Origin of the sequence: Chlorobium sp. (genome assembly GCF_036528655.1) — a bacterium.
Taxonomy (GTDB): domain Bacteria; phylum Bacteroidota; class Chlorobiia; order Chlorobiales; family Chlorobiaceae; genus Chlorobium.
On the sequence record NZ_JAIGND010000006.1, the window covers coordinates 115,343 to 171,300 of the forward strand.

The following is a 55,958-nucleotide window of genomic DNA, read 5'->3' on the forward strand; positions in this document are numbered from 1 at the left end:
TAAACTGCAGGTAAAAAAAGCCGAAAAACTCAGGGAGATCAGGGAGGAGATAAGGAAACTCGACCTTCTGCTCGGGGGGATCGTCCTGCATGAACAACTCGAAAAACTCGGTCCTCTTAAAAAGCGGATCGAACGCGAAGAAGCCTTGTGTCACGAGCTTGCCGCGACCATCGCACTGAGCGACAGCAGATTACAGGCAAACGAACTGCTGCAGCTCCGGCGCGAAGAGGAGCTCTCCCTCGCCCGGAAACGTCTCAATGCAGGCAATACGGCGATTCATGATCTTGAAAAAAAACTGCTGCAGCTCGAGGAAAAACAAAAAAACCTCGCGGCCGCGTATGGCAGCAGCCGTCTTTCCCTTCAGGAGAAGCAGGAAAAAACCCTCACGATCGAACGTCGGCTGAAGGAACTCGACGAACGGAAACTGCCGCTTGAAATCTCCTGTAACGCGAAGCTGGAAGAATATCGCCTGCTCCTGTCGGAACATGACCGGCTGAACGCCGAACTGCAGGAACAGCGCAATGCAATCGCAGGAAAAAGACGGAATGCCGCCGATATCGAAAAAACCGTCGGCAGGCTTCTGCTGGCTCGACAAAACCTTGAAAACCGCAGCGAACACCTTCGCTCGTCGCTGCAGCGGGCAGGGATTTCCAAATCCGCTGCCGCCGCTCATATAGGCAACCAGCAGGCCCTCCGAAAAAACATCGAAGGAGAGATAGCGCTTCAGAAATCCCGGATAGCGGCAGCAAAGGAGAAAGAAGCCCGACTGAACAGTGAGATGGAGAACATCTCGGCTGCTATAGAGACCCATCGGGAAGAGATGCTTTCAATGAAAACCGAACGCAGCCATATCGATAACAGTATCGCTCTGTTCAATGCCGTTCTCCAAAATTTCGAAGGGCTGCCGGAAGGAATCGCCTTTCTCGAAAAGCATAAAGCCGGAGAAACTGCGCCCGGCTGCCTTTCGGACCTGATCGCACTCGATGCCGCCCACAGGAAAGCTGTGCATGCCGCACTTGGTGAAGCGCTCAGTTATTATGTCTGCCGTTCTCCTGAAGAAGCCCTGAAGGCAATGAAACTCCTGCAGCAATCGAAAAAAGGCAAACTGCACTTTCTGGTACTCGATCTGGTCAGAACCCCTGAAGACAGCTCGAAAATAGCGCCTGAAGGCACCATGAGGCTGATCGATCTGCTGAGCTTTCCTGAAGAACTCGCCCCTTCGCTGGAACTGCTGATCGGTAACTGCTGTCTGGTCAACACCCTTGAAGAGGGGGAAAGACTCTCGAAACATTGTATGGAATCGGTATTCGTAACCCCGGATGGCGACAAGTTCAACGCAAAAGGCATCATCTACGGAGGCAGTCCTCAAGACAGCGAGATACTCCGGCTCGGAAAAAAGGCCGAACGGGACCTTCTGATGAAAAAAAAGTCCGAAATAAGTGATCAGATCGACAAAGCCGAATCGGTACTGATCGGGCTCCGAAGCAAATCGGAATCCATCGCCTCCGAAATAAAACTGCTGGAGATCGAACCGCTGCTCTACGCACTCACGCATCTTGAAAAAAAACTTGCCCTTGCCGAGGCTGAAGAAAACTCTCGCAGGGAGATGCTCAAACAGGCCGAGCAGGAGATTGCCGAATTCGCTTCGCGCCATGAAGAACTCGAACGGGAAACCCAGGCGCTTGAACCGGAAATAGCACATCACGAACAGCAGCTCCGGCTCATGCAGCAATCCATCGGAAAAGCCCAGGAAATACTCGCCGAGTTCGAATCAAGGCACCACCGGTCAAGCCATGAACTGCAATCCCGTCAGAGTCTGCACCGTGACGCGGTGCTTGAACTTGAAAAACTGCAGTTCAGCATCAATGCTTCGCGTCAGACCCTCAAAGCCGTTGAGGATGATATCAGAAAGCTTGAACGTAACGCTGCGGATACCCGAAAAAGCATCGGAGAAACAGAACGGACATCTGCGGAACTGAAAAACGAACTGGAACAACATCTCGTAAGAGCCGCAGAAGAACAGGAATCGCAAAAAACACTTGAAACAATCTGCCGCGAACTGCAGGCAGGCAATCAGGAAGCCCGGAACGCACAACGAGAACTGCGAAGAAAACACGACATAAGCCGGGAACTGGTTACAGAACTTCAGAATGAACAGATCCGATCCGAACAGCTGCTCGATCATCTTCTGACCGCTGTCAAGGTCCGCCATAATTGCGATCTCGATGCCGTCGACCCTTCGGAACTGCCCGGCGGTTTTAACCGGCCGGAGGAGGAAAAACGTCTCGAAACCCTTCAGAAACAACGGGAGCAGTTCGGAGCGGTCAATGAACTCGCGCTCGAAGAATACGAAACGGAAAAAGAGAGGCTCGATTTCCTCCTGGCCCAGAAAGCAGACCTGCTCTCGGCGGAAAATCAGCTGCGCAGCACTATTGAGGAAATTAACAAAACCGCGCTCCAGAAATTCAGGGAAACCTATGCCGCGGTAAGAAAAAACTTCATCACTATCTTCCATGAGCTTTTCGATCCTGAAGACGAAGTCGATCTGCTCGTCAGCAGCTCCGAAGACCCGCTCGAAGCGCATATCGAAATCGTAGCGAAACCCAGAGGCAAAAAGCCGCTCTCGATCGAACAGCTCAGCGGAGGCGAAAAAGCCCTGACCGCGCTTTCGCTCCTCTTCGCGATCTATCTCGTCAAACCCAGTCCATTCTGTATTCTCGACGAAGTGGACGCTCCCCTCGACGACGCCAATGTGGGGAGGTTCATTAAACTCTTGAAAAAATTTGAGAATAACACTCAATTTATTATTGTTACGCACAACAAGAAATCCATGGCATCATGCCAGGCACTGTATGGCGTAACCATGGAGGAAGAAGGGGTGTCGAAACTCATTCCCGTCCGCCTTGAAAAATCGGGGCTCTGAACCCGCAGTAGGTTTTTATGCTGAAAAAACTCGTGTTATTTGATATAGACGGAACGTTGCTCAAGGTGGGCAACATCAACAGGCGCATCCTCATGGAAGCGCTCGTTGAAATCTACGGCACCGAAGGCAGTGCCGCAACACACGATTTTTCGGGCAGGATGGACAGCACCATCATTTATGACGTACTCGGCGATACCGGAATCGCAAGAGAAAAAATCGAAGAAAAGTTCGAAGCGGCAAAGCAATCCTACATCAGAAGATTTCGAAAAGAGACGCAAAAATCGGACATCACCCTTCTGTCAGGTGTACCTGAACTGCTCAGGAACCTTGCCGGACGCGCTGACATCCTTCTGGGTCTGCTCACAGGCAATTTTGAAGCATCCGGAAGGCACAAACTCCATCTTCCGGGTATCGACCACTACTTTTCATTCGGTGCATTTGCAGACGACGGCATGCATCGAAACGATCTCCCGCCTGTAGCGGTCGAACGCGCTTACCGGATAACCGGCAGACGGTTCACCGGCTCAGACATCGTCATCATCGGCGACACCGTCCACGACATAACCTGCGCCCGCGTGCTCAACGGACGCTCCATCGCTGTTGCAACCGGGAACTTCTCCATAAACGATCTCCGGAAACACAATCCTTCCGAACTGTTTGAAAACTTAAGCCGGACGGAATACGTTATCCATTCGATACTCAAACCGTAACACTCAATCGACCGCTCTTATATGAAAACCTATCGACGCCAGATCAGGGAAAAAATATTACAGGCACTCTACACCATCGAACTCCGCGACACCGATATAGATTCCGCAGCCGGATGGCTCCTGACCACGGAAATAATCGAGGACGCCAACGCCATGAAGTTCTTCAACCTGCTCATCGGGAGCATAAAGGAGCATATGCATGAGATCGACCGCTATATCGCCGATCATACCTTCAACTGGGACATGAACCGGATTGCCATTATCGATAAAAACATCCTCCGGATGGCCCTTGCAGAAATCCTCTATTGCGAGGACATACCGCCGAAAGTCTCGATAAACGAAGCGATAGAGATTGCAAAAAAATTCAGCAGCACAGACAAAAGCAGCAAATTCGTGAACGGTATTCTCGACGCGATTTTCAACGATCTCAAGGCACAGGGAAAAATCCATAAAAACGGCAGGGGGCTGATCGATCATTCGACCGCGAAACTGCAGAAAACCGCACCGGAAAAATAACCTGTCAGTTGAACAGACCGAACAGACAGATGCAGAGCATACCTTCTGAAAACAACAGGATCATTGCCATCGGAGATATTCACGGTTGCCATCGCTCCCTGCTGAACCTGCTTGACACTATCGGACCGCAGGCTTCCGATCAGCTTGTTTTTCTCGGAGACTACATCGACCGGGGTCCAGGCTCGAAAGAGGTGATCGAAACCCTCATCGAACTCCACAGATGCCATACCTGTTTTTTTCTCATGGGAAACCATGAACTGATGTACCTGGATTACCTTGATACACGGGACCCTGTAAGCTGGTTCTATAACGGAGGACAGGCCACCCTGTTTTCGTACGGCAGCGACGACGGACTCGACCTTCCCGAAAAGCATGTCGATTTCATGCGGAACTGCCGCCCTTTTCTGGAAACCGAGAACTATTTCTTTGCCCACGGAGGGCTGGACCCCGAACTGTCTGTCGCGGACAACCTGAAGTATTACAAACCCGAAGAGTTCTGCTGGCAAAGGGTGCATATGAGAACGTCGTTTCTTGAAAGCAGAAGCTACCGGTGGGAAAAAACCCTGGTCTGCGCACACACGCCTGTCCCCAAACCGGTGATGCTCGACCGGCTCATAGCCATAGACACCGGTTGCGTCTATAACGAAAATCCGCTCCTTGGCAAACTGACGGCAGTCCTGCTTCCGGAACGGAAAATCATGCAGACCGACAACATCGACTGAACACACATGACCATCGCCGCAGAGAAAAAAATCGCCGTCATAAGGGAAATACTCGGACGGGTCTACCCGGACCCGAAAAGCGAACTTGTTTACGAAACCCCTTTCCAGCTGCTTATCGCAACCATTCTTGCGGCACAGTCAACTGACAAACAGGTCAACATCCTTACAAAAGAGCTTTTCAGAGTCTGCCCCGACGCGACGGCGATGAGCAGGATGGATCTCGATTCGATCACAAGCCTCGTCCGCTCTATCAACTATTTCAACAACAAGGCGAAAAACATCCTTGCCGTCAGCCGGAAACTTGTCGAAGAGTATCAGGGAGAGGTGCCCGCATCGAGAGAAGCGCTGGAAAGCCTGCCGGGGGTCGGCAGAAAAACGGCAAACGTGGTGCTCAGCAATGCCTTCCGCCAGCCGGTCATGCCGGTCGATACCCATGTGCACCGGGTATCGAACCGTCTCGGACTGGTGCATACGTCAAAACCCGAAAATACTGAAGCAGGACTCATCGCCATCATTCCCGAGGAGTGGGTCATCGATTTCCACCACTACCTCCTGCTGCACGGCCGCTATACCTGCAAGGCAAAAAAACCCGAATGCGGGAAGTGCCAGCTCCGGGATATCTGCGACTGGCCGGATAAAGATTAACCCAGCTCTATCTTACGATCCACGGCGTAGATCCACTCGCCTTCGGGACGCTGGCGGTTTCCTGCCCAGAGTTCAAGCGTTATGCCTTTCGACTCGGAAACGGGAGAGGTGAATATCTCGATCTGATAGAACAACTCGTCGAACAGATCGGCCCAGGCGCTCTCCTCTTTGCCGGAGAATGCCGGCATGGGCACAAGCGACATTTCGCCTGCAAGAAAGTAATCGGTGATGTAAACAAAACTGTCAGGCATCAGAAACCCGCCTCGAAAGGTCCCTCTCGAATGCTTCACGCCGGGCACTTCTACCCAGAATTCGAGCAGCGAATCAGCGCCAAGCTTTCCATCCGCAGCGAGTTTTTCGAGCAGCTGCCGAACGGTCCCGGCAACAAGCGCCTTATTGGAGCCGGACAGCTCATGCATTTTAAAATCGGGAGTATGATCTCTCATAAAAGGCGTGGTATTATGGTGGATGAAAGCTGTGACCTTAGCTGTAAATATAAACCTGTTTCGTTTTCTTATCAACCGTTACCCTGAAGAACCTCGCCATTGTATACGGCCCGGCGCATTCCCCTGACAGAATTGCAGAGATAGATGAGGTCTGCGGAGACGAGATCTTCGGGAAAGAGCGGCTGCTCCCGGCAATCGGTACGCGTATCGAGAAAATAATTCCTGCAGATACCGGCAAGCAGCCCGGAAGAGCGCGGAGGCGTGCAGTAGCGCCCGTCTTTGCGGACGATCACATTGGCAATAGCCGATTCGGCAACTTCCCCCCGTTCATTGAGAAACAGGACGTCGTCATAACCGCGTTCCTGCGCCATACGGAAAAAGCGGTCCGGGAATGTCCTTGCAGTCGTCTTATGATACCTAAGGATATCGGATGAATCGACAGGTTCCCCGCAAAGACAGAGCCTGAGCGGCTCCAGGGAAGGAGATGCGGGAACCTGTTCATGCGTAACCCTCATGGATCCGTCAACCGAAAGCTCCAGCCGAACCTTGTAACGCCCTCCTCGATCGGCAAGTTCGCCATCAAGATCCTGCAGAAGGCGTTCGGCAAGCCCGACATCAAAACAAATGCCGAGGCCAGCAGCCGATGCTCGCATCCTTTCGATATGTTCGGAAGCCCAGAGCATGCGACCGTTCCAGAGCAGACTCTCGAAAATCCCGCAGCCTGCGCCAGCTGCGCCGGTCAGAATACGAGCTTTGAGCAGGCATTCGCCATACTCCTGCTGCGGATCGGAATCCCAGACGATACCGCTTCCCGAACCGTACATACCATGGCCTGCGACAAGTTCGAGAGTACGGATGGCTACGCTGAACACCATATCCCGATCGGGCTGCATGAAGCCGATGGCTCCGGTATATATTCCTCTCGATGAGGGTTCAAGCCTGTCGATCAGTTCCATTGCCCGGATCTTGGGTGCCCCGGTCACGGAACCGGATGGAAAAAGCGCCCTGAAGATATCGAACAGTTCCACCTCATTCCCGAGCTTTCCCCGAACGGTCGATACCATCTGGTGGAGGGTGGGGTATGTTTCCAATGCAAACAGATTCTCCGTAACAACGGAACCAGGGACACAGATCCGGCCAAGATCGTTGCGCAGCAGGTCAACGATCATGAGATTCTCGGCGCGGTTCTTCTGGCACGATACGAGTTCCTGACGCTTCAGAGCGTCCTCTCCGGAGGTCGAGCCCCTCGGAGCCGTACCCTTCATAGGCTTCGTTTCGATGAATCCATCTCCGCACCGGAAGAACAGTTCAGGCGAAAGAGAGAGAACCGTCCGCTCGCCGGTATTGAGAAAAGCCGAATAGGCGGCCGGCTGGCTGCGGCGCAGCTCGGTAAAAAGCGCCGAAGGAGATCCTTCGAACGGAAAACGGAACCTGCCCGTCAGATTGACCTGATAGACGTCGCCTGCTGCAAGACGTTCCCTGATGGCAGCGACAAGTTCGGCATATTCCTGCCTGTCGTAGCCGAACGGGATGGATTCAGGCAGCGAAAACCCGCCGCGATCCTCCCCGGCAAGAAACGCTTCGAGCGCATCTCCGGCAAAACGCCCGGGTTCACCATAGACTCCGAACCAGGCCAGCGGCTCATCCGGAGCGACCTTGCGCAAACAGTCCGCCGAATTCCTTTCGAATCCGTAACCTGCCTCGTAACCGATCCAGCCCGCCAGAAAAAAACCCGCATCAAGCCTTGATTCAAGCTCCGAAAAAAAATCGCGCAAACCGGAAAGCGAACGAAGTTCCAGTATGTCCACCGGATCGGTGAACAACAGGGCCTTTCCGCCGCCGGCAGCATCCTGACCGGGAGTTTCGAACCAGATCGATCCGTAACCGGCAAGAACGCCTCCAGGGAATGACCTGCCTGAATCGGACTCAATCATGAGCGGAAAATTCGAAAACGATGACACACTGCAGCACCTCTTCGAGCCAGGACTTCATAAGCTCCGCTGCCCAGATTTCGATATCGGGCTCATCTCTGCCCTGCAAGGCTATGACGATCTTCCCGGAACCGGCAGAGGCCTGCAGCGACAGGATATTCTGGCGATGGCCCCGTTCGAGCCCGTTTGCCACCCGAAGGATTCCCGAAAGCACATCGACGGCTTTCCGGGAAGCAGGCCTGAGCTGGGCGTACAGAGAGTGCTTTTCGGAAGGGGGGGATTTCCGGTGGTAACGAGCCACATTGCCTATGATGAGGGTCTCTGCAGGAGTGAACCCCCTGAGATCGGCGTTCATGATGATATACTGACTGTGCTTGTGATGCGAGGAAATCGAAATGAAGGTGCCGACATTGTGCAGCAGCGCCGAATATTCGAGCAGTTCGCGGTACCTCCCGTCGAGACCATGCGCCGCACGAAGCTGATCGAAAAGCTGCAGACAGAGCATGGCCACCTGCTCCGAATGCGCCCGGTTCCAATTGCATCGGAAACCAAGTTCGTAGACGCTCTCCCTGCGTATATCGAGTTCGGTCTGCCGTGAGCCGTCATCCATCTGCTGCAGATAGTGCAGCACCATTCCTTCACGCAATGCCGATCCCGATATGATGATTTCGCCGAGATCGAATGTCCTGAAGATGGCGTCGAAAAGGACAAGACCCGGCACGATCAGATCGACGCGTTTTTCGTCAAGACCGGTCAGCTTTCTCCGTTCAGCAGAACGAAGCGGCAGCACGGTCCTGTACAGGCGATTGAAATCCCTGCGACTCAGGGACATATTGTTCAGAGGAGATTCGGCTTCATCACCGTTCATCGACCGGATCATCCGGGCAATATTCTCGGCAGTTCCCGACGATGCGATGCCCCGTCTGACCCCAAGCTCGGAGGCCTTGTCGGCCGCAGAAACCATCTCGGCGGCAAAGAACTGTCTGAGCAGGCTGATCTCATGTTCGGAGACCGGATCGGACATGACGAAACGCTCGAACATTCTTGCAACGCCTATCTTACGGCTTTCAAGCAGCTTGACGCCGAAACGATCGGCAATGACAAACTCGACAGAACCGCCGCCTATATCGAAAATCAGATCCGGAACGGTTCCGAGCCGAACCGCGTTTCTGACGCCGTAATAGATGAACTCGGCCTCTTCCCTGCCGGAAATGACCCTGATCCGCAAACCGGTCTCTTCCCGTACCCTGCGAATGAATTCGTTCTGGTTTCTCGCTTCGCGGATTGCGCTCGTGGCAAAAGCGATGATATTTTCCGATGCCACCCCATGCTGCCGGGCAAGCACGAGAAAATTTTTCAGCGCGGCGACGCCCGCCTGCATGGCTTCCTCGCCAAGCAGTTTCGAGGAAATGCTCCCCTTGCCGATGCAGATCATGTCCTTCACCCGGTCGATCTCCACAATCCCTTTCTGCAGACTCTCCTCGACGATCACCATGTGAAAGGAGTTGGTGCCGAGGTCTATAGCCGCCACCCGAAGCGCATTCGATGCCATACCGCAAATGCTGGATAAGGTTGAAAAGCAGCTGTAAAGTAACGGATTTGCAGGGCAATATGCAACAAAGGCAGAAAGAAGCGCAGCCGGAAAACCCTGAACTGAAAAACCCTGCCGGATCGGCAGGGTTTTTCAGCTCTCCGGGCTTCATGCGAAGCGCCGGAACAATGAGCATGCGTGAAACCGCAGCTTAGAAGTAGTAGTGTGCGCCGAGAGATACGAAGGTACCGTCAAGGTTGACATCGAAATCAAAATCATCCTCTTCATAGCTCACATTGTGGAATTTATAGCCGACCTCGAAGTTCAGGCCAAGTTCCGGAAGCTCGGTGAAGTTGTACTCTGCGCCAAAGAAAGGATTGATGGTATAGACAGTGATATCACCATCAAGAACATCCACATCATCAGCTTCTGCGTTGACGCTGCCGATACCGCCCTCAAGACCGACATAAAAACGGCTGTTCTCCTTGACGATCGGAGAGTACATGAGCTTCAGGGTGCCCAGAAGGAGATCGCCGTGGCCGTCAAAAACCTCTGTTCCTGATTCCTCAACATCGAAACCAGCTCTGCCGTAGAAAAGGTTGAGCTCACCGCCGAAATTCTCGGTAGCCCAGTAACGGCCGCTGATACCCTGAAGGATATCACCGGCGAAAACGCCCTGATAACCAAGTCCGAATTTTCCGGTCATGGGATTCTCAGCAGCAACTGCCGAACCTGCACCAAGCATGACAGCAAGACCTGCTGCTACAACTGCTTTTGTCATTTTCATGATTGTCTTTCTCCGTTTTTTTCTTCGTGATAGTAAAAGAAACGATATCGCCGCAGCAGAAGGGGGCAACCGTCTACCGGAATCTGCCGCTTCCGTCGCCGATATTCGATAGAAATAATAATGATCTTTTTTCTTTTCCGGCAATATTTTTATCACTTATTCGATAATCGTCTTTATAATAAGCACTTACAGACACACCCCCCGCGAATTTCAGCCGATAGCGCGCTGATTCACCGATCCGACACGCACTGCGCTTCCTCATCAATGGTTTTCGCTGTATATTGACCCGGAAAGCCGATCGACAACGCACTGGAACCCTGACGGACGTGACCGACAAACCCTGCAGACAACCCGGCAACACGGAACACCGTTCCGACCGCCTTGGACTCAGAGCGGAAGTGGCCCGAAAAGCCATTCATCTGTCGTCGATTTCAATCGCCGTAATCTACTGCCATATCAGCCGCGATCTCGCGCTGCTGCTGCTTGTGCCGCTCTTTTCCGGCTTCTTTCTGGTCGATCTGCTGAAAAACGTTTCGGCGCCGGTAGCAGCATGGTACCATCGCAGCTTCGGAGCCATGCTCCGGGAACACGAACTTGAAAAAGATCATCTGCACCTCAACGGAGCGACCTGCATAACGCTTTCGGCTCTGCTGCTGGTGCTTTTTTTTCCAAAAGTTATCGCTGTTGCTGCTTTTTCGATGGTCGCGGTTTCGGATACCGTTGCCGCACTCGCAGGAAAAGTGTTCGGCCGGCACCGGTTCGGCCATAAAAGCCTCGAAGGCAGCGGCGCTTTCCTGCTCTCGGCAATCGCCATCGTCGTGCTCGTCCCCAATCTCAACCTGCAGGCCGGACTGCTGATGGCGGTTACTGCAACACTGACCGAAGCGTTCGTGATCCGCATAGGGGGCTTCAAGCTCGACGACAACCTGACGATTCCGCTTGTCAGCGCTGCGTCGGGCATGATCTGTTACCTGTTTTTTTTTCCCGAACAAGTTGCGGCGCTCTCGTTCTGCCGTTGAACCCCGACCATTCATGCAGACTATCGTAACCGATTCTCCGGAGGAGGCCGCCGGATACCTGAACGCAGGCGGAATCGTGGCGTTTCCCACCGAAACCGTCTACGGCCTCGGAGCCGGCATCTGCCATCCCGAAGCCGTGAAAAAGATTTTCCGGGCGAAAGGAAGGCCTGCGGACAACCCGCTGATCGTGCATATCCCGAAACCGGAGGATATCGACACCGTAGCAAGGGAGATCGGAGAGGCGGCGAGAAAACTGATCCGGCATTTTTTTCCCGGCCCGCTCACCCTCGTTCTGAAAAAAAGCGGCATGGTTCCCCCCGAGGTAACCGCCGGTCTCGATACCGTGGGCATTCGGTGCCCTTCAAGCATAATTGCGAAAAGTTTTCTCGGCTTCTGCCATTGTCCGGTAGCTGCACCTTCGGCAAATATCTCCGGGCGGCCGAGTTCAACGAGCTGGAAAGCCGTGCTGTACGACCTGGAAGGAAAGATAGACTGCATTCTGAAGGGAGATCCGAGCGACATCGGCCTCGAATCGACTATCGTCGATTGTACGGGCGCACAACCGCTGCTTCTGAGAACAGGTGCTGTTACCATCGAGGAGTTGCAGTCCGTCGTCCCGGAAATCGGAACCGCCGTAATCAGCAGCAACGACGACGAACCGCCGAAAAGTCCGGGGCTGAAGTACCCGCATTATGCGCCTGTAGCCCGTATCCGGCTCTGTGCGACCGACGGACCCTTCGCGCCGGAAGCGGACACCTCATCCGCATGGATTGGCCTTACGCAACCGCATGCTTCAGCAGCTTTCGCGATTGTACGGCAGTGCGGTACGACCGGGGAATATGCGCGGATCCTTTTCGATTTTTTCAGGCAGTGCGACGCACTGGGCATCGACACCATCTACTGCGAACTGCCTCCTGACGAGGGAATCGGACGAGCCATCAGGGACAGGCTCACGAGGGCCGCAGCCGGTCGCTGAAAAACGGGACTGTCAGAACTTCAGGGAACAGCCGAAATGGAAGGTGCCCGGAGCGCTTGTATTTCGCTGATCGTCGCCGCTGCTGTATACTTCCCGATCGTCATACCAGGTAGTCTCGAACTTGCCGCCGACTTTCAGATTTTTCGTCACATCCCAGGAAACCAGCACGAAAAACGCCTTTCCCCTTCCGTTGAAACCGGTCGTATTGAACACCAGCGGCAGATCGTCTTCGTAAACATAGATGGCGGCATCGTAATCGTCGGTATTGAACATGGTGAACCGGCCTTTCAATCCGAACCGTCCGGCTTTGTATCCCGCCTGCTGATAGACAAGCCACCCGTAACAGGTTTCATCTCCGGCAAGAAAATCCTTGACGACCCGCTTGACCTCACTCCTGGTTCTCAGGGTAATCCTTCGCGAAGCATCGATATCGCAGTCAAGACGAATCCGGTCTGTAACCTTCGGCAACGGTGCATATATTTTCTCCTTATCATTGCATGCAAGTGAGCCATCGGGACACTGCCTGAGAGCGACCTCCTTTTCCCTGTGCTGCATCTGCAGGTTCCATGTTACCGAACGGGATTGCTTCCAGGCAAAGAAAAGACGGGAATCATGCCCTGACGAAGGATAGGGATCGTCCTTTGTATCGAGTTTCGGGAACCGGAACCGGTCATGATAGGCGCCAACGGAAACTGTTTTACTCAGGGCGGCATCGATACCGATATAAATTCCCTGCTCGTTCGAACCGCCCTCTCCCCTTTCGGCGAAGGCTCCGGCAAATGGAGAATAATACCCCTCTGCATAGTCCCTGACGGCAAGGAGCAGGTTTACTTTCGGTAACAGCCGATATTCAGCACCGGCGATCCAGGATATGCTGCCTTCAGGCCTTTCCGACCACGCCGCCTCGCCGAAAAGACCGAGGCGGCCGACGCTGACATCTGCCTCGATGCTGCCGAGCGCCGACGATCCGTGGCCATCACCGAGAACATTCAGTGTCTCACCGTAATCATAGCGAAGCAAGGTACCCCCGGCAGTTCCCTTTACCGCTCCAGCAGCAAAATGGTAGAGCACGCTTGCTCCGTAAACACTTTCAGTCACGTTGTCTTTGCGATCACGCTCTGAATCGGTCCGATGATAGCCTGATTCATCGAAACTCGTGATCGGTCCTGTCGAATTGCGCGCATCGACCTTGTTCGCGGAATAAAAAGCGGTCACTTCGAGCGGAGCAAGATCGAGCGTAGCCGCAACTCCCTGGAAGAAACCGTACTCCGAACTCGACGCATATGGAGTGAGCCGTTTCGATGCAAGTCTGACGCTGTTTGAGGGTTCAGAGCCTTTCGACAGAAAACGGCTCTGCCCTATGAGAAGACCCTGCCCGGCATTGATTTCGTAATTGCCCAATACGGCGGTTTTCACGATTCCAAGATCCGACGCGGCGAGGCTCAGCGAAAGGAAATCCGCGGCATCGGGTTCTCCGATATCCTTGTCGTGCACAAGGCTGACGCGGTAATTTGCATAATTGAGCTGAAGCCGGTTATAGAGCTTGTACTCGTCGCCCGGATAGCGCGGTACCGGATTTTTTGCAGTCGGAAACAGCCCATTGCGCGGAGTGGTGTCCCAGAGAATCCTGCCGGTATAGCTGCCGCTCACGACGTCCGGCACTGCTGACTTCTTATCGGCAAGTCCCCGTTCTTCTGCGCTGAGGAATGAAATGTAGGGAATGATGGATTCGGCTTTATCCCGACCAATAACATCACTCAACGTCTGAACCGTTACAAAGGGACCTTTCGAACGCCGGTAGTCGATGATGGCCTGCACATCACCGCCGTTGAGCCATGGCAACTCGCGCAACGCATCAGGCTCCGCCTCATTGATATCTATCTTTCTCTCTTTCAGCTCTTCGAGGCGCACCTCCAGTTGTTCGACGTTACCCGAGATACGCTCCTGATCGAACAGATCCTCCAGACTCTCCGCATGAGCTTGCGGGATACCGTCGCGGAGAATAAAAAACAGGGAAATAAACGCCACAACCCGATGCATGGTCAGGCGTTTGCGAAAAAAGCGGAAATCGGTCATGTTCAGCAATGTTTTTCATGACCGCATGCCATCTCAGACAGTAATGCCTGCCTGCTGATGGAGCTGCTGAACCTCCTTTCGGCTGAGATACCTCCAGTCGCCACGCCTGAGGTCCCCGGCCGCAAGGCCGGCATAGGCAACGCGATCGAGCCGTTTAACCTCGAAGCCGAGGGTTTCGAACATCCTGCGAACCTGATGATTCTTGCCTTCGTGAATACTCAGCCATATCTGCAGACCGTCGTCGAGTATCCTTGCCTGGCAGGGCATCACTTTTTCACCGGTATCTTTCAGTCGCATCCCTCCCGTAAGCTGAAGAAGCAGCGCATGCGGAAATTTGTTATCCAATACCGCAATATACTCCTTTTTCACACGAGACGAAGGATGCATTAATTTATTTGCAAGATTTCCGTCATTTGTCAGCAACAGCACCCCTGTGGTTTTCCTGTCCAGCCTGCCGACAGGGTATACCCGCTCCTTGACGATAACGTGATCGATAACAGTATCCCGATTCTTCTCGTCACGATTTGTCGATATGACATTTCTGGGTTTATTGAAAAGAATATACACTTTTTTTGCTTCCGGCAGCGCGAGCATGCGGCCGTCGACAATGATTTCATCGGCAGAAGGATCGATTTTCAGGCCGGCTTCCGCCGTCACCCTGCCGTTCACCATAACCCTGCCCGCCGCTACGATCTCGTCTGCCATGCGCCGTGAAGCGATACCGCACATGGCCAGATATTTGTTTATCCTGACTGTCTGCTTTTCTTCGATCTGTTTTCTCATGTAAACAAGCTTATAATAATGTATGAGTCGGGGCTCCTTCTTCCCGTCCGGTTCCGGCCAGATATTCCGACTCCTCTTTTTCCTGAAGAATCTCCCGGATCTCCCGAAGCCGCGGAAGATCACGAAGCGAGTGCAGGCCGAAAAGGTCGAGAAACTCTCTGGTCGTTCCGTACTGGAGAGGCCTACCCGGCGAATCGGCCCTTCCGGATACGGTAATGTAGCCGCGTTCGAGAAGTCGTTCTACCGCATAATCGGGGCTGGTGCCCCGAAGCTGCTGTATCTCTCCTTTGGTGACGGGCTGACGATAGGCGATAACCGACAGCACTTCGAGTACCGGCTGAGAAAGTTTTCTTCGGATTTTCGGAGCAATCAGCCGCTTCAGAAGAGCGGCATATTGCGGCTCGGTAAGAAAACGATACCCGCCGGCGACAGGGCGTATGCGAAAGGTCAGGCCTGCTGCGGCATAGTCTGCATTCAGACCGGCGACGATTGCGTCGAGCTGGCCGGCCGTCAGATCCGCCCCGGTCGCCTGCCTCAGCATCGAAAGGGTTGCGGGATCCTCGGAGGCAAAAACCACTGCCTCTACCTGCTGCTGTATCGGCAATCCGGGTTCGTGCACTGCAGTATTTTATCCGCGCTTGTTGAACGAGAAGGCCGTAAAACTGCTCCCGAAAGGATTAACGGGTTCTGGCCGTTGAAAAATTGCGGTCAAGGCAAATTCCTCCCTCGTAGTTGTACCATATCTCCTGGCAGGGAAAATTGCACTCGTAGAGAGCCTTGCCGATAATGACGGAATCAACGCCGTACTGCTGAAGCTGCACGAGCCGCCGGAGATCTTCCGAGCTCGTCACGCCTCCGGAAGCGGTTATTTTCATGCCCGCTTTCCCTGCAAAACGCTTCGTGCTTTCGTAACCGAACCCCTGCATCATGCCATCGCGGGAGATATCGGTATAGATGATCCGTTCGATACCGATTTTCTTCATCTCAAGGGCAAGTTCGTAATCCTGCATGCCGCTGCTTTCCGTCCACCCCTTTATTCTGGGAATGCCATTCTCGGCATCGATGCCGACCACGATACGCGAAGGGCGGTAACGGGTCAGCAGGTCGGCGATCAGCTCAGGATTTGTCACGGCGGCAGAACCGATCACTACCCGACTCACGCCGATATCCAGATACCTCTTTACCGCTTCGAGCGAACGAATGCCTCCGCCGACCTGGATTGGAATATCGAGCGCCTCGACGATCTCCCTGATCTTGTCGAAATTGACCGTCTCGCCGGTCAGGGCAGCATCGAGATCGACGACGTGCAGCATTTTGGCATTCTGCTTGCGCCAGATGATTGCCATATCGAGAGGGTTGTCGAGGTAGATTTTCTGCTGGTTGAAATCTCCCCTCGTAAGACGGACACATTTTCCGTCCCTGATATCTATTGCAGGAATAATCAGCATGTCTGTAAACGCATAAAGAGCTGAATCAAAAAAACCTAACAGGAAGCGAAATTCTTGAGCACCTGCAAACCTGCCCCGGAGCTTTTCTCCGGATGAAACTGTACAGCGAAAATACCATTTTTTTCAATGGCCGAACAGAAATTTTTACCGGCAAACCAGGTCGTGGCCACGCTATCCTCGGGATTGCCCGGTTCACAATAGTAGGAATGCACAAAATAAAAAAAAGTGTGGTCGGGTATACCCCTGAACAGAACGCACTCTTTTTTCATGTCAACAGAGTTCCAGCCTATCTGGGGAATCTTGTCGGTTTCGCTTCTGAAATGCAGTACGTTGCCGGGAACAAGATTCAATCCCTTGTGCCTGCCCATCTCTTCGCTTTCGCCGAGAAGCAGCTGCATTCCAAGACAGATGCCGAGAAGGTGTCGCCCCTTGTCCATATGTTCGAGCAGGGCATCGGTAAAACCGGAACTGTTCAGCGAATCGATTGCCTGGCCGAAAGCTCCAACTCCCGGAAGCAGGACCTTTCTGAAATCTCCGAGCTCGCGGGGATCGCTGCTTACGACTGCCCTGATACCGAGATATTCGAATGCTTTCCGCACCGAATGAAGGTTTCCTGCGCCGTAATCGGCTATAAAAATCATAGACGTAGCGTTTGACTGATGACGAGAGAGCAGGAAAAACCGCAACAATTATCCCGAATTCTTTTCCCGACGAATCGTTTTTTTATTCGACTTTTATTGTTTATAATAACCTTCCTTTTGTCCTTACCTGAACGATCAGCAGTTCTCCTTAACCATACATAGCCAAAAAAAAGAACAAATGTACAATATTGTTTCTGCTATTTTTTTAGCTGAAAATATCAAAAAAATAGAAATACAGGCTCCCCGCATCGCCAAAAAAAGAAAAGCAGGGCAGTTTGTGATGATAAGAGTAAGCGAACACGGCGAAAGAATTCCGCTGACCATTGCCGGCTCGGATCCGGAGAAGGGAACCATCACCATCATCGTTCAAGGCATGGGCAAATCCACCCGAGAGTTGAACATGAAAGCCGCCGGTGACACCATCAACGATATCGTCGGGCCGCTTGGCACCCCTTCGCATATCGAAAAATTCGGCACAACCGTCGTCATCGGAGGCGGCGTCGGCTCAGCCATCGCATATCCGACAGCCGTTGCGCTCAAGGAAGCCGGAAACCACGTCATCACCATCAATGGCGCCCGAACGAAGGATCTCGTGATTCTTGAAGAGGAGATGAAAGCGGTAAGCGACGAAGCATACATCACCACCGACGACGGATCTTACGGATTCCATGGATTCGTCACCCGGAAACTGCAGGAACTGCTCGAATCCGGCAGAACCATCGATTACGTCCTGGCCATCGGACCTGTTCCCATGATGAAAGCGGTAGCCGAAGTGACCAGACCGAACGGAATTCATACGGTCGTAAGTCTCAATCCGGTTATGGTGGACGGCACCGGCATGTGCGGCGGCTGCCGTGTCACTGTTGACAATGAAATCAGGTTCGCCTGCGTCGACGGCCCCGAATTCGATGCCCACAAGGTCGATTTCAGGAATCTTTCCGACAGGAACCGTATGTACCTCGAAGAAGAGAAGCAATCTGCCGAAGAGTTTTCGCACAAGTGCCGCATCGGCCTGCTCGAGTAAAAAGCACCTTTCATAAAGACCATTACATCAACCGGGTCTGCCGGACCACCGTGCAGATATGCCTGGTTTGCTGTCATTCACAATCAGAATACCTTTCAGCGGGAAATCACTATGGATGTAAAACCTATGACGACCAAAGAACGCCTTGCTATACCGCGCCAGCCCATGCCGGCACAGGATCCGGGCGAACGCGTACACAATTTCAAAGAGGTCAACCTCGGCTACACTCCGGAACTGGCACAGAAGGAAGCCATGCGCTGCATCCAGTGCAAGGATCCGGTATGCATCAAGGGCTGTCCGGTCAATATCAAAATCGACAAGTTCATCAAACTGATAGCTGATGGCAATTTTCTCGGAGCCGCAAAAAAGATCAAGGAGGACAACATCCTTCCGGCAATCTGCGGAAGGGTATGCCCGCAGGAAGACCAGTGCGAAAAGGTATGCGTGCTCACAAAGAAGTATACGCCTGTAGCCATAGGAAATCTTGAGCGGTTCGTTGCGGATTACGAGCGCGAATATGGTGAAATCGAGCTTCCCGATGTAAAACCAGCAACAGGGAAGAAAGTCGCCGTTATCGGCAGCGGGCCCGCTGGGTTGAGCTGTGCGAACGATCTTGCCCGTCTCGGCCATGCCGTTACGGTTTTCGAGGCCCTGCATGAACTCGGCGGCGTGCTGATGTACGGCATTCCGGAGTTCCGTCTCCCCAAGGATATCGTCAAAACGGAAATCGACAGCCTGAAAAAACTTGGCGTAGAATTCGTGACCAACACCGTCGTCGGACGCTCGGTCACCATCGACGAACTGATGCAGGAAGAAGGGTTCGACGCGATCTTTATCGGAGTCGGAGCGGGTCTGCCCTGGTTCATGGGCATACCGGGCGAAAACCTTCTCGGGGTGTATTCGGCAAACGAGTTCCTCACCAGAGTCAACCTGATGCAGTCATATACCTTTCCTGAAAACGACACGCCGGTCTTCGACTGCAAGGGAAAGAGCATCGCAGTGTTCGGAGGCGGAAATACCGCCATGGACGCGGTACGAACAGCCAAACGTCTCGGAGCCGAACATGCCTATATCGTTTACCGCCGTTCCGAAGCTGAAATGCCGGCCAGAGCCGAAGAAATCCACAACGCGAAAGAGGAGGGAATCGAGTTCCTGCTGCTCATGAACCCCGTAGAATTCATCGGCAACGAACAGCAGTGGCTGACCGGAGTGAAATGCCTCAGAATGGAGCTCGGCGAACCTGACGATTCCGGCCGCCGCAAACCGGTTCCGGTAAAAGGTTCGGAATTCGTGCTGCCGATCGACATGGCAGTAATATCCATCGGCAACGGCTCGAATCCGCTCATCAAGCAGACGACGCCTGAAATCGAGGTCAGCAAGCGCGATACGATAGTCGTGGACATCAATACCATGGCAACATCGAAAGATGCAGTCTATGCCGGCGGCGACATCGTCACCGGCGGCGCAACCGTCATCCTTGCCATGGGAGCCGGACGCACCGCGGCACACGCCATACATGAAAAGCTCACGGGAACCGCACCTCATTTCGACGAATGGTAGTATATTCCTGAAACACCATACGGACCGGCATCGAGCCGGTCCGTAAACTGCAAGGTTTAACAGCAGACACCAGGAATGAGTGAATTGTACCGCTTTGGCGTCTCTCTTGAAAAAGAGCTGATCGACGCATTCGACCGTCATAGAGAAGAACAGCACTACAACAGCCGCTCCGAAGCATTGCGCGATCTTATCCGCGAAGAGCTGCTTAAAAAAAAATGGCTGGAAGGAGGCACGGTAGCCGGTGCCATCGTCATGACATACGACCACCACAAACGGGAACTTGTCAACCAGCTGATCGACATCCAGCACGATTTTCAGGAGGTCATCATCTCCACCCAGCATGTCCATCTCGACCACAGCCACTGCCTCGAAATCATTGCCGTCAGGGGCTCCGCTTCGGATGTTCAGAAACTCGCCTCGATACTGAAAGCAAAAACAGGCGTAATCAACCTCAGTCTTGGCATATCCTCGGCCGGTTAACAATTGTTGTTGACAATCCGTAACACTATTCGTATTTTTGTGCTACGACCGGATTGCAATAAATAACATATTCACACAACCGGAGCATGTCCATGAAACGGATACCACTGATTGCAGTAGCGCTGTCACTTGCATCGACGCCTTCATTCGCCGCCCATCCGCTCATTACCGATGATACCGGCACGCAAGGAAAGGGCAAGTTCCAGATAGAATGGAATAACGAGTTCGCCTGGAACAATACTGATGACGGGGGGGTAATAACAGAAGAAACTGCTGGCGAAAGCGCCGTCGCCATTTCGTATGGTCTGACGGAGCATATCGACCTGGTCGCAGCCATGCCGTTCCAATGGTATTCGATTGAAGAAAACGGCGTGAGGGTCGGTGACGACAGCGGTATCGGAGATATGAGCATCGAGTTGAAATGGCGGGTTCTTGAACAGCAAGATGAAGGATTCAGCCTTGCCGTCAAACCCGGTATTTCAATCCCGTCCGGGGACGAAAAGCAGGGATTCGGCAGCGGAGCGGTTTCTCCCGGCATCATGCTCATTGCAACCAAAGAGGGCGATTTCGGAGCATTGCACTGCAACGCGGGCTATAGCCGAAACAACTATCGCGACGATGCTGCCGACGAAGCGACAAGAGACGATATCTGGCACGCTTCGGTTGCAGTCGAAATCAACATGTCGGACAACCTTCGCGCGGTTGCAAACATCGGCATGGAAACCAGTGAGGAGCATTCGAACGACAGCCATCCGGCATTTCTCATCGGAGGCATGATCTGGGGAGTGTCGGACAATCTTGATCTCGACCTGGGCGTGAAATGCGGCCTGAACGATGCGGAAACCGATACCGCACTGCTTGCAGGACTTGCCGCAAGATTCTGAACAAAATCAAAGGAGAAAGAACCATGCACATGTCAGACGCACTGCTCTCGCCTGCAGTAGGGGGAGCATTCTGGGCTGTGAGCGGAGGACTCATCGCCTGGTCGATAAAAAAAAGCTCCATGGATCAGGACGGAAGAAAAACTGCACTCATGGGCGTGCTCGGAGCTTTCGTCTTCGCGGCACAGATGATCAATTTCACCATTCCCGGCACCGGATCCAGCGGTCACCTTGGCGGGGGACTTCTTCTGACGGTACTGCTCGGCCCACATCGCGCATTTATAGCCCTTGCATCGGTTCTGGTCATCCAATCCCTTTTCTTTGCGGACGGCGGACTGCTCGCCCTCGGATGCAACATCTTCAATCTCGCCTTCTTTCCGGCATTTGTCGCCTATCCGTTTCTGTACCGCACCATTGCAGGCAACTCACTCACTTCCGCCCGCCTGGGTGCTGCCAGCATGACGGCGGCAACGGCAGGACTGCTCATGGGCGCATGCTTCGTTGTGCTCCAGACAACCGTCTCGGGCATAAGTGAACTGCCGTTCGGCACCTTTATGCTCTTCATGCTCCCCATTCATTTCGCCATCGGAATCGTAGAAGGTCTGGTCACATGGGCCGTCGTTGCTTTCGTTGCAGCAACGGACCCGACACTTCTGAGCATGCAGCATGAATCGGATAAAAAACGATCCCTGACACCTGCCGTATTCATACTTATCGCGCTTGTAACCGGAGGCACACTGGCCTGGTTCGCATCGCCATATCCGGACGGGCTTGAATGGTCGATGGCCAGAACATCGGGACAGGAAGAAATCGAAGGGCGCCCTGAACCTGTGCACGGCACGCTCTCGTCGATTCAGGAAAAAATCGCGTTTCTGCCGGATTACGGATTCAGATCGACCGGAGACGGACCTTCTGAATCAACCGATCCTGCATCTCCGGTAAACACCGGCACATCGGTATCCGGTATCGCAGGCAGCCTTATGGTGCTTATCCTCGCTGGAGTAATCGGCCTGTTTACCGGAGCCGGGATGCGCAAAACGGAAAAAACCGGTGAGTGAGCCGAAGCATCATGCAAACCGGCCAGAGCATGCTCTTCCGGCAGGAGACAGGGCATCTCTTGGCATCCTAGCCATCTTCATTATCTTCGTGGTCGCTGTACCGAAAAACAACCTTCCCGCTGTGATAGCATACGGGGCCTTTACCCTGTTCGTGATCACAGCCTCAAGGCTTTCCCTGCGGCTGATCATGAAAAGGCTGCTTGTTATCTCTCCCTTCGTCCTGTTCATGGCTGCGGGAAACCTCTATTTCGACCGTCAACCGATTTTCGATGCGTGGAACTTCGCTGTAACCGGAGGCATGATCTCCGCGGGAGTCATTGCAGCAAAATCCCTTGTTACAATCTCGGCACTGCTCGTCTACTCTCACTCGGTTCCCTTCCACCGATTCGGTAACGCTCTGCGTGCCTTCGGGGTACCGGAACTGTTTGCAACCCAGCTGCAGCTGGTCTACCGGTACAGTTTCATGCTTGGCGATGAAGCCCGATCCCTTCAGAAGGCACGCGACCTTCGCTCATTCGGACATAAGGGAAAGGATATCCGCGCCACTGCGCAACTGATCGGCTCTCTGCTGGTAAGATCATCGTTACGGGCCGAAAAGATTTACATGGCCATGAGCGCGCGGGGATTCGGCAACAACCTTGCCTTGCAGCAGAAAGAACCATTTACGAAGCGTGACGCAATAACGGTCCTCCTGACGACATGGTATTTCCTGGCAGTCCGGATAGTGTTCATACCATAACAATAACAAAAGGCAGCGTGATCGAGACAGAACGGCTTTCATTCGCCTATAATGACGGAACGAAAGCACTGCGGAATATTACACTCAGGGTACGGGAAGGGGAATCGGCAGGAATCATCGGCACGAACGGGGCGGGAAAATCGACACTGCTGAACCATCTGAACGGCTGGTTCACACCACAGAGCGGAACCGTAACCGTCGATAGCATCCCGTCTACGAAAAAAAGTCAGGAAACCCTCCGCCGCAAGGTCGGCCTGGTATTCCAGAACCCGGATGATCAGCTTTTTATGACCCGGCTGTACGATGACATCATGTTCGGGCCTGACAACCTCGGCATGCACAGAACGGAAAGCGAAGCGGAAGCAGAACGGCTGCTCAGGAATTTCGGCCTGTGGGAACTGCGCGAAAAACCGCCATCGAAGCTTTCGCAAGGACAGAAACGGTTTGCAGCCTTTGCTGCGGTACTTGTCATGCGCCCCCCGATACTTGTTATGGATGAACCGACATCGGACCTTGATGCGCGTAACAGGAAAAAGCTCATTTCGCTTATCCGGTCACTATCGTCAACAAGAATAACGGTATCGCACGATCTCGATTTTATCTGGGACACCTGCGACAGAGTCTTCGTCATGAACTCCGGCCGGATAAGCGCGGAGGGTACGACAACGGAAATTCTTGCCGACAGACAATTGCTCGAGGAAAACGGGCTCGAACTTCCCATCAGACTTCAGCATTGAATATCCCGGAACATACGGGAAAAATCCGAATCCGGTTCAGGTGAGAGCCTTGACCCGTCTTTCGAGTTCTTCCGACATCGTCCGGTCGACGAGTTTCACGGTAATCTGTGGCACATCATGCGCGATATCGACATCAAACACCGTCACTTCGAACCGGTCATCCATCCTGATTAGGGAATAAAGGTCGGTGATACGCTCAACCACGCCAAGAAAACTCAGGGGAAGGAGGCACTTGACGCGGTATGGATTGACAAGAAAAATGCCGTATGGCTTTACAGACAGTACCGAACCGGTAAAACGATCACCGGTTGAAGGCAATCCTGTAAAAACATGTGCATCGCCGCTGTTGAGTTTACCGGTTTCCGACTGAGCGATTTCCGTTTCCAGCAAGGATATATCGTGAAAATCGATGCCGGATGCGCTGTAGAGTTCATGTGCGCTTATACCTCGTGTCGAATAGACGGAAACCTCTTTTCCTTTTTTCTGCAACGCCCGGATCAGGGGCAGAAAATCGCTGTCGCCGCTGAAAAGGATGAACCGCTCATACACATTCTCCATGAGCATCGCATCAACGGCAAGTTCGATATCGAGATTGCCTTTCATGATCAGTTCGCCGGTATCCCGATTCACGATTTTCTTGACCGGTTTGGAGATGATATGCATTCCGTGCGTCGTGAGCACTCGTCCGAATGCGGACTGATCTTCTGAAGACGGCTCCTGCAATGGCACATAATAACGGGCTGAAACCACATCGAAGCGTTTCATGAAATAACGCATGAACCGGGAAAAATCGATCTGCCATCCAAGATGGCGCTGCGTATAGAAAAGGTTAGCCCCGTCAATGAAAAGCGCCGCTCGCTGCATTCCTGAATGCCCTCTTGTCCTTCGATTTACATATCCCTTAAAAAAAGCTGATTATCTGCAAGAACGCGAAAAGGTTACTAACCATTTCCGGTTTCCCTCAGGAGTCTATGCCGCCCCCAGAACATACCACCAGAAAAAGAGCGTTATGAACGAGAGAGGAATGCCCAGCGAAACCATAAGCGAAGCAAGAGGAGGATTGATGCCTCTTGCGGAAGCAATAATGCCTGCCGTAATCATCGGAGGCATCGCAGCCTCGAACAGGGTAACCCGTACAGGGAGACCATGGAGGCCGAAAACGCCGGTATAAAGCAATGCAATGATGAAGGGGGCAAGCAGCAGTTTGAAAGAAAGACCAAGAGCAAGCTCTCTGAAGTTTCCCCGCAGATCTCCCGGCAGAAATTGAAATCCGACAGACAGCAGCGCAACCGGAGCGAGCGTATCGCCAAGCCGCCTCAGCAGTATTTCAAGCCATTCCGGATAATCGCAGGAAATGAAGAGCACTGCAGCAACCATGGCAAGAAACGGCGGAAAAGCAACAATTGTTCGGGCGATACCGGCAAAAGAGGATTTCTCTCCCGAGTAAAGACCTGCAGTAAAAAGGCCGGCGGTCGAGAGCACCATGAAGGAGCCGAGCTGATCGACCGCAATACCGTAAACAAGCGCTTCTTTCCCGTAAAAGGCCTCTATCATCGGCAGACCGACAAACGAAGTATTGCCAAGTCCTCCGGTCAGAATCAGCGCCCCGATGGTTTGACGGGAAAACCCGAAAAGTTTGCCGGCCAGAAGAAAGAAGCCTGCGGCTATGCCGAAATGAATCCAGGGCATCGCCGCCATGACAGCAACTTCGGCAGACAGCTCGATATCATGAAAATAAAGCAGGATAAGCGCGGGCAGCGACACATGGATAATAAAACCGTTCAGCACCGCAGGAGTTTCTTCAGGCATCCGGCCCATCCGACGGAGCAGCGCTCCTGCGAGAAAACAGACGCCGAGAAGAACCAGGTTCTGCACGATATGAGAGCATTGATCGTTGAAAAAGTCACGAACCGTCGGCAGAAGGAAACGGAAGATGCATGATTTGCGATACCGCTGCGGCAACTTTATGACCGAGATAACGGATAAATGCGTCCGAATCATTGAGACAGGAAATGGTTCGGATAGAACTGTCTTTCAGAACAGTACGAAGTTCACGTTCGCGACCGACGGTTTCATTGCCGTCGGCAAAATAGCCTGCGGCAAAAAGAGCCACATTTCCGGCCCCGCTATCACGCAGCAGCCGCCCGACATCCTCAAAGGACGGACTGGTCCATGTACCGCCGACATCATGATTGAGAAAAGCCGTCATCACGCGACCATACGGGTGCCTGCCGTCCGCACCGATAAGCTTTGCAAGGCTGTCGGCCAGGAAACCGGCTTCATGCAGCCCTGTACGGAATCCGGGAACTTCTCCCCGGGTGTCACGCACAAGCGTCCCGTGATAGAGCAGAAGAAGCACATTGTCCTCGCTCCGGCTGAGTCCGTGGGCCGCGCTCTCTGTGGAAACATGATCGGCGCAGAGCTCATGCAATGCAGGATCGCACCAGAACCGGCTGACAACCTTTATCCTGCCAAGTTCATCCTCCTTGCCCCTCGCAGCGAGATATCCGCAAATCTGACCGCAGGTCAGTTCATTATCGAACGGAGACATCGACAGGATGATCTGCCCGTCACATCCGCGCGTTGCTTCGATGATCTCCTCGACAGCGGGATCCGATGCCGCATATGCGGCATGCACATCAAAATCGTAACCGGATACTCCCGGAAGGGTATCGAGGAAAGCCTGAAGTCGTGCTGCCTGATCTCTTGCAATCCGGTTATGAGGAGAACCGGCGAACATTGCCGGCTTGAACTGTTTTTTCAGTGACGAAATCATGGAAATGCCGATCTGCAGAAAAGAGGGCATTTCCATGACCGACGCCGCATGCCGGAGAGTCCTGCGGCTTACACGGTAGTTCTCCAGAAAACCCGAGCTTTCGGCTTCGCCATGAGCAGCCAGAATAACCGCTATTTTTTTTTCGCGACTCAGCAACGGCTTTACGATTATTGATGAGTCAAACTTTTTTTCTGAACCCTTGCGTCCATTCCGTCCCTGAAACGTTCTTCAGGAACACCGACGACCTGATCGCCTTTCCGCAGGCCATCGAGCACCTCGACGAACGCGAGGTCTCCGGCTCCGGTTTTCAACGGTTGCTTCCTGAGCTTTCCGTCTTCGACTTTCCATACATAACTCACATGGTTCTCCTCGAATACCGAACTTTTCCTGACGAGAAGCGAACCGGCCTTGACGTTATAGACAATGTTTGCCGTAGCGGTCATACCGGCCTGTATACGGGAAACGGGTGTCAGGAAACGAAGATAAACCCTCGATGTCTTCGTCACGGTGTCGGTCTGGGGCACAACTCGCCAGACTGACGCCTCGTAACGCTTTTCCGGCATGGCATCGAGCACGACCATTGCTTTCTGGCCCTTGCGTATACGGGGTACGTCCAACTCGTCAACTTCGACATTGACCGCATAACCCGTCGTGTCGATAACCCGTGCCACGACACTGCCGGCCGATACATAATCGCCGGCCTTTACACTCTGCAGCGCAAGAACACCTGCAAAAGGCGCCCTGACGGCAACTTTTTTCAGCTCGTCCTCCTGTATTTTCATGCGCATCCGTTTCTGTTCGAGCAATTCGCCTGCCTGTCGCATATTCTTTTCGGCATCATCGAGATCCTGGCGCGAAACAGCGCCTTCTGCGTACAGGTTGCGGATTCTCCCGTATCTGAGCTGCCGCTCTGAAAACACAGCCGACTGCTCATCGTAAGCTGCTCTGGACTCGCGAACTGCGAGTTCCGGCTGCGACGACTCGAAAACGATGATCGGCTGACCTGCCGAAACCCGATCACCCTCTCTTGCACCCACCGACCTGACCGTTCCGGAAAACTCGGCGCTCAGACTTGCCGCGTTATCAGCTTCAATAAAACCCGTCGCATACACCGCCTGAACCAGTTCGGCGTCGGAAACCGTCACGGCATCGACATCGACGGTATTTCCGCGAGTGAACAGATAGACAACCGTTACAAGAAAAATCAGTGACAGGGCAATGGAATATTTCGGAAGAATTTTCTGAAGGGTCTGCATGATCTCTGGCTTTAATGATTCAGCTCAGGGAAGTTACGTGTTTTGAACTTTTTCTCCATTCCGACCTTGGTTTTTCCATTATTTTATGAATCTTTAAACACGATTTGTGCCGCTGTCTGAGCTGCCGGCCATTACTCAGTAAAATAAACTTAACGACAACGAACAAATGAACGAAAACGAAGGTATTGATAAAAGTTTTCTGGAAACTGTCAAGTTCGATGACAAGGGTCTTGTTCCTGCAATCGTGCAGGATCATGAAACCGGAAAAGTACTGATGATGGCCTGGATGAACCGTGAAAGCCTTGAGATGACGCTTGAACGAAAGAAAGGATGCTACTGGAGCAGGAGCCGTCAGAAACTTTGGCTTAAAGGCGAATCCTCCGGAAACATGCAGGATGTTCACGACATACTTATCGATTGCGACGGAGACACGCTCCTTCTGAAAGTTTCACAGAAAGGCGGTGCCTGCCATGTCGGATATCACTCCTGCTTCTACAGAAAGGCGAAGGACGATCTTTCCATGGAAATCTGCGATACACTCATGTTCGATCCTGAAGAAGTTTACGGTAAAAAAAGCTGACAGAGTATCAATGAGTCAAACGAAAAAAACGGCAGAATCGCTGAACAAAACGAAATCGCGCTCCTCGATCCGCAGCATGTTCGATGAGGTAGCGCCTACCTATGATTTTCTGAACCATCTGCTGAGCCTTGGCATCGACAACTACTGGAGGGCAACGGCAACAGCAAAAGCAAAAAAGCTGCTGGAAGGCATACCATCATCGAAAATTCTCGATGTCGCAACAGGCACCGGCGACCTTGCGGCGTCCATGGCGAAAATTCCGGGAACGAAAGTCAAAGCTCTCGATCTGTCGCCAGAGATGCTCGCGATTGCACGTAAAAAATATCCCGGCATAACATTTCTTGAAGGATATGCCGAAAAGCTTCCGTTCGAAACGGCAAGTTTCGATATCGTCAGCGCAGGTTTCGGCGTCAGAAATTTCGAACATCTCGATCTGGGCATGCAGGAATTCTCTCGCGTACTCAAGCCAGGCGGCCATGCCATCATCATCGAACCGATGATTCCCCGGAACCCTCTGATAAAAAAACTCTATCTGGTTTACTTCAAGAAGGTGCTGCCGAAAATCGCAGCGCTTTTCAGCAAATCGTCCTTCGCATACGACTATCTTCCCCACTCGGTCGAACAGTTCCCCCAGGCGGAAGCCTTCGTTGCGGTTCTGAAAAAGAACGGCTTCCGTAATGCCGATTATTTTCCTATGACGTTCGAGACCTCCATTCTTTACGTGGCATGCAAATAACCTTGCCGGTCAGCATGCAGCCTATGCCGACCAACGTTCCCTGACAAACGGAATCCTTTTCAGCAGCGGTATCGATCCCAGATAGGCCGCAATCCCGGCCGCGTCTGCGGCGATATCGCCGAAAGAACATGTCCGGTAGGGAAAAAAGGACTGCGCCACCTCTATTGCTACACCGTAACCAATAAGACAGCCCATCTTAAGCGCATTGAACGGGGTTTTCTGAAACGCAAAATCAACAAGCAGCGAGAGGCAATAAAATGCAAGAAAATGGAGCACCTTGTCGGAAATAACTTCAGGCATGGCCGCGTTGACCGGCAGCATCGCCTGCCTGCTGATCAGGATGATGCTGGCCACGAGCAGAATGCGGCCTTCTATGGCAAGAAACCGTTTGATTCGTTTCATTTAAGCGGTGTTATGACCTATGCCTGTAATTCTATCCGGTATTTTGAAAAATTCTTGCATGCATGTTCTTCGGTAAGCCGGTCCTGATGAATTTTCCTGACAAGCGTGACGACCTGTACGGGATCGTTGACATGAAATATCATATGCATATCGGTTCTCTGGAAGAGACCTTGCGCAAGCACCTCGGTCTCCAGCCATAAAAGCAGGTTTGACCAGATCCCGCCATACAGAATTATCGGTGTATCGCAGATATGCTCTACCTGTACAAGCTGCCAGGCATAGAACAGTTCAAGCAGGGTGCCTATACCGCCGGGAGCGACAACGACAGCATCCGATAAAGACATGAAGGTATCGAGCCTCTGGCTGAAACGTGAAAACTCATGCTTGATATCGAGATAGGCGTTTGCTCCCTGTTCATGAGGAAGCCTGATATTCAGGCCGATTGAGTGAGTGCCCGATAGCGCTGCTTTCGAGCCGGCATTGGCTGCCTGCATGAGTCCCGGTCCGCCGCCGGTCACAATATCGAATCCGGCCTCGGCCAATCCCCTGGCAATAGAGAATACATCCTGATAGTCACGGTCGCCCTCACGAATCCTGGCAGACCCGAAAATAGCCACTTTGTAATGGGGATCCATATCTGCAGTATTACAACATTGTTTCAAATTCCTCTTCGCCGATCACCCTGACGCCAAGCTGACGGGCTTCTTCAAGCTTGCTGCCAGCCTCTTTGCCTGCAACCACCAGACTGGTTTTCCGGCTCACCGAGCCGGTCACCTTACCGCCTCTTGCCCTTACAAGCTCCGAAGCCTGGCTGCGTCCATACCGTTCGAGTGCTCCGGTAAAAATAACCGTAAGTCCTTCGAATGTCCGGTTCGCAGGCTCTTCGGGTTCCTCTTCCCTGAAAGAAAAACCGGCCGCCTGCAGCTTGCGGAGTGTTTCTGTTGCAGAAGGCCTTGCAAAAAAATCGACAATGCTTCGGGCAACCACCGGTCCGATATCCGGTACCGATGCAAGCGCAGCTTCATCCGCCCGCTGCAGATCTTCGAACAGAGGGTAAGCTCGAGCCAGCTCCCTGGCTGTCGCCTGGCCGACATGCCGGATCCCGAGCGCATAGAGCAACCGGTCGTAGCTCCGTTTGCGACTCTCATCGAGTGCATGGAGAAGATTCAATGCGGATTTTTCCCCCATGCGGTCAAGCTGTACAACCTGATGCATCTCGAGCGAATAAAGATCGCCTGCATCCCTGACCAGACCGCTGACCACAAGCTGGTCGACCAGCGCACTGCCGAGCGACCGTATATCCATGGCATTGCGGGAAGTGAAATGCAGAATCCTTCCCCGTATCTGTGCCGGGCACCCTTGTTCGTTAGGACAGTACCAGCTTACCTCGCCTTCCGGTTTTACGAGTTGCGTACCGCATGAAGGACAACTTGAAGGCACCTGTATTGGCTCGCTGAAAAGGGTTCGCTTTTCGGGAAGGGCGCGGATTATTTTAGGAATCACCTCGCCGGACTTCTCTATCACGACACGGTCATGCAGCTGTACGCCGAGCCGTTCGATCTCGTCGAAATTGTGAAGGGTAGAACGCGAAACGGTGGAACCGGCCAACCTTACGGGCTCGAGTTCCGCAACAGGAGTGATGGTACCGAGCCTTCCCACCTGAAAAACGACGCCAAGCAGTTCGGTTTCGGCCTGCTGAGCCGGATACTTGTATGCGATGGCCCATCGGGGGCTTTTAGAAGTGGCTCCGATACGGTCCCACAGATGCACGGCATTGAGCTTCAGCACCACGCCATCGGTTTCATACGGAAGCTTCCAGCGTTTTTCTGACCACTCGTCAATAAAGCTGTCTATTTCCTTGAGATCGGAACAGAGACGATAGTGACCACCGGTAAAGAAACCAAGTTTTTCAAGCAGCGAGAGCCTCTCGAAATGCAGTGCGCTCTCATCGGCAATACCTTTGAGGTAATAAGCCACAAAGGTCATGCTCCTGCGGGCAACCTCGGCAGAATCCTGCAGCTTGAGTGTACCTGCTGTGGCATTGCGGGGGTTGGCAAATCTGTCCTCTTCGGGACGTCCCTCGTTCAATCGTTCGAAATCATCCTTCCTCATGAAAACCTCGCCCCGTACCTCTATCTCCCGATCATCTCCCTGCAGTCCGGCACAAGAACCGGAATCGAGGCGAAGGGGAATCGTGCCGATTGTACGAAGATTGACCGTAATATCGTCACCTCGAAGACCGTCTCCACGAGTGGCGCCCTGTACAAACAAGCCATCCCGATAGACAAGGCTGACTGCGACACCGTCGAATTTCAGTTCGGCAACCACATCCCGCTCTTCGACTCCCTCCTCCCTGAGCAGTTTCCCCAGCCGGTTGTAAAAATCCATAACCTCGCCCTGGGAGTAGGTATTGGCAAGACTCAGCATCGGTTCGCGGTGCCGGACAGAAGAAAATTCCTTTGTAATCTGTCCCCCTACACGCTGTGAGGGGCTGTCCGGCGTGACGAGATCGGGAAACTGACGTTCAAGTTCCAGAAGCCTTTCCAGCAGTCTATCGAACTCGAAATCGGAAATGACCGGATTGGCCTCTACGTAATAGAGATAGTTGTGACGATCGATCTCTACCCTGAGCCTCTCGATCTCGACGGCGGCTTTTTCTCTTTCCATCTTCCGCTCTCCTGTCATTTCGTCGATGAAAATGCCCATCCCGCAATATTTTTAAGAAAGCCCGCAGAACCCTGTACACCAAGCTTCTGCCAGGTTGCCAGAAGAATTTTCGGATAACGCATCGCGACCCGCATCATAACCGTCATCAGTTCGTCAAGGCGAAGTTCATCGCGGAACATCGCCTCCCGGTAACGGGGAGGAAGCTGATCGAGAACGATCATCACCTCGTTCATCATTTCGTTGACGAAATTCGGTTCATCGGTCCCGGGATTGAAGCACATATACTTCATGAGATTGGCCATCGATGCGACATTCGGTTCGTAGGCGCTCACTTCGGCAAGATCGTCTTTTCCAAGAGAATCCTCCCGCAAAGCCTTGTCAAGCCCCTCAGTCAGCCGCTGCATGTTCCGCACCATCGAACCGAAACCACAGAAGGTCAGCGGAGAGGCAAGCGAAGCGGAATCGCCCAGCAGGACGATATGGTCGTCGGCGATCACCCTTGTCCGGTTGAAGCCGTCATGAAAATAAGCCGGTATGATGCCGTAGACCGGGCGATGAAAGACGAACGATTTTCCGGGACGCTTGTACTCCGGAAGTATGCGAAAATAGGTTTCGAAAAGGCCGAGCAACGACTTGTCATTGGGCGAATCGACTTCATCATAAAAAAACAGGTAGGTGATATACTCCTCTCCCCTGGCGGGAAAACCTTCCCATATCAACTGGCGGCACCGGCCCTCGGCAGTTTCTGCAGGACCGGTACTGGCGAGAATCTCGCCGGTATCGAAATCAGCATTATCGAAACCGCTGGCAATGGTACCCACTGTCGGACAGACATGGGTCTGAGGACGGCCTTCATTGAGCTGTCGGGCAACCGGAGAGAGAACGCCCATGACATCGACCAGAACTTTGGCTTTGTAGTAGAATCTCCTGCCCTGACTGTCTTCGACTTCAACCACCACGTGACCGGGAAAGCGATAACAGCCGAGAAAGGTCGTGCCGTCAAGCACGCTGTTACGAACGCCCGACAGCACCTTCTCTCTGGACATGCAAAGCAGGCGGTCGGCATCCACAGCGCAGTCGAGCACATTCTGCATATAGAGCCGTTTCTGGCTTCCATCCGGCTGGAAAAACTCCACCCACCCGGTTTTGTATTTCCGTACGATTACCGAATCGAGTTCGGTGCCCGTGTAGACCCCGGTTTCGGCAAGCCGCTGCAATTCGTTGCGTGAAATATTCCAGTCCCTTGTAGAGCGCGCCGCGATATGCCGGTCGAACACAAGCACCTTTCGTCCATACCGTTTGGCCATCACCGCGGCATGCAGCAGGCCCAGCGTGCCTCCGGCATAGACAAGATCGTACTCCCCGCTCAATACCGCCTCCGGAGGCAATTCGGATCCGGGCTTGATGACCGGATGGGCAGTATCCGGAGGCATCTCCCAGTACCGATCGAGTTCCATGATACGCTGCAGATGACGCTCGCCGTCTGCAAGCCCCCTGAAAACCTTGCAGACATTGGGGTGGGAGCTCTCGATACGTTCGAATACAGAAGAAGACATGGCAAAATTGTTAGATTACTGACGAATTATACGCAAAGCGCCCGGTCCTTCAGCAGGCGGTCGCTCTCGATCATGCCGTCAACCAGATGAATTCTTCGCCCGGCCCTGTTGGCGAACTCCTCGTCATGCGTCACCACGATCACGGTCTGATTCAGCTCCCTGTTCAGCCTGTCAAACAGATCGTAAACGTTGCGAGCGGATTTCGAATCGAGGTTGCCTGTCGGTTCGTCGCCAAGCAGTACCTTCGGCTCGTTTGCCAGCGCCCGGGCAATGGCCACGCGCTGCTGCTGTCCGCCTGAAAGCTGGCTCGGTTTGTTGGTGTTCTTGTTTTCCAGACCGACCGTATCGAGCAGCATTCTGGCACGATCGCGGATCTGCGGTTTCGTCAGGCGTCCCCCGATCATCATCGGCATACTGACGTTCTCCAGGGCATTGAACTCCGGCAGGAGAAAATGGAACTGGTAGATGAACCCGATCTTTTCGTTGCGTATGCGGGTCATCTCTTTTTCGTTTTTTTCCGTGATCTCCTCTCCGTCGAGCCATACCTTGCCATAGGTCGGCTTGTCGAGTCCGCCCATGATATAAAGCAGGGTAGACTTTCCGGAGCCGGAAGGTCCGGTGATGGCCACAAACTCGCCGGCCATGATTTCCATGGAGAGATTCGGAATGATAGTCTGGCGCACATCGCGCGAAAGTTCGAGTTCCCTGCGGATATTTTCAAGCCTGAGAATTTCTGTTGGCATCGCCGGATCGATTCGTCGATTGTTTCATGAATCATGCACACCCTGCAAGTATACTAAAAAAGCGCCCAAAGAGGGAGTTGAAAACCCCTGGCCATTGATAAATGGTTTCAACCAAGAACTTAATAACAAGGTTCGATATTGTATATGATCGACATGAAACCGACCGCAACATCCTCTTGCCATGACCATTCCGATACGCAGGACCGGCCTTCTGCGAAGCTCCCTGTTCGGCTTCACCTGTAACCGTTGTCGGCATTGCTGCACCAACAAGAAAATACAGGTCAATCCCTATGAAATCGCACGCATTGCAGATCGGCTGGGCATTCCGACAACGGAGTTCATAGAACGCTTTACCGCAGAAAACGGTTCGTTCCTGAAATTCACCGACAGAGGATCCTGCACGTTTCTCGGACCGGAAGGCTGCACGGTGCATAGCGACCGTCCGCTTGTCTGTCGCCTCTACCCGCTCGCCCGGCATGTCGGCGAAAAAGGCGAGGAATGGTTTTCGGAGCTTGAACCGGAACCCTCCTGCAGGGGCACTTACGGTATTGAAGGTACGATTTCAGAATACCTCGCCGGACAGGATGCCCTGCCATACATGCAGGCAGCGAACATCTATCTCAACCTGCTCTGGAAGTTGATTGGCGCGCTTGAAAGCCAGGAAGAAAGCGAACTGGTTGAGGGCTCGATCGAAGAAGCTGTCACTCCGGAAAACTGGATGGATATGGATGCCGTCGTAACGGAATACTGCCGGCTGAACCGTCTCGAAAAGCCCCAAACAGTAAGCGAAAACATGCACCTGCACATCGAGGCGCTGGAACAATGGATCAAACCAACATAAAAGGAGGGAACATCATGAACAAACACACAAAAAAAGCCCTTGCACTTGCTGCTGCCGCAACCGTTCTCGGAACATCTCTCGGCGTCGCACCTGTCACAACCGAAGCAGCGGTGGTTCAGAACCCGGTTGATTCCCTGAAAAAATCCAATCAGGTAAAAATATCCACCCAGGGAAAAGTTGAAACACAAACGCAGACACCGGTTTCAAACCAGGGCAAGGTCTCCAATCAGATCAAATGGACGAATACCAGGTAAGAGCCCTGTCTCGCAGATCATGGCAGCAGAAGGAGCAGAATCCTCTGCTGCCATGATCATCGCCTGCTCATGCAGCGGAGTCGCCGAACCACTTTTCCCTGAACCAGAGGGAAACGTTCACCAGACCGATAAGCGCCGGAACCTCGACCAGCGGGCCGATGACGGCAGCGAATGCCTCTCCCGAATCGATACCGAACACCGCCACGGCTACGGCAATGGCAAGCTCGAAGTTATTGCTCGCCGCAGTAAAGGAAAGCGTGGCAGTTTTCGAATAATCCGCTCCGACCTTTCGTCCCATATAAAAGGAGACGAGAAACATGATGACGAAGTAGCAGAGCAGCGGTATGGCGATGCGCACCACATCCATCGGAATTTTCACGATATACTCGCCCTTGAGCGAGAACATCACCACGATGGTGAAAAGCAGCGCGACGAGTGTCATGGGACTTATACGCGGCACGAAAACGCTTTCGTACCACTCCCTGCCTTTTAAGCGAAGCATGAAAAACCGGGTAAGAAAACCCGCAATGAAAGGTATACCGAGATAGATGAAGACCGACGAAGCGATTTCGGCGATGGTGATATCGACCCTGAACGACGAAAGGCCGATCCAGCCGGGCAGCACCGTGAGGAAAACCCAGGCGTAAACGGAAAAGAACAGCACCTGGAAGACCGAGTTGAAAGCCACGAGACCCGCTGCGTACTCCGTGTCGCCTTTTGCAAGCTCGTTCCAGACGATCACCATGGCGATGCAGCGGGCAAGACCTATGAGAATAAGACCGGCCATGTAGTGCGGCATATCGGCAAGAAAAAGAACGGCGAGCACGAACATGAGCACCGGCCCGATCACCCAGTTCTGCACGAGCGAAAGGCCAAGCACTCTCGTGTTGCGGAACACGTCGCCAAGCTCCTCGTATTTCACCTTGGCCAGCGGCGGATACATCATGACGATAAGCCCTATGGCGATGGGAATATTGGTGGTACCTGACTGAAAGGAGTTCCAGAACACCGCCATGCCGGGAATGAGCCAGCCGGAAAGCACGCCAATACCCATGGCAAGAAAGATCCAGAGCGTGAGATAGCGATCGAGAAAGGATAGCTGTTTAACTGACATGCCCATGCTCTTACCCTCCCGACTGCATATCGTTATAGAAACTCCTGAACCCATCGCGGATCTCGTCGCGTACCCGACGGAAGACGGCAAGCACCTCTTCGCGGCTCCCTTCGGCTTCAGCAGGATCATCGAACCCGATATGCACCCGATGCCTGACCTCTCCGGTAAAGACGGGACAGCTCTCCATTGCTCCGGAACAGACCGTCACGACCCGGTCGAACGGCCTCGAAGTGAATTCCTCGACGCTTTTCGGCCTGTGGCCGCCAATGTCGATCCCCGCTTCCCGCATCACCGCTACAGCAAGCGGGTGCACCTTTTCGGCCGGCTTCGTGCCTGCAGAAAAGACCTCGAGTTCCGGATCGAACGAACGCAGGAACCCCTCGGCCATCTGGCTACGGCAGGAGTTTCCCGTACAGAGAATGAGAATCGATGACGATGACATTGCTTCTGACAGATTAAGATTAAGGTTACAGGATAAGGTTGAAAACAAAACCGACGACGACGATGCCCGAAGCCACGATGCCGGCAAACACGGCGATCAGGCGGGGCTTGAGCACTTTGCGAAGAATGATCATCTCGGGCGCCGAAAGGGCGATAACGCTCATCATGAAGGCCATGACCGTGCCGATGGCCGCTCCCTTGCCGATAAGCGCTTCAGCTACGGGCAGCACGCCGACGATGTTCGTATACATGGGCACGCCCAGCGCCACGGCAGCGGGAACCGACCACCAGGCATCCTTCCCCATGATCGACACCATGAACTCCTCGGGAACATAACCATGTATACCGGATCCCAGGCCTACGCCGAGAACAATGAAGAGCCAGACCTTCCCGACGATCGAACGGACCGATGCGAGGCCCTCCCTGAAACGGTCACTGAAGGTGAAAACGGCTCTGTCATCATGGGCCGAAGCATCTCCCTTCTGCAGCTTCTGCACCCATTCCTCCAGATCCCCTTCCATACGCAGGCGCTCAATCACCAGACCGGAAACGACTGCGATAAGGAAACCGAGCAGCACATAGGCAAGAGCGATCTGCCATCCGAACGTGCCGAGCAGCAGAAAGAGGGCGACCCCGTCGACCATCGGCGCCGCAATGAGGAATGAGAAGGTCACCCCGAGCGGAACGCCCGCCTGCAGGAAACCGATAAAAAGAGGAACGGCGGAGCAGGAGCAAAACGGAGTCACCATACCAAGCAGAGCCGCCAGAGCGTTGCCCGTCCCGATTCTGCGTCCCGAGAGCAACGCCCTCGTGCGCTCAGGAGAAACGAACGTGTGCACCACTCCCATCACGAACACCACTGCCGTAAGCAGCAGCAGAACCTTTGGCACTTCGTAAATGAAAAAGTGCAGGGCTTCACCGAAATGCGTAGCTCTGCTGATCCCCGCTATTGCCAGCATCAGATCGGCAAGCGGTTCGAGGTTGCCGTAGAGGGCTATCCAGGCAACCGCAGCCGCAACAGTCATGGCCGCAGCCTTAAGACTGGATGTGGTCTGTTCAGACTGATTCATATTCACTCGCTTGACGGAAAATCACTCAGCAGCAGCGACCCGCGCCGTTCGAACTGCCGGACTGGGAGCCGCAACAGCATCCGCCCTTTTTTACCGGATCTGCAAGCAGTTTCTTCAGCTCGTCGAACTCCGGCACACGACCCTTCGAGCGCACTTCCCCATCGACGACAAGCGCGGGAGTCGAAAGTACGTTGTAGGCCATGATCTTCTGGATATCCTCCACTTTTTCCACCTCAGCATCAATGCCTTCCGAAGCGATAACCGCCTTGACGGCATCGGCAAGCTGATTGCACTTCGCACAACCCGTACCGAGAATCTTCACCTGTTTCATGATCTCCCCTTGTTAATAGTTTATCGCAAATAAACGATACTTATAAAAAACACAGCAACACTCACCGACTTTTGTTCAGCAATTACATCTTTCCTTGCATCCCTCTGAAAAAAAAAACCCGAAAAGCCGCTCCGCGCGTTCCCAATTCTGCCGGTTGATACAATATTTCACTTTCGGCGGATCGATCTCCCCCTGAATCAGACCCGAGTCAAGCAGCGCCTTGAGATGCTGCGAAATAGTCGATTGAGCCATCGGTATCACCTCCGTCAACTCGCCGGTAAAACAGCAACTCTCTCCTGCAAGCAGCCTGAGAATTTTTACCCGTACCGGATGACTGAGCGCCTTGGCCATACCGGCAAGAGCCTGCTCATCGTCGCTATAGGTTACATCGGATAACGTTCTTTGCATTGAGTTCCAGAGTTAGTTCATCGCAAATATACGATTAATAATTGAGAGCGAAAAATTTTTTTACCTCTCTGCTCTTTCAGGAACAAACGCATATAACCGATTGTTGATTTTTCAATTACTGACTAATGAAAAATATACGTCCATGAAAATAAATCTTTATCTCATCCTCACTGCGGTGCTGCTGACTGCCGTTTCGGCCTCTGCGGATGCGAAATGCCCGAAAGCGGAACTTGCCGTCGAACATAAAACCGGAACCGGCAACTATCTTGCCGACGAAGACGGCATGACGCTCTACTGGTTTACCAAAGACTCTCCGGGAACAAGCACCTGCGCCGGACCATGTGAAGAAAAGTGGCCGGTATATTACCGTGATGTTTTTCGTATTCCGAAAAGCATGAACGGTTCCGATTTCGCTTCCATCCTTCGAAACGACGGAAAAAAACAGCTGACCTTCAGGGGATATCCGCTCTACTACTGGGCAGGCGATAAAAAAGCCGGCGATACCGGAGGACAGGGCGTGAACAATGTCTGGTTCGTAGTAAATCCGGACAACTTCCCGCCGAAATAAAAAACATCAGGCCGGGGGCGGAGACACAACTATCCAGCCCCCGGCATAACACCCTCTCATTCAGCACTCCCCACTACTCATTGACCCCTTAAACTTGACCTTTTTTTGCCTGGTCAATGTGGGCCACTCCACCTTCTATTCCCCATTCCCCGCTCAGAACTCAGTACTCGAATCCCCTGCCTGCGTCGTGAAATACTCTTTCATCGAGCGGAACACCTCCTTGCGGGCAAGCAGTCCGCTTATCATGCCGAGCACCGTAGCTGCGCCGGCAGCGAAAAAGAGTGGGCGGGCCGAGATGTTGTTGGTGTAGTAGATTGCAGGTATGCCCTGCTCTTTTGCAAAACTGTCGAGCGAGGTGGTTCCGATCACCAGATCTGGTTTGTAGCGCATCACGGCATCCATATCCTCCTCGAGATATTTTCGGTAGCGGATTTCCGTGCCCAGAGCGGTGAGCACCTTGTGATCTTCTTCGCCAAGCGGCATGCGAGCTATGGAGGTGGAGGCGTAGGGCACGTCGAGTCCGGCTTCGAGCAGCAGCCGCACGACAGGCAATTCGTTGCCTTCGTAGCCGGCAACGATGACGCTTCCCTCAAGAGCTCCGAAACGCGACATCGCCTCACGGACTTTACGGCGCTCCTCATCGGCGACTTCTGCAACCAGCTCCCGGTCGAGATCGAGCGCCTCCCCGACGCGCCGAATCCACTCGCCGGTTCCGTTAGCGCCGATAGGATTGCCTCTGACGATTTTCGCTCCGTTTTCCTCGAAAAACTGTGCCGTCCGTTCGTAGAATGGATGAAGCACGGCACAGGCTTCGACGCAACCTGCATCGGCGTAGTCCTCGAGCGATGTTCCCGGCAGGGGAATAACCGACTCGACTCCGATTTTCTGCAGAACACTGCCGATAGTCATGGCATCGACCGGAAATATTTCGCCGAGTATCACCAACGATTTTTTTCTTCTTTCACCGCTTACCCGCGCGAACCGCTTCAGCAGGGTCGCAACCGTAACGTCCTTCGCCTCCGGGTGTGTCCGCAACTGGAACGCGGGAAGCCGCACCAGAAGCACTTCGGCATTGCCCGCTTTCGAGGGCAGCAGTTCCTCGGCGATACCGGCAGTTTCTGCAACGCAGGTGCTGACGACCGGAATGAATTTTACCGAAGGATCGAGGGCGATCTCTCCGATCGTCCTGCGGACATCGTCGATCATTGTTCCGCCGGATATCTGCACATTCATCAGTTCCGGCGTAACGATCGACTTGCGGGCCGCATAAAAATGCGAAACGAAGGTCAGTCCGTACGCGCACCCCTGATCGGCAACGAGACATACCTGTACACCGTCGATCCGCATCAGCACCCGCAACCCGCCGAATGCCGGGCACATTGACTGCGGATGCAGATTGTTACAACCCTTCTTCTCCATGCAGTACTACCCTCCTCTTAGCTTGTTGGACATATGCCTTGCCGGAACGCCCGAGGCCTGTGGAATCCATCCACGCCTTTGCCGCGCCGAAACTTGTGAATCTTCCGGCCGCAAGCCGGTAATATTGTTTTCCTTTACCGATAACCGGCCAGACAAAGAACACGGTTTCCGGCAGACTGACGGAGCGGACTTCCCGTTCCGCCGTCTCTTTTTTTCTGAAAGTGCCCAGAACGACCGAATACTCTCCCTCTTCGAGCAAGACCTGCCCTCGAAGCGGCACGCCTGCAGTTGAATCCTCATGCCGGAGTTCAGGATCCGGTTGTAATGACCGGGAAATCACCGATGCCTGTTCGGATGTACCCGCTTTCGGGTGCCTGACCCCGGGGTAGAAGAGAAACAGATACGCAAGAGCGACAAGCATGAGCCCGATAACAGGCAATAAAACGGCCTTCATCGGCCGGGAGCTGACGATCTCAAGCTCGGCAGCCGACAGTGCGATAGAGTCCAGGTTCCCGTACTCGCTGTTGAGTATCCCGGCGAGCGACTGATCGGCTTCGAATGCAAGGGCATTGTGTCGGGCGTATACCCTGCCGAATCCGGGAAACCGGCACTCTTCGTCCTCCTGCATGCTTCGGGCAAATAATGCAGGAAAATCTTCCGAGAGGCGCCTGGCTTCGGAAGCATCAAGATGCATGCGCCGGGAGAGCATATCGGCAAATTCATCCGGAGAAACCGGACGTTGTTCGAACATGATCCTGTTCGCCGGCGGATGATAGACATCACCTTCTTTCTCCGAACGGCGCTCTGCAGGATAGTGACGAACGCTGAACACACCGAGCCCGGAAACTCCGACCATTTTTTTCTCGATCAGTTCCGCCGCCATGGCCCCCGACAGGGCAGACAGATAATGCGCCTCCGGTTCCGGAGATCGCAGGTCGCAGGACGCTGAACTATCGTTTCTGTTACGGAGTGTCATAGAGGATAAGGCACGCTGTTGCTTGCGGAATCCGAATAGTGCTCTGATTTGCCAATATACCACATCCCGCCCGTAAATCACATCCGGAGCAAAGCCCCGCCGCTTTCCGGATTTCCCGGAACGTCCTGTTTTTAGTCGGTTTTTTCTTATTTATGGAAAACGGCATTCAAAACATAACACTTCCCAATGAGCACCAGTGCGCTATCGGTCACAGAACTGACCATGCAGATCAAAACCGGACTTGAAAGCCTCTTTCCCCTGGTGCGGGTCAGGGGTGAAATATCCAATTTCAAGCGGCACAGTTCCGGGCACAGCTACCTGACGCTCAAGGATGAACAGGCCCAGATTCCCGCCGTGATCTGGAAAAACACCGGAATCCGGCTCGGCATCGATCTGCGGGACGGTATGGAAGTCATCGCCGAAGGGCGGCTCGAAGTATACCCGCCGGCGGGACGGTATCAGCTCATCTGCACCTCCATTACCCAGGCCGGAGAGGGCCTGCTGCAGCAGGCCTTTGCCCGGCTCCTGCAGAAACTCGCCAAAGCCGGCTATTTCAGCCCTGAAAGGAAAAGAAAGATACCACAGATACCGCAAACCATCGGCATTGTCACCTCCCCTACGGGCGCCGTGATCGAAGACATGGGGAATGTGATCGAACGCCGATTCCCGGCCGTACGCTTACTGCTCTATCCGGTAAAAGTACAGGGTGCGGATGCGGCTTTGGATGTCCGTAAAGGTATCGACTATTTCAACAATCCGGCAGATCCCCGGCACAAGCCGGATCTGCTGATCGTCGCCCGGGGCGGCGGTTCCATGGAAGACCTGCAGGCATTCAACGAGGAGATCGTTGCCGAGGCCATCTACCGGTCATCGGTTCCCGTCATCAGCGCCATCGGACACGAAACCGACATCACCATTGCGGACATGGTAGCCGACCTCCGTGCGGGAACGCCCTCAATTGCCGCCGAACTCGCAGTTCCCGACAGGCTTGATCTCCTGAAAGCCGTAGAAAACCTCCAGTCGCGTCTAAGCACGGCCCTGCTTTCGAAGCTCGATGGAGCGCAGATGGAAACTGACTCGCTCATAAACAGCTACGCATTCAACCGACCGATTTTCCAGCTGCAGCAGCTTGCCGCGAAGCTTGAAGAGAACCCCGAACTGCTCACGCGATCCATAAGGATGAAATGGACAGAAAAAGCCACGGCATTTGCCTCGGCAAACCAGCACCTTGCCCTGCTCGACTACCGGAAAACGCTCGAAAGAGGATACTCTCTGGTGAAAAAAGAGGGACGTTTCATTACCCGTTCATCGGAACTGAAAGCTGCCGACGAAACCGAACTTGTCTTTCATGACGGAAGCATAGCGGCAACAGTCAGCGCAACATCTGTTCGCTGATCATCCTGCGAACCAGTTCAAGGTCCGCCTGGGTATTGACGCCGGGATGGTCTACCGTTGTCTCGACGCACGCAATCCTGAAACCGTTCTCGAGCAGCCGCAACTGCTCGAGCGATTCGGCAGCCTCGAGCATCGAAGGCGGAAGCCCGGCATAACGCTGCAGAACGTCGGAAGTGAATGCATAGAGTCCGATGTGACGGTAAAATCTGGTCGAAGCATAGACTTCACGCTGAAAAGGAATGGGACTCCGTGAAAAATAGAGCGCATTGCCGTTGATATCCAGAACCACCTTGACGACATTGGGGTCCTCGATCTGCCGATAGTCTTCAGAGAGCATGGGATAGACCAGCGTCGAGCAGTCGGGCGGATCGGGACCAAGAAACGGCTGAAGACACAGATCGATATTCTGCGGATCGATAAGCGGTTCGTCACCCTGCAGGTTCAGAAATACATCGGCATCGATGTCAAGGGCGGCTTCGGCTATCCGCTCACTTCCGCAGCGAGCCTCAGGCGACGTCATCGCCACCTCCGCGCCATAAGCCTGCAGCGCACCGGCAATTTCGGAACTGTCGGTTGCAACGACAACCCTCGAAGCAAGTTTCGAGCGCATCGCCTGGCGCCAGGTGCGCACGATCAGCGGCTCGCCGCAGAGATCGGCAAGCATTTTCTTCTGGAGCCGGCTCGATTCGAGCCTTGCTGGAATGAGAATTACGGCACGCATCATCGTTGAGGAATGTCGAGTATCAGTGTTACCGGACCATCGTTCACAAGGGAAACCTGCATCGCTTCGCCATACCAGCCGCTTGCGACCGGCCTGCCCAGATGCTCTGCAGAGAGACGAAGAACCGTATCGAACACCGGACGGGCTTCGTCAAATCCGGCTGCGCCGGAAAATCCGGGGCGATTCCCCCGGCTTGCATCACCGTAAAGGGTAAACTGCGATATGATGAGCATATCTCCCCCGGTATCGGATACCGAAAGATTCATCCGGCCCCGGGCATCGTCAAAAATTCTCAGTTGAACAAGCTTACGGCTCATCCATTCAGCTTCCGCCATTCCGTCCCCCGGTGCGACTCCGACAAGCGCCAGCAGACCAGGTCCGATCCCGGCACAACGTCCGCCTCCGGCACTGACCGAAGCCGAAACCACCCGCTGCACGACCGCCCTCATACCCGAGCCAGCTCTTCGCCGAGAATCCTTGCAGCATCTGCGGCCCCGAGCCCCTCGATCCTGACGGTCTTGTTCCGCGAACTCCTGCCTGCAATCACGCTGAGCCGCGAAGCGGGCACGCCGAACACTTTACCGAGCAGGACACAGCACTCGCGGTTTGCGGCATCGTCTACAGGAGCTGCCTTGAGAGCAACCTTGAGGCTTCCGCCATACTCGCCGCAAAGCCGGCTGCGCGACGAACGGGGTTGCGCCCGCACCTGCAGCAGAACGCTGCCCTCCTTTTCATGCAGTTCGAGTTCCGCCACCCGTTCAGAGCACTTTCGGAACCTTGAAAAAACGGTCCTGCCGGTCGGGAGCATTCTGAAGGGCGAGCCCGGTTGCAATCGAACCTTCGGCAACATCCTCCCGCAGCACGTTTGCCTGGTCATGGATGCTGCTTAGCGGCTGGACGCCCTCCGTATCGATTTCGTTGAGTTTTTCCACGTAATGCAGAATACTGTTCATCTCGATGGTCATGGTCGCCATCTCTTCATCTGAAAAACTCAACCGTGCAAGACCGGCTATATAGGCGACATCATCTCGTGTAACGGACATATGAAAAATTATTGTTTGTAACCGAAAAAAATTCAGAGTCTGCAAATTCCCGCTTTCTGTTCATCGAGCCTGTTCTTCGGACGATCTTCCATGGGAACGAACGTCCGCTCATCCTCGCCAAGATAGATCTGCCTGGGACGCGCGATCTTCTGTTCAGGATCCTTGACATGCTCGATCCACTGCGCCAGCCATCCGGGAACCCTTCCGATAGCGAACAGCACCGGAAACATGTCCATGGGGAATCCCATGGCCTGGTAGATGAGGCCGGAATAAAAATCGACGTTGGGATAGAGTTTGCGGCTGACGAAGTAATCGTCTTCCAGTGCAATACGCTCGAGTTCCAGCGCCATGTCGAGTAAAGGATTGCGTCCGGTTTCCTCGAAAACCTGGAAAGCGATATCCTTGATAATTTTCGCCCTCGGATCATAATTCTTGTAGACCCTGTGACCGAATCCCATCAGACGTCCTTCGCCATCCTTGACCGATTTGATGAATTCAGGAATCTTGTCGATCGAGCCGATTTTCATGAGCATGCGGATAACCGCTTCATTGGCTCCTCCGTGCAACGGGCCGTAGAGCGCCGCGCACCCCGCAGCAATTGCTGAAAAAGGATCGACGCCGGAACTTGCGACTGCCCGAAGGGAGCTTGTTGAACAGTTCTGTTCATGGTCGGCATGCAGAATGAAAAGAACATCGAGAGCCCGTTCAAGCACCGGATTCGGTTTATAGCGCAGCTCCGTCATTTTGAACATCATGGAGAGAAAGTTGCCGGCATAACTGAGCTCATTATCCGGCAGCACGTAGGGAAATCCCATGCTGTGCCTGAACGACATGGCCGCCAGGGTCGGTATCTTGCCGATAAGACGACGGACCTGCAATTTCCGGGAATCCTCGCTCCGGATATCCTTCGCGTCGCGGTAGAAGGTCGAAAGAGCTCCAACGGTACCGACAAGGATACCCATAGGATGGGCATCGTAACGAAATCCGTCCATGAACTTCACGATGTTGTTGTGGGTCATGGTGTGATTCCGGATGTTATACGTCCATACCGCAAGCCGTTCCTTGTCGGGAAGTTCTCCCTTGATGAGCAGATAGGCTGTTTCAAGAAAAGTGCTTTTTTCGGCAAGCTGCTCGATCGGATATCCGCGGTAGCGCAATATTCCTTTATCTCCGTCGATATAGGTGATACGGCTTTTGCATGAAGCCGTATTCAGATATCCCGGATCGTAGCCCAGAAGTCCGAAATCCTCTTCGGAAGTCTTTATGTTGCGCAGATCCATGGTATTGATCGAACCGTTTTCAACAGGAATCTCATATGAGCGGCCTGTCCGGTTATCCACGATGGTCAGGGAGTTGCTGGGCTCTGTAACCGTCATAAAAATTATGGGTTAAGGATTAAAAAATCTCGGTGAACGGGACTGGCCGGGCTTTCCGGAAAGATGACAGAAACCGGAATATATAAATGTACGAAATTCGATAATCATCCCTACTGCCGGGAATATAACAATCGTGACGGCACCGAAGAGAAACTGCCATTGTTCCGGTACATGGCGAAAGAAACGGAAGACTTGCCGAAACTTTTCGAACAGGACAAAAAATATTTTTTGGATAAAAAGATCCTGTTATCTACATTTACAACTCACTGAAGGAGCTGTAGCTCAGTTTGGTTAGAGCGCCTGCCTGTCACGCAGGAGGTCGCGGGTTCGAGCCCCGTCAGCTCCGCAGATAAAGAGCCCTGGAATACAGGGCTTTTTGCATTTCCGCCTGAAACGGTATCGCCACTGCTGACAACACCGTTTCATCCTCCGATATTCAATCTGAAAACAGCATCACCCGTTTGCCGCCCTATCTGGGAACCAGTTCGACTCGACGGTTTTTCGCTCTGCCTGCTTCTGTCGTATTCGACGCTACGGGAGCAAGATTGCCCACGCCGTTGGCGGTCAGCCTGGAGGCCGGAATACCGAATTCATTCTGAAGCGCGCCGACAACGGCATCGGCCCTGCGTTTCGAAAGGACCATATTGAACGCATAACCCCCGACATTGTCGGTATGCCCGACAACATGCAGGTTCAGGGTCGGCTGTTTTTTCAGCAGTTTTGCGATCTCGGCAAGAGCGGGTTTCGAGGCCGGCTTGATCTCCGAACGGTTGGTATCGAAGTAGATGCCATAGAGCGAAACCCTGCCGGTAGATGCGATGGACTGCGACATCTGGTCGGCACTGACCGTTACCATCTTCTGCTGCATGGGACGGGTCTCTATAATGTCCACCGCAGCATAGGCGCCCCGTTTCGCCTTATAAACCTCCCTGTTCTCGCCCCATTCCACAACCGTCAGATAAACGTAGACATCGCCTTCGGGTCGACTTTTTTTTGCGCTCGCAACACAGATCCCCTCCTTATCTGCCGCAAAAAATATGTAATGACTCCGACTGGTCCGGGGCTTCAGATCACCGAAAGGAGCCAGATAATTCGTCCATTTTGTCGCGGCAGGGTCTTTTCTGGAGTCATAGAGAATGACGAATCCTTTTGAACGCAATTCATTGAGATAGTTCCTGTAAACCTCAAGCGATCCCGTATCGCCCGCGGCTTCGTACCATATTCTGGTCAGCTTGCCTTCAGGCTTCAGCGGCGGTTTTGCAAACTCCCGCTTTCTGGTATTAAAACTGTAGCGCATGAAAGTCGATGTCTGCAGTTCGTACTCGTCGAAATTCTTGACCTGATAGCCGACAATCTCCGAACCGGCAAATCGCTTCAACTGCGGATTGTCCTTCGATCCGGGAAGATCCGCAGCTGAAAGATCATTCGCCGAGCAGAAAAAAACAATGAGCGGCAGAAGCAGCAGCACCCTGCCGATCCGTCCGAATGCGGACAACGAATGTGAACGAGAGTGTTTCATGGTTCGTTTTTTTTGCGTTTATCCTTTACGTAGACTGCTTTTGATGGCCCTTCCCCGATCACACGTTCGTTCACCTCGAAAAGCGTCGTCGCCCGGATCAGCTCTCCGAGCTTGCCGTATCCGTAGTTGCGAGGATCGAATTCCGGCAGCTGTTTTGCGATGGTAGCGCCAAGCGTCGCCAGGTGCGCCCAACCGCTCTCGTCGGAAGAAGACTCTACCGCATTACGAAGCAACCGAACCAGTTTGCTGTCCATTTTCAGTTCTGCGGCGGTTTTTCTGATGATTACTTCGTTGTCGTTGATCTTTGCGCGCAGCAGTTCGGTATAGATGAACTTGTCGCATGCCGACACAAAAGGCGATGGGGTTTTTTTCTCGCCGAAACCGTAGACGGTCAACCCCGACTCCCGTAGACGCGATGCGAGTTTGGTAAAGTCGCTGTCGCTTGAAACGATGCAGAAACCATCGAATTTTCCGGTATAGAGCAAATCCATGGCATCTATGATCATGGCGCTGTCGGTAGCATTTTTGCCTTTGGTATAGCCGAACTGCTGAATCGGCTGAATCGAATGCTGCAGAAGCAGCTCTTTCCAGCTTTTAAGGGCTGTTGAGGTCCAGTCTCCGTATATCCTGCGCACGCTTGCCGTACCGTACTGGGCAATTTCCGAGAGGATTCCCTCGATGATCGAAGGCTGGGTATTATCTGCGTCGATAAGAACAGCAAGCCTCCCTGATTTTTCACATGCCATGCAAGTTCCCCGTTTTTATGAAACCACCCTGAATCCCTGCTCGCCTATCACCGCGACAATGGCTTCCGGACTGATCAGCTCGGGATCATACTCGACTGCGACGCTCCCCCCGGCATGAGACACGCTGACTGCATTGACTCCTTCGAGCTCCTGAAGCGCTTCCTTCAGGAGGGTTTCACATCCGGTGCAACGCATTCCGGAAACCGTGAATTCTTTTTTCATGACAGATAATGACAACAATATGAATTCCTGGAAATGATTGGCCATCCGCAGGCGTTCAATGAGGGATTGGCAGATGACTGCAAGAGTAATTATATTAATTTTCTATGATTCATATACCAAAACATTTCCGGAAAACAGCAAAACCGCTCACCCTGCTCGCGATTATCGCCTCGCTTGCGGTCGTATCCGCCTGCGGAGATCCGCAGTCAAGGGAGATAGAGTCATTGCAGCGCGAGGCATGGAAACAATCCGGCGACGCTTCCTCGTGGTTCCGTCTCGGCAATGCTCACGCCCGGAACCAGGAGTACCGCAAAGCTGAGGAGGCCTACCGCAAAGCGCTCGAACTCGATCCGGCCCTCGAGAACCTCATGCCCGCTCTCGGAGCGGCAAGCTTCAACCAGGGGAACTACAGCGAAGCTCTGGGTTATTTTAAAAAACACCAGGAACAGGCACCGGACGATTCGCTCAGAAATTACGATCTCGGCAATGCCTTCATGCAGATGAAGAGATACCCCGAAGCCATTGCCGCCTACAAACGGGCCATAGCCAACAGCGTATCCTTCAACGAAGCATATTACAATCTCGGAGTCTGTTATGCGCGTACCGGCAGGAGTGCCGAAGCGAAAGAAATTTATGAAGTGCTTGTCAGGAAAAACAATTATCTTGCCGTCTCTCTGAAAAACCATGTCGACAGAACTGACTCCGCAGGGAAGTAACTCCGGTTATCACCGGCCGAAGGATGGCATTCCGTCTGACTGTTGCCTGACATACCTGCAGGCACACAGGATCCTGCACCTGTTTGAAAGCAGACGGGCTGGCGGTTTTCCGGTGCTTCACCAGTGAGTTCCGGTACGGAAATCCGTTCAGAGCGCAGTATAACGGCACGTAATGCTTATGTGTGAACAGCAGAACAACATCATCGTCTCCGATAAGGATCCTCTGCCCGTAACAATGGCGGTTGCCTCTCTCCGGCATACGCTTGAAGAGTTTATGCGGACAACCCCGCGACCTCTCGCACAGGGACTCTATACGTTCATTCAGCCGATTCAGCAGACGGATCCTCTGCTGTGGCTGCAATCCCAGACGCTTTTCCCCAGAACTTTCTGGAAAAACCGGGAAAAGAGCCATACGCTCGCGGGAATCGGTGCTGCGGACAGCATTTTGTACGACGAGCCCGGACGGAATTCCGACAGCTTCGAACTGCTCATCGGAAAACTCTCGAAAAAAAACCATTCTGCCCGGTATATCGGAGGATTCCGTTTCAACAACCTTGAGATACAGGACGAAACGTGGAATTCGTTTCCATCTTTCTCCTTCGTGCTGCCGCTGGTTCAACTGACCGTCGAAGATGGCTCCTGCATGCTGAGCGCTCACCTCTGGATAGGAACCGGAGAGGATGACGTGCATAAAGCCGGCGATCTCCTCTCTGCCCTCGACTCTGTTATTGCAGAAACAAAACCCGACAGGAAGGATACGCTGCCCGCGCTGAAAAAAGTCACCTGCATTCCGGACAGGGAGATGTGGACGGATCGGTGCAACAAAGCGCTTGAACTGTTCGATTCGGGCATCATGCAGAAAATCATGCTCGCAAGGCGAACGGTACTGGAATTCGAAACTTCCTTTTCGCCCCTGCTCTTCCTTATCAACTATCCCTATCCGCAGAACACCACTTACAGGTTCGCCTTCGAGCCCGAAAAGGATATCGCATTCATAAGTTTCACTCCTGAGAGGCTCTACCGGCGAGACGGACAGACGATCCTGACGGAAGCGCTTGCCGGCACATGCATGAAAGAAACCATCAACGGCAGTGACTCCATGGCTTCCGAGATGCTGCTCAGTTCCGAGAAAGACATACGGGAGCACGCGTTCGTCAAGGACACCATTTACCGCGAACTGCAGCCGGTATCCAGCTCGATCGAAATGGAGGAAAACCTGCGGGTGCTGCAACTGAACCGCCTTGCCCACCTCTACTCACGTTGTACGGCAGTACTAAAACCGGAATTCAGCAGAGACAGCACCGTTCTCTCGCTGCTCCACCCCACGCCGGCAGTAGGAGGCGTCCCGAAAGAAGCCGCAATAACCCGGATCACGGAGCTCGAGCCCTTCTGCCGGGGATGGTACGCCGCGCCTGTCGGCTGGATCAGCCGTAACGGTGCGGAATTCGCCGTCGGTATCCGCTCGGCGCTGGTCAACAAAGGGACGACCAGCCTTTACTCCGGAGCCGGCCTTGTCCGGGGCTCGAATCCGGATCTCGAGTGGAGGGAAATCGAAGAGAAAATCGGCGATCTCATGGCAATTACCAGACAGCGCGCATGAACAACAGGGAGATAACCTCGCTGTGGAGCCGGATCGTCATCGATGAACTTGTCCGGCTCGGAGCGGCATTCTTCTGCATCTCGCCGGGCTCGCGATCGACTCCGTTGACTGTCGCAGCCGCACGGCATCCGCAAGCATTATGGAAAATATTTCCCGACGAACGTTCAGCCGGTTTTTTCGGCCTCGGCTATGGACGGGCGACCGGAAAACCGGCGGTACTTATATGCACCTCCGGCACGGCGGTTGCAAATTATTACCCGGCCGTGGTCGAAGCATCGATGGACTGCCAGCCGCTGCTTATCCTCTCGGCCGACAGGCCTTTCGAACTGCTTGAAACCGGCGCAAACCAGACCATCCGTCAATTCGGCATGTTCGGCAGCTACAGCCGTTGGAACTTCCAGCTTCCCGAACCATCCGCCGACATACCGTTACGCTCGGTGATCACGGCGATCGATCATGCAGTATCGAAGGCGACAGGTTCACTGCCGGGACCGGTGCATCTGAACGTCCCTTTCAGGGAGCCCTTCGAACCGGTCATGCCCGACATGCACGACCCGTGGCTCGCGCCTGTTGCCTCGTGGATAGACGGTCACGAACCTCTCAGGCGCGATGAATGCCTATCGAGCCTTTCAAGGCAGGCCAACGTCCCTGAGCTGGAGCATATCCTGTCGCGATCGCGTCAGCCATTCTTCATTGCGGGTCGGCTCCATAACAGGGAAGATGCCGCTGCCGTCGGAAATCTTGCCCGTAAACTGAACGTTCCGCTGTATGCGGATCTCGCTTCGGGTCTTCGATTCAGCCGATCATTCCCCCCGCTGCAGCTCGCTTTTCAGTCGGCGCTGTTTTCGGAACGGTTCCGACCCGACACCGTCATACATTTCGGAGGGCCATTGATCGGCCGCCAGCCAGCAGCCGCCATCAGGCAGTGGAATCCTGCAAACCATGTTATCGTCAAACCCCATGCGAACCGTTACGGTCCCGACCACAACGTCACGCTCGGCATAGAAGCTTCAGCCTCGCTTATCGCCGAGTCGCTCGCAAATTGCCGAGCCCCGTTCGCCCCAAGCAGGTTGCCGTTTACAGATACCTTTTTCATGAAAGCATCGGCATCCATAGACGCGTTATGCCAACCGGAATTGCCTGTAACGGAAATTTCGGCCGCGCGTATCGTCTCCTCGATACTGACTGAAGAAGAAGGTCTTTTTCTTTCCAACAGCATGCCCGTCAGGGACATGGATATGTTCGCCGCAAATACCGCCTCACCGCTCGTAATGGTTGGCATGAACCGGGGGGCCAGCGGCATCGACGGAATCATCTCCACCGCTGCAGGATACGCATACGGACTTCGGCGCCCGGTAACCCTTCTTATCGGCGACATAGCCTTCCTGCACGACCTCAACGCGCTCTCTCTCCTGCAGTCGCTGCAAATGCCGTTGAGAATCGTGGTAACGAACAACAACGGCGGCGGCATTTTTTCGTTTCTTCCGATTGCATCGGAAACCGATATCTTCGAAACGCATTTCGCAACGCCGCAGAACTACAGCATACGGCAAGCTGCGGCCGCATTCGGTATCGATCACTCTCTTCCTGACACGAACGAAGCTTTCAGAAAGGCTCTGCTCGATCCGCAGCAAAATCAAACAAGCCGCATTGTCGAACTGCAAAGCAACCGGACAGAAAACATGAAGCTGCACCGCTCGCTTCAGTCAGACATAACATCCCTTGTCGCGGCATCACCTGAAACGCTTTGATGGCCGGCACTTCTGACTACCATATAAGCACCCGCGGATCTGCCGGAAACCCCGGCATGATTCTCATTCACGGGTTTCTCGGCTCATCTCTCGACTGGCTGCCGGTTGCAGAATCGATCGACAGCACCTACTACTGCATTCTTCCCGATCTTCCCGGACACGGCAAGACTCCGGCATCAACCATGCCGTTCGAAAACCAGATGGAGCTCCTCGCCGGTGAAATCGAAAGCAGGCAGCAGTCGCCATCATATCTTGCCGGTTACTCGATGGGAGGACGCATCGCGCTCTATCTTGCCCTTCGCTACCCCAGCCTGTTCAGACATGCAGTCATCATCTCGGCATCACCCGGCCTGAAAACAGAAACGGAAAGAAAGGCCAGAAGAGATAGCGACGCCCTGCTCGCATCGGCCATCGAAACGGATTTCGAATCATTCCTCACGGACTGGTACGACCTGCCGCTCTTCTCGACGCTCAGATGCCATCCCTCTTTCCCGGAACTGTTCGAAGCAAGAAAACGCAACCGGCCGGACCAGCTTGCCGCGGCCCTCCGTACGCTCGGAACGGGAAGCCAGCCATCGCTCTGGGGGGAACTCGGCTCCGGCAGGATCCCGCTGGCCTTTTTTGCAGGGGAAAAAGACCGCAAATATGTGGAGATTGGGCATCAAATGGTTAATTTGAGTTTTTGCTTCAATCTTGAAATCTTTCCACAGTGCGGTCATACCCTGCACGTCGAAAATCGCGCACTGTTTATCGACCGCCTGCTGTTATCGTCAACCGGAAAACTATCGTTATGAGCACTGTACAATGGATGCCTGCGGGCGACTTTACCGATATTCTCTACCATAAAGCCGAAGGAATAGCAAAAATCACCATCAACCGTCCCGATGTGCGCAATGCGTTCAGGCCCCAGACCGTAGAAGAGATGATCGAAGCGCTCTCGGACGCACGCAACGATCAGGAGATCGGCGTAGTTATCCTGACCGGCGCCGGCGATCTGGCATTCTGCTCGGGAGGCGACCAGAAAATCCGGGGCTACGCCGGCTATGCAGACGCAAAGGGGGTTAACCGGCTGAACGTGCTCGATTTCCAGCGCGACATCCGCACCTGCCCCAAACCGGTCATCGCCATGGTGGCAGGCTATGCAATCGGAGGAGGCCATGTTCTGCATATGCTCTGCGATCTTACCATCGCTGCGAAAAACGCCATATTCGGTCAGACCGGGCCGAAAGTCGGATCATTCGACGGAGGATGGGGCGCAAGCTACATGGCTCGCCTGGTCGGCCAGAAAAAAGCCCGCGAAATATGGTTCCTCTGCCGTCAGTACAATGCCGAAGAAGCCCTTGCCATGGGTCTGGTCAACACGGTCGTGCCTCTTGACCGCCTCGAAGAAGAGACCGTGCAGTGGTGCCGCGAAATCCTGGCCAACTCGCCGCTTGCAATCCGCTGCCTGAAATCCGCACTCAACGCCGACTGCGACGGCCAGGCAGGTCTGCAGGAACTCGCCGGCAACGCAACCCTGCTCTATTACATGAGCGAAGAGGCCCAGGAAGGCAAAAACGCATTCGTGGAAAAGCGGAAACCGGACTTCTCGAAATTCCCGAAACGACCATGAACGCAGCATACGCACATCTCTACCACTATACGATTCCCTTCAGTGAGCCGGTAACCGTCAGAGGACGTCGGCTGCTGCAACGGGAAGGTCTGGTGCTCGCACTGAAAAACAGCGACCTGACGGTCACCGGGTACGGGGAAATCGCTCCCCTGACAGGACTGCATACGGAGCCGATTCAGGCTGCTGAACAGCAAGCGATAGAGATGCTGACCATGTATCGGGCCGATTTCGGCAAGGCGCTTGCCGGACCGCTTCTGCCCTCTGTCAGAACAGGCATGGAAATGGCCATGCTGAGCTATGACGCCAACGAAAAAGGCTCATTTCCTGACCTCAGCGAACATGAGCCGGCAAACGCCGTACCGGTTAATGCCCTGCTTCCTGCACGGCACGATACCGCAATAGCAAAAGCGACTGCACTGTACCGTCATGGATATCGGGCTTTCAAGCTGAAAGTGACTCCCGCATCTGCAGGAGAGGTTATTGATATCGTCAATACGCTGTACGCAATCCATGGAGACAACATTGAACTGCGGCTCGACGCGAACCAGTCCATGATGCTTGAAGAGGCTTGCAGCTTCTGTAGTCTGTTGCCCGAAGGAAGCATACGATATATCGAGGAACCGCTTGCCAACCCTGCGGACATCGAAATATTCCATGCTCGCACCGGTGTCCTCTCGGCCCTCGACGAAACCCTCTGGCAGAACCCCGATCTTGCAGGCAGCACACCGAACTTCTGCCTCGATGCCTACATTCTCAAGCCGGCCCGGCTCGGAGGAATCCGCAGATCGATGGAACTTGCATCGGAAGCCCGCCGGCGCAGCCTGCGAAGCGTATTCAGCTCTGCCTACGAAAGCGGCATAAGTCTCGGCTTCTATGCCTGGATGGCCGCATGCAGCACCGCAACACCTGCGGCATGCGGCCTCGATACGATCCGTTTTCTCAAGCAGGATCTGCTCATGCAGCCGTTCTGGCCCGATGATGCCATGCTCGACCCCCGAAAACTTTTCAGGAACGGGCAGGAGGTTTCCCTCCGCCGTATCAGGCTCACCTCGATATGGACCTTGTAAGCAGGTCCGAGCTGCTCTACGGCAGTTCCCCGGCGCTCTTTTCCGCAACAGGCACGCTCTCGTTCCGAAACTATGCCTCCAGGGCAAGGAACACCGCACGAAAGCTTCTTGAAAAAGGGCTGCATCCGGGCAGCACCGTAGCCGTGATTGCCCCGAACTCCCCTGATATCGCACTCCTCGGCATCGCATTGTTCCATGCTGAAATGATATTCGCACCCCTGAACTACCGTTTTCCCTTTCAGCAGATGCTCTCGACCCTGCAAATGCTCCAGCCGGATCTCGTTCTGACCTCTCTGGCGTCCATTGAGCCCGACGACCTTGCATTCAGAACCGAATCCGTCGATACGGTCTTAAACGAAAAGCCTGGTGACGTCTTCCCTGATAGGATCGCAACATCCGGCTGCATGGAGCGGACCCTC

Annotated in this window: 61 protein-coding genes and 1 tRNA gene (2 of these 62 running past the window's edge); 29 read left to right on the forward strand and 33 right to left on the reverse strand. The window is 53.7% G+C overall.

The annotated features are described in order from the left end of the window. The 5 genes in view from smc to nth are tightly spaced (at most 29 nt apart) and all read left to right on the forward strand, a layout consistent with a single transcriptional unit that may run on beyond the window. Positions 1 to 2,923 carry the 3' portion of a chromosome segregation protein SMC gene (gene smc, locus K4305_RS02525; RefSeq protein ID WP_331560765.1) on the forward strand. It extends 614 nt beyond the left edge of the window, so the window shows 2,923 of its 3,537 coding nt (coding positions 615-3,537); its start codon lies off the left edge, out of view; it ends in the stop codon at positions 2,921 to 2,923. A 17-nt stretch (positions 2,924 to 2,940) separates the two neighbouring features. Further along, the gene (locus K4305_RS02530) at positions 2,941 to 3,633 is read left to right on the forward strand and encodes an HAD family hydrolase (RefSeq protein WP_331560766.1); all 693 of its coding nucleotides are present in this window, start codon (positions 2,941 to 2,943) and stop codon (positions 3,631 to 3,633) included. Between the two features lie 21 nt (positions 3,634 to 3,654). Further along, the gene (gene nusB / locus K4305_RS02535) at positions 3,655 to 4,149 is read left to right on the forward strand and encodes a transcription antitermination factor NusB (RefSeq protein ID WP_331560767.1); all 495 of its coding nucleotides are present in this window, start codon (positions 3,655 to 3,657) and stop codon (positions 4,147 to 4,149) included. 29 nt (positions 4,150 to 4,178) lie between these two features. Continuing rightward, entirely contained in the window at positions 4,179 to 4,871 is a 693-nt protein-coding gene (locus K4305_RS02540) for a metallophosphoesterase family protein (protein WP_331560768.1), read from the forward strand. A 6-nt stretch (positions 4,872 to 4,877) separates the two neighbouring features. Beyond that, complete coding sequence (gene nth, locus K4305_RS02545) at positions 4,878 to 5,516, forward strand: endonuclease III (protein WP_331560769.1); 639 nt, start codon at positions 4,878 to 4,880, stop codon at positions 5,514 to 5,516. Here nth and K4305_RS02550 read toward each other — a convergent pair. The 3 genes from K4305_RS02550 to K4305_RS02560 all read right to left on the reverse strand — a co-directional run bounded on the left by K4305_RS02550 (position 5,513) and on the right by K4305_RS02560 (position 9,445). Then, positions 5,513 to 5,962: a hypothetical protein gene (locus K4305_RS02550; protein ID WP_331560770.1), complete on the reverse strand. Its 450-nt coding sequence runs from the start codon at positions 5,960 to 5,962 to the stop codon at positions 5,513 to 5,515. The two genes, nth and K4305_RS02550, sit on opposite strands and share 4 nt — an antisense overlap. Positions 5,963 to 6,033: 71 nt before the next feature. Beyond that, positions 6,034 to 7,923 carry an aminodeoxychorismate synthase component I gene (gene pabB / locus K4305_RS02555; protein WP_331560771.1) on the reverse strand — a complete coding sequence of 630 codons (1,890 nt, stop codon included), beginning with the start codon at positions 7,921 to 7,923 and terminating at the stop codon, positions 6,034 to 6,036. Continuing rightward, a complete protein-coding gene (locus tag K4305_RS02560; RefSeq protein WP_331560772.1) occupies positions 7,889 to 9,445 on the reverse strand; it encodes a Ppx/GppA phosphatase family protein in 1,557 nt (518 codons plus the stop codon). Before K4305_RS02560 ends, pabB begins: the two co-directional genes overlap by 35 nt. A 59-nt stretch (positions 9,446 to 9,504) precedes the next feature. On the opposite strand from K4305_RS02560, the gene K4305_RS02565 reads away from it, so the two are divergent. After that, on the forward strand, positions 9,505 to 9,639 hold the full coding sequence (locus K4305_RS02565) for a hypothetical protein (protein WP_331560773.1): 135 nt from the start codon (positions 9,505 to 9,507) through the stop codon (positions 9,637 to 9,639). Here K4305_RS02565 and K4305_RS02570 read toward each other — a convergent pair. After that, a complete protein-coding gene (locus tag K4305_RS02570) occupies positions 9,636 to 10,211 on the reverse strand; it encodes a hypothetical protein (protein ID WP_331560774.1) in 576 nt (191 codons plus the stop codon). The two genes, K4305_RS02565 and K4305_RS02570, sit on opposite strands and share 4 nt — an antisense overlap. Before the next feature lie 326 nt (positions 10,212 to 10,537). On the opposite strand from K4305_RS02570, the gene K4305_RS02575 reads away from it, so the two are divergent. Both K4305_RS02575 and K4305_RS02580 read left to right on the forward strand, forming a co-directional pair. After that, a complete protein-coding gene (locus K4305_RS02575; RefSeq protein WP_331560775.1) occupies positions 10,538 to 11,230 on the forward strand; it encodes a diacylglycerol/polyprenol kinase family protein in 693 nt (230 codons plus the stop codon). A 13-nt stretch (positions 11,231 to 11,243) separates the two neighbouring features. Next, the gene (locus K4305_RS02580; protein WP_331560776.1) at positions 11,244 to 12,206 is read left to right on the forward strand and encodes an L-threonylcarbamoyladenylate synthase; all 963 of its coding nucleotides are present in this window, start codon (positions 11,244 to 11,246) and stop codon (positions 12,204 to 12,206) included. A gap of 12 nt (positions 12,207 to 12,218) precedes the next feature. On the opposite strand, the gene K4305_RS02585 is transcribed toward K4305_RS02580, so the two are convergent. The 5 genes from K4305_RS02585 to hisH all read right to left on the reverse strand — a co-directional run bounded on the left by K4305_RS02585 (position 12,219) and on the right by hisH (position 17,154). Next, positions 12,219 to 14,282: a ComEA family DNA-binding protein gene (locus K4305_RS02585; RefSeq protein WP_331560777.1), complete on the reverse strand. Its 2,064-nt coding sequence runs from the start codon at positions 14,280 to 14,282 to the stop codon at positions 12,219 to 12,221. Positions 14,283 to 14,315: 33 nt separating this feature from the next. After that, entirely contained in the window at positions 14,316 to 15,065 is a 750-nt protein-coding gene (locus tag K4305_RS02590) for a pseudouridine synthase (protein ID WP_331560778.1), read from the reverse strand. 10 nt (positions 15,066 to 15,075) lie between these two features. After that, positions 15,076 to 15,663 carry an SMC-Scp complex subunit ScpB gene (gene scpB / locus K4305_RS02595; protein ID WP_331560981.1) on the reverse strand — a complete coding sequence of 196 codons (588 nt, stop codon included), beginning with the start codon at positions 15,661 to 15,663 and terminating at the stop codon, positions 15,076 to 15,078. A gap of 79 nt (positions 15,664 to 15,742) precedes the next feature. Further along, the gene (gene hisA, locus K4305_RS02600) at positions 15,743 to 16,513 is read right to left on the reverse strand and encodes a 1-(5-phosphoribosyl)-5-[(5-phosphoribosylamino)methylideneamino]imidazole-4-carboxamide isomerase (protein ID WP_331560779.1); all 771 of its coding nucleotides are present in this window, start codon (positions 16,511 to 16,513) and stop codon (positions 15,743 to 15,745) included. A gap of 35 nt (positions 16,514 to 16,548) precedes the next feature. After that, on the reverse strand, positions 16,549 to 17,154 hold the full coding sequence (gene hisH / locus K4305_RS02605) for an imidazole glycerol phosphate synthase subunit HisH (protein WP_331560780.1): 606 nt from the start codon (positions 17,152 to 17,154) through the stop codon (positions 16,549 to 16,551). A 178-nt stretch (positions 17,155 to 17,332) separates the two neighbouring features. Between hisH and K4305_RS02610 the strand changes: the two genes are divergently transcribed. The 7 genes from K4305_RS02610 to K4305_RS02640 all read left to right on the forward strand — a co-directional run bounded on the left by K4305_RS02610 (position 17,333) and on the right by K4305_RS02640 (position 23,633). Further along, a complete protein-coding gene (locus tag K4305_RS02610; RefSeq protein WP_331560781.1) occupies positions 17,333 to 18,178 on the forward strand; it encodes a sulfide/dihydroorotate dehydrogenase-like FAD/NAD-binding protein in 846 nt (281 codons plus the stop codon). Positions 18,179 to 18,289: 111 nt separating this feature from the next. After that, positions 18,290 to 19,738: an NADPH-dependent glutamate synthase gene (gene gltA, locus K4305_RS02615; protein ID WP_331560782.1), complete on the forward strand. Its 1,449-nt coding sequence runs from the start codon at positions 18,290 to 18,292 to the stop codon at positions 19,736 to 19,738. Positions 19,739 to 19,813: 75 nt separating this feature from the next. Then, entirely contained in the window at positions 19,814 to 20,218 is a 405-nt protein-coding gene (nikR, locus tag K4305_RS02620) for a nickel-responsive transcriptional regulator NikR (RefSeq protein ID WP_331560783.1), read from the forward strand. A 92-nt stretch (positions 20,219 to 20,310) separates the two neighbouring features. Continuing rightward, positions 20,311 to 21,102 carry a transporter gene (locus K4305_RS02625; RefSeq protein WP_331560784.1) on the forward strand — a complete coding sequence of 264 codons (792 nt, stop codon included), beginning with the start codon at positions 20,311 to 20,313 and terminating at the stop codon, positions 21,100 to 21,102. 23 nt (positions 21,103 to 21,125) lie between these two features. After that, positions 21,126 to 22,157, forward strand: coding sequence for an energy-coupling factor ABC transporter permease (locus K4305_RS02630; protein WP_442880415.1), 1,032 nt, complete (start codon positions 21,126 to 21,128; stop codon positions 22,155 to 22,157). Then, positions 22,150 to 22,896, forward strand: a complete 747-nt coding sequence (gene cbiQ, locus K4305_RS02635; protein WP_331560786.1) for a cobalt ECF transporter T component CbiQ — start codon at positions 22,150 to 22,152, stop codon at positions 22,894 to 22,896. Before K4305_RS02630 ends, cbiQ begins: the two co-directional genes overlap by 8 nt. 17 nt (positions 22,897 to 22,913) lie before the next feature. Next, positions 22,914 to 23,633, forward strand: coding sequence for an energy-coupling factor ABC transporter ATP-binding protein (locus K4305_RS02640; RefSeq protein ID WP_331560787.1), 720 nt, complete (start codon positions 22,914 to 22,916; stop codon positions 23,631 to 23,633). 36 nt (positions 23,634 to 23,669) lie between these two features. Here K4305_RS02640 and K4305_RS02645 read toward each other — a convergent pair whose 3' ends face one another. The 4 genes from K4305_RS02645 to K4305_RS02660 form a co-directional block, all read right to left on the reverse strand. Beyond that, complete coding sequence (locus K4305_RS02645) at positions 23,670 to 24,497, reverse strand: LabA-like NYN domain-containing protein (protein WP_331560788.1); 828 nt, start codon at positions 24,495 to 24,497, stop codon at positions 23,670 to 23,672. Between the two features lie 105 nt (positions 24,498 to 24,602). Further along, on the reverse strand, positions 24,603 to 25,508 hold the full coding sequence (locus tag K4305_RS02650; RefSeq protein WP_331560789.1) for an AEC family transporter: 906 nt from the start codon (positions 25,506 to 25,508) through the stop codon (positions 24,603 to 24,605). A gap of 28 nt (positions 25,509 to 25,536) precedes the next feature. Next, positions 25,537 to 26,565 (reverse strand): ferrochelatase, encoded by a 1,029-nt coding sequence (locus tag K4305_RS02655; protein WP_331560790.1) that lies wholly within the window; start codon positions 26,563 to 26,565, stop codon positions 25,537 to 25,539. A gap of 11 nt (positions 26,566 to 26,576) precedes the next feature. Next, positions 26,577 to 27,665: an efflux RND transporter periplasmic adaptor subunit gene (locus K4305_RS02660; RefSeq protein ID WP_331560791.1), complete on the reverse strand. Its 1,089-nt coding sequence runs from the start codon at positions 27,663 to 27,665 to the stop codon at positions 26,577 to 26,579. Positions 27,666 to 27,831: 166 nt separating this feature from the next. On the opposite strand from K4305_RS02660, the gene hisI reads away from it, so the two are divergent. Both hisI and ubiE read left to right on the forward strand, forming a co-directional pair. Further along, entirely contained in the window at positions 27,832 to 28,245 is a 414-nt protein-coding gene (gene hisI, locus K4305_RS02665) for a phosphoribosyl-AMP cyclohydrolase (protein ID WP_331560792.1), read from the forward strand. Between the two features lie 10 nt (positions 28,246 to 28,255). Beyond that, entirely contained in the window at positions 28,256 to 28,981 is a 726-nt protein-coding gene (ubiE, locus tag K4305_RS02670; RefSeq protein ID WP_331560793.1) for a bifunctional demethylmenaquinone methyltransferase/2-methoxy-6-polyprenyl-1,4-benzoquinol methylase UbiE, read from the forward strand. A 21-nt stretch (positions 28,982 to 29,002) separates the two neighbouring features. Here the strand turns inward: ubiE and K4305_RS02675 are convergent, their stop codons facing one another. The 5 genes from K4305_RS02675 to K4305_RS02695 are packed head-to-tail and all read right to left on the reverse strand — an operon-like array spanning position 29,003 to position 34,349. After that, positions 29,003 to 29,383: a VanZ family protein gene (locus tag K4305_RS02675; protein WP_331560794.1), complete on the reverse strand. Its 381-nt coding sequence runs from the start codon at positions 29,381 to 29,383 to the stop codon at positions 29,003 to 29,005. Positions 29,384 to 29,400: 17 nt separating this feature from the next. After that, positions 29,401 to 30,018, reverse strand: coding sequence for an LOG family protein (locus K4305_RS02680; protein ID WP_331560795.1), 618 nt, complete (start codon positions 30,016 to 30,018; stop codon positions 29,401 to 29,403). Positions 30,019 to 30,028: 10 nt separating this feature from the next. Beyond that, on the reverse strand, positions 30,029 to 32,050 hold the full coding sequence (ligA, locus tag K4305_RS02685; protein ID WP_331560982.1) for an NAD-dependent DNA ligase LigA: 2,022 nt from the start codon (positions 32,048 to 32,050) through the stop codon (positions 30,029 to 30,031). A gap of 14 nt (positions 32,051 to 32,064) precedes the next feature. Beyond that, a complete protein-coding gene (locus tag K4305_RS02690; RefSeq protein ID WP_331560796.1) occupies positions 32,065 to 33,606 on the reverse strand; it encodes an NAD(P)/FAD-dependent oxidoreductase in 1,542 nt (513 codons plus the stop codon). 26 nt (positions 33,607 to 33,632) lie between these two features. Then, a complete protein-coding gene (locus K4305_RS02695) occupies positions 33,633 to 34,349 on the reverse strand; it encodes an ABC transporter ATP-binding protein (RefSeq protein WP_331560797.1) in 717 nt (238 codons plus the stop codon). 181 nt (positions 34,350 to 34,530) lie between these two features. Between K4305_RS02695 and K4305_RS02700 the strand changes: the two genes are divergently transcribed. Both K4305_RS02700 and K4305_RS02705 read left to right on the forward strand, forming a co-directional pair. Further along, entirely contained in the window at positions 34,531 to 35,190 is a 660-nt protein-coding gene (locus K4305_RS02700; RefSeq protein ID WP_331560798.1) for a YkgJ family cysteine cluster protein, read from the forward strand. A gap of 14 nt (positions 35,191 to 35,204) precedes the next feature. Then, positions 35,205 to 35,444, forward strand: coding sequence for a hypothetical protein (locus K4305_RS02705; RefSeq protein WP_331560799.1), 240 nt, complete (start codon positions 35,205 to 35,207; stop codon positions 35,442 to 35,444). A gap of 67 nt (positions 35,445 to 35,511) precedes the next feature. On the opposite strand, the gene arsB is transcribed toward K4305_RS02705, so the two are convergent. From arsB to K4305_RS02730, 5 genes are all read right to left on the reverse strand, one after another. After that, positions 35,512 to 36,564: an ACR3 family arsenite efflux transporter gene (gene arsB / locus K4305_RS02710; RefSeq protein ID WP_331560800.1), complete on the reverse strand. Its 1,053-nt coding sequence runs from the start codon at positions 36,562 to 36,564 to the stop codon at positions 35,512 to 35,514. A gap of 4 nt (positions 36,565 to 36,568) precedes the next feature. Further along, positions 36,569 to 37,000 carry an arsenate reductase ArsC gene (locus K4305_RS02715; protein WP_331560801.1) on the reverse strand — a complete coding sequence of 144 codons (432 nt, stop codon included), beginning with the start codon at positions 36,998 to 37,000 and terminating at the stop codon, positions 36,569 to 36,571. Between the two features lie 25 nt (positions 37,001 to 37,025). Beyond that, a complete protein-coding gene (locus K4305_RS02720) occupies positions 37,026 to 38,069 on the reverse strand; it encodes a permease (protein WP_331560802.1) in 1,044 nt (347 codons plus the stop codon). Between the two features lie 25 nt (positions 38,070 to 38,094). Further along, positions 38,095 to 38,400: a thioredoxin family protein gene (locus K4305_RS02725; protein ID WP_331560803.1), complete on the reverse strand. Its 306-nt coding sequence runs from the start codon at positions 38,398 to 38,400 to the stop codon at positions 38,095 to 38,097. 75 nt (positions 38,401 to 38,475) lie between these two features. Beyond that, positions 38,476 to 38,808, reverse strand: a complete 333-nt coding sequence (locus tag K4305_RS02730) for an ArsR/SmtB family transcription factor (protein WP_331560804.1) — start codon at positions 38,806 to 38,808, stop codon at positions 38,476 to 38,478. Positions 38,809 to 38,950: 142 nt separating this feature from the next. Between K4305_RS02730 and K4305_RS02735 the strand changes: the two genes are divergently transcribed. Continuing rightward, a complete protein-coding gene (locus K4305_RS02735; RefSeq protein WP_331560805.1) occupies positions 38,951 to 39,376 on the forward strand; it encodes a COG4315 family predicted lipoprotein in 426 nt (141 codons plus the stop codon). A gap of 153 nt (positions 39,377 to 39,529) precedes the next feature. Here K4305_RS02735 and bchY read toward each other — a convergent pair whose 3' ends face one another. Together bchY and K4305_RS02745 are read right to left on the reverse strand one after the other, a co-directional pair. Then, on the reverse strand, positions 39,530 to 40,795 hold the full coding sequence (bchY, locus tag K4305_RS02740) for a chlorophyllide a reductase subunit Y (RefSeq protein WP_331560806.1): 1,266 nt from the start codon (positions 40,793 to 40,795) through the stop codon (positions 39,530 to 39,532). Further along, a complete protein-coding gene (locus K4305_RS02745) occupies positions 40,776 to 41,771 on the reverse strand; it encodes an SPOR domain-containing protein (protein WP_331560807.1) in 996 nt (331 codons plus the stop codon). The genes bchY and K4305_RS02745 overlap by 20 nt, the downstream gene beginning before the upstream one ends. A 186-nt stretch (positions 41,772 to 41,957) precedes the next feature. Between K4305_RS02745 and xseA the strand changes: the two genes are divergently transcribed. Next, complete coding sequence (xseA, locus tag K4305_RS02750; protein ID WP_331560808.1) at positions 41,958 to 43,166, forward strand: exodeoxyribonuclease VII large subunit; 1,209 nt, start codon at positions 41,958 to 41,960, stop codon at positions 43,164 to 43,166. Here the strand turns inward: xseA and kdsB are convergent. The 5 genes from kdsB to K4305_RS02775 are packed head-to-tail and all read right to left on the reverse strand — an operon-like array spanning position 43,144 to position 46,306. After that, positions 43,144 to 43,887, reverse strand: a complete 744-nt coding sequence (gene kdsB / locus K4305_RS02755) for a 3-deoxy-manno-octulosonate cytidylyltransferase (protein WP_331560983.1) — start codon at positions 43,885 to 43,887, stop codon at positions 43,144 to 43,146. The genes xseA and kdsB overlap by 23 nt on opposite strands. Continuing rightward, positions 43,887 to 44,336 (reverse strand): D-aminoacyl-tRNA deacylase, encoded by a 450-nt coding sequence (gene dtd, locus K4305_RS02760; RefSeq protein WP_331560809.1) that lies wholly within the window; start codon positions 44,334 to 44,336, stop codon positions 43,887 to 43,889. The genes kdsB and dtd overlap by 1 nt, the downstream gene beginning before the upstream one ends. Next, positions 44,333 to 44,641, reverse strand: coding sequence for a DUF167 domain-containing protein (locus K4305_RS02765; protein WP_331560810.1), 309 nt, complete (start codon positions 44,639 to 44,641; stop codon positions 44,333 to 44,335). The genes dtd and K4305_RS02765 overlap by 4 nt, the downstream gene beginning before the upstream one ends. 4 nt (positions 44,642 to 44,645) lie before the next feature. Next, positions 44,646 to 44,930 carry an Asp-tRNA(Asn)/Glu-tRNA(Gln) amidotransferase subunit GatC gene (gene gatC / locus K4305_RS02770; RefSeq protein WP_331560811.1) on the reverse strand — a complete coding sequence of 95 codons (285 nt, stop codon included), beginning with the start codon at positions 44,928 to 44,930 and terminating at the stop codon, positions 44,646 to 44,648. Between the two features lie 32 nt (positions 44,931 to 44,962). Then, the gene (locus tag K4305_RS02775; RefSeq protein ID WP_331560812.1) at positions 44,963 to 46,306 is read right to left on the reverse strand and encodes a citrate synthase; all 1,344 of its coding nucleotides are present in this window, start codon (positions 46,304 to 46,306) and stop codon (positions 44,963 to 44,965) included. A 271-nt stretch (positions 46,307 to 46,577) separates the two neighbouring features. Here K4305_RS02775 and K4305_RS02780 point away from each other — a divergent pair. Further along, a tRNA-Asp gene (locus K4305_RS02780) sits at positions 46,578 to 46,652 on the forward strand. 123 nt (positions 46,653 to 46,775) lie between these two features. On the opposite strand, the gene K4305_RS02785 is transcribed toward K4305_RS02780, so the two are convergent. The 3 genes from K4305_RS02785 to K4305_RS02795 are packed head-to-tail and all read right to left on the reverse strand — an operon-like array spanning position 46,776 to position 48,793. Further along, positions 46,776 to 47,825 carry an OmpA family protein gene (locus tag K4305_RS02785; RefSeq protein ID WP_331560813.1) on the reverse strand — a complete coding sequence of 350 codons (1,050 nt, stop codon included), beginning with the start codon at positions 47,823 to 47,825 and terminating at the stop codon, positions 46,776 to 46,778. Next, positions 47,822 to 48,571 (reverse strand): NYN domain-containing protein, encoded by a 750-nt coding sequence (locus K4305_RS02790; protein ID WP_331560814.1) that lies wholly within the window; start codon positions 48,569 to 48,571, stop codon positions 47,822 to 47,824. Before K4305_RS02790 ends, K4305_RS02785 begins: the two co-directional genes overlap by 4 nt. Positions 48,572 to 48,586: 15 nt before the next feature. Next, a complete protein-coding gene (locus tag K4305_RS02795) occupies positions 48,587 to 48,793 on the reverse strand; it encodes a heavy-metal-associated domain-containing protein (RefSeq protein WP_331560815.1) in 207 nt (68 codons plus the stop codon). Between the two features lie 104 nt (positions 48,794 to 48,897). Here K4305_RS02795 and K4305_RS02800 point away from each other — a divergent pair, with 104 nt between their 5' ends. The 7 genes from K4305_RS02800 to menE all read left to right on the forward strand — a co-directional run. After that, the gene (locus tag K4305_RS02800) at positions 48,898 to 49,509 is read left to right on the forward strand and encodes a tetratricopeptide repeat protein (protein ID WP_331560816.1); all 612 of its coding nucleotides are present in this window, start codon (positions 48,898 to 48,900) and stop codon (positions 49,507 to 49,509) included. Between the two features lie 178 nt (positions 49,510 to 49,687). Then, positions 49,688 to 51,109, forward strand: a complete 1,422-nt coding sequence (locus K4305_RS02805) for an isochorismate synthase (RefSeq protein ID WP_331560817.1) — start codon at positions 49,688 to 49,690, stop codon at positions 51,107 to 51,109. Continuing rightward, entirely contained in the window at positions 51,106 to 52,860 is a 1,755-nt protein-coding gene (gene menD / locus K4305_RS02810) for a 2-succinyl-5-enolpyruvyl-6-hydroxy-3-cyclohexene-1-carboxylic-acid synthase (RefSeq protein WP_331560818.1), read from the forward strand. The genes K4305_RS02805 and menD overlap by 4 nt, the downstream gene beginning before the upstream one ends. After that, a complete protein-coding gene (gene menH, locus K4305_RS02815; protein ID WP_331560819.1) occupies positions 52,860 to 53,654 on the forward strand; it encodes a 2-succinyl-6-hydroxy-2,4-cyclohexadiene-1-carboxylate synthase in 795 nt (264 codons plus the stop codon). The genes menD and menH overlap by 1 nt, the downstream gene beginning before the upstream one ends. After that, entirely contained in the window at positions 53,651 to 54,472 is an 822-nt protein-coding gene (gene menB, locus K4305_RS02820) for a 1,4-dihydroxy-2-naphthoyl-CoA synthase (protein ID WP_331560820.1), read from the forward strand. Before menH ends, menB begins: the two co-directional genes overlap by 4 nt. Further along, positions 54,469 to 55,539 (forward strand): o-succinylbenzoate synthase, encoded by a 1,071-nt coding sequence (gene menC, locus K4305_RS02825; RefSeq protein ID WP_331560821.1) that lies wholly within the window; start codon positions 54,469 to 54,471, stop codon positions 55,537 to 55,539. The genes menB and menC overlap by 4 nt, the downstream gene beginning before the upstream one ends. After that, a protein-coding gene (gene menE, locus K4305_RS02830) for an o-succinylbenzoate--CoA ligase (protein WP_331560822.1) crosses the window boundary here: on the forward strand, positions 55,527 to 55,958 show its beginning. 1,002 nt of this gene lie beyond the right edge of the window; 432 of the gene's 1,434 nt are visible here — the first part of the coding sequence; the start codon lies at positions 55,527 to 55,529; the stop codon falls past the right edge of the window. The genes menC and menE overlap by 13 nt, the downstream gene beginning before the upstream one ends.

Bases quoted from the DNA above. Each gene is read 5' to 3' on its own strand.
- K4305_RS02530 (WP_331560766.1), top strand. From the start codon at position 2,941: ATGCTGAAAAAACTCGTGTTATTTGATATAGACGGAACGTTGCTCAAG.
- nusB (WP_331560767.1), top strand. From the start codon at position 3,655: ATGAAAACCTATCGACGCCAGATCAGGGAAAAAATATTACAGGCACTC.
- K4305_RS02540 (WP_331560768.1), top strand. From the start codon at position 4,179: ATGCAGAGCATACCTTCTGAAAACAACAGGATCATTGCCATCGGAGAT.
- nth (WP_331560769.1), top strand. From the start codon at position 4,878: ATGACCATCGCCGCAGAGAAAAAAATCGCCGTCATAAGGGAAATACTC.
- K4305_RS02550 (WP_331560770.1), bottom strand. From the start codon at position 5,962: ATGAGAGATCATACTCCCGATTTTAAAATGCATGAGCTGTCCGGCTCC.
- K4305_RS02560 (WP_331560772.1), bottom strand. From the start codon at position 9,445: ATGGCATCGAATGCGCTTCGGGTGGCGGCTATAGACCTCGGCACCAAC.
- K4305_RS02565 (WP_331560773.1), top strand. From the start codon at position 9,505: ATGCAACAAAGGCAGAAAGAAGCGCAGCCGGAAAACCCTGAACTGAAA.
- K4305_RS02570 (WP_331560774.1), bottom strand. From the start codon at position 10,211: ATGAAAATGACAAAAGCAGTTGTAGCAGCAGGTCTTGCTGTCATGCTT.
- K4305_RS02580 (WP_331560776.1), top strand. From the start codon at position 11,244: ATGCAGACTATCGTAACCGATTCTCCGGAGGAGGCCGCCGGATACCTG.
- K4305_RS02585 (WP_331560777.1), bottom strand. From the start codon at position 14,282: ATGACCGATTTCCGCTTTTTTCGCAAACGCCTGACCATGCATCGGGTT.
- K4305_RS02590 (WP_331560778.1), bottom strand. From the start codon at position 15,065: ATGAGAAAACAGATCGAAGAAAAGCAGACAGTCAGGATAAACAAATAT.
- hisA (WP_331560779.1), bottom strand. From the start codon at position 16,513: ATGCTGATTATTCCTGCAATAGATATCAGGGACGGAAAATGTGTCCGT.
- hisH (WP_331560780.1), bottom strand. From the start codon at position 17,154: ATGATTTTTATAGCCGATTACGGCGCAGGAAACCTTCATTCGGTGCGG.
- K4305_RS02610 (WP_331560781.1), top strand. From the start codon at position 17,333: ATGTACAATATTGTTTCTGCTATTTTTTTAGCTGAAAATATCAAAAAA.
- gltA (WP_331560782.1), top strand. From the start codon at position 18,290: ATGGATGTAAAACCTATGACGACCAAAGAACGCCTTGCTATACCGCGC.
- nikR (WP_331560783.1), top strand. From the start codon at position 19,814: ATGAGTGAATTGTACCGCTTTGGCGTCTCTCTTGAAAAAGAGCTGATC.
- K4305_RS02625 (WP_331560784.1), top strand. From the start codon at position 20,311: ATGAAACGGATACCACTGATTGCAGTAGCGCTGTCACTTGCATCGACG.
- K4305_RS02630 (WP_442880415.1), top strand. From the start codon at position 21,126: ATGCACATGTCAGACGCACTGCTCTCGCCTGCAGTAGGGGGAGCATTC.
- K4305_RS02645 (WP_331560788.1), bottom strand. From the start codon at position 24,497: ATGCAGCGAGCGGCGCTTTTCATTGACGGGGCTAACCTTTTCTATACG.
- K4305_RS02660 (WP_331560791.1), bottom strand. From the start codon at position 27,665: ATGCAGACCCTTCAGAAAATTCTTCCGAAATATTCCATTGCCCTGTCA.
- hisI (WP_331560792.1), top strand. From the start codon at position 27,832: ATGAACGAAAACGAAGGTATTGATAAAAGTTTTCTGGAAACTGTCAAG.
- ubiE (WP_331560793.1), top strand. From the start codon at position 28,256: ATGAGTCAAACGAAAAAAACGGCAGAATCGCTGAACAAAACGAAATCG.
- K4305_RS02675 (WP_331560794.1), bottom strand. From the start codon at position 29,383: ATGAAACGAATCAAACGGTTTCTTGCCATAGAAGGCCGCATTCTGCTC.
- K4305_RS02680 (WP_331560795.1), bottom strand. From the start codon at position 30,018: ATGGATCCCCATTACAAAGTGGCTATTTTCGGGTCTGCCAGGATTCGT.
- ligA (WP_331560982.1), bottom strand. From the start codon at position 32,050: ATGGAAAGAGAAAAAGCCGCCGTCGAGATCGAGAGGCTCAGGGTAGAG.
- K4305_RS02690 (WP_331560796.1), bottom strand. From the start codon at position 33,606: ATGTCTTCTTCTGTATTCGAACGTATCGAGAGCTCCCACCCCAATGTC.
- K4305_RS02695 (WP_331560797.1), bottom strand. From the start codon at position 34,349: ATGCCAACAGAAATTCTCAGGCTTGAAAATATCCGCAGGGAACTCGAA.
- K4305_RS02700 (WP_331560798.1), top strand. From the start codon at position 34,531: ATGACCATTCCGATACGCAGGACCGGCCTTCTGCGAAGCTCCCTGTTC.
- K4305_RS02705 (WP_331560799.1), top strand. From the start codon at position 35,205: ATGAACAAACACACAAAAAAAGCCCTTGCACTTGCTGCTGCCGCAACC.
- arsB (WP_331560800.1), bottom strand. From the start codon at position 36,564: ATGGGCATGTCAGTTAAACAGCTATCCTTTCTCGATCGCTATCTCACG.
- K4305_RS02715 (WP_331560801.1), bottom strand. From the start codon at position 37,000: ATGTCATCGTCATCGATTCTCATTCTCTGTACGGGAAACTCCTGCCGT.
- K4305_RS02720 (WP_331560802.1), bottom strand. From the start codon at position 38,069: ATGAATCAGTCTGAACAGACCACATCCAGTCTTAAGGCTGCGGCCATG.
- K4305_RS02725 (WP_331560803.1), bottom strand. From the start codon at position 38,400: ATGAAACAGGTGAAGATTCTCGGTACGGGTTGTGCGAAGTGCAATCAG.
- K4305_RS02730 (WP_331560804.1), bottom strand. From the start codon at position 38,808: ATGCAAAGAACGTTATCCGATGTAACCTATAGCGACGATGAGCAGGCT.
- K4305_RS02735 (WP_331560805.1), top strand. From the start codon at position 38,951: ATGAAAATAAATCTTTATCTCATCCTCACTGCGGTGCTGCTGACTGCC.
- bchY (WP_331560806.1), bottom strand. From the start codon at position 40,795: ATGGAGAAGAAGGGTTGTAACAATCTGCATCCGCAGTCAATGTGCCCG.
- K4305_RS02745 (WP_331560807.1), bottom strand. From the start codon at position 41,771: ATGACACTCCGTAACAGAAACGATAGTTCAGCGTCCTGCGACCTGCGA.
- xseA (WP_331560808.1), top strand. From the start codon at position 41,958: ATGAGCACCAGTGCGCTATCGGTCACAGAACTGACCATGCAGATCAAA.
- kdsB (WP_331560983.1), bottom strand. From the start codon at position 43,887: ATGCGTGCCGTAATTCTCATTCCAGCAAGGCTCGAATCGAGCCGGCTC.
- dtd (WP_331560809.1), bottom strand. From the start codon at position 44,336: ATGAGGGCGGTCGTGCAGCGGGTGGTTTCGGCTTCGGTCAGTGCCGGA.
- gatC (WP_331560811.1), bottom strand. From the start codon at position 44,930: ATGTCCGTTACACGAGATGATGTCGCCTATATAGCCGGTCTTGCACGG.
- K4305_RS02775 (WP_331560812.1), bottom strand. From the start codon at position 46,306: ATGACGGTTACAGAGCCCAGCAACTCCCTGACCATCGTGGATAACCGG.
- K4305_RS02785 (WP_331560813.1), bottom strand. From the start codon at position 47,825: ATGAAACACTCTCGTTCACATTCGTTGTCCGCATTCGGACGGATCGGC.
- K4305_RS02790 (WP_331560814.1), bottom strand. From the start codon at position 48,571: ATGGCATGTGAAAAATCAGGGAGGCTTGCTGTTCTTATCGACGCAGAT.
- K4305_RS02795 (WP_331560815.1), bottom strand. From the start codon at position 48,793: ATGAAAAAAGAATTCACGGTTTCCGGAATGCGTTGCACCGGATGTGAA.
- K4305_RS02800 (WP_331560816.1), top strand. From the start codon at position 48,898: ATGATTCATATACCAAAACATTTCCGGAAAACAGCAAAACCGCTCACC.
- K4305_RS02805 (WP_331560817.1), top strand. From the start codon at position 49,688: ATGTGTGAACAGCAGAACAACATCATCGTCTCCGATAAGGATCCTCTG.
- menD (WP_331560818.1), top strand. From the start codon at position 51,106: ATGAACAACAGGGAGATAACCTCGCTGTGGAGCCGGATCGTCATCGAT.
- menH (WP_331560819.1), top strand. From the start codon at position 52,860: ATGGCCGGCACTTCTGACTACCATATAAGCACCCGCGGATCTGCCGGA.
- menB (WP_331560820.1), top strand. From the start codon at position 53,651: ATGAGCACTGTACAATGGATGCCTGCGGGCGACTTTACCGATATTCTC.
- menC (WP_331560821.1), top strand. From the start codon at position 54,469: ATGAACGCAGCATACGCACATCTCTACCACTATACGATTCCCTTCAGT.